The organism is Nonomuraea sp. B208 (assembly GCF_057536035.1).
In genome coordinates this window covers 55,914-110,877 of record NZ_BAAJOU010000023.1, presented here as the reverse complement: position 1 = coordinate 110,877, position 54,964 = coordinate 55,914, and the positions used below count along the sequence as shown (strand labels likewise).

Below are 54,964 nucleotides of genomic sequence, written 5' to 3'. Positions count from 1 at the left end.
GCCGACGGGCATCCCGACTCTGGCGGACTCCGCTCCCGCGACCACCGCGACAGAACCCCCATCCCGCACCCACTCACCGCTTGACCTGCAGAAACACGGTTCATCCACCGTCACGGACCGGCCGGCGGGCGAGCGATGGAAGGGTCTGACATGTCGAACCACTTCACCGGCCTCAGCCTTGGGCCACCGCTCGGCGACCAGCGGCTCGATCTGTGCGACCTGTACGCCTTCCAGGCGCCCGGCAACGCGAGCAGGACCGTTCTCATCCTCAACGCCAACCCCAACGCGGATGCCCTGCACCCCGACGCCGTGTACCGCCTGAACATCGACAACGACGGCGACAACCTGACCCACATCGCCTTCAGCTGGGTCTTCAGCTCGCCGGCGTCGGACGGCTCCCAGACCTACAGCGTCTTCAAGGCGACCGGTGCGGAGGCTCGCAGTCCCGAGGCGGTCGGCACCACGATCGTGTCGGGCGCTGCCGTCTCCTTCGGCCCCCGGCCAACGTGGTCAGCAGCGGCGACTACAAGATCGCCGCCGACAGCCGCAGTGACGCCTTCTTCTTCGACTTCGACGGCATCAAGAACCTCTTCGACACCAGCGGCAACCGGAACTTCACCGCGCCGCATCTGGGCGGGAAGTCCCCGTGGACCGGCGTCGACTCCAACGCCAAGGCCAACGTCTTCTCCATGGCCGTCGAACTGCCGACCGCGGAGCTGGCGCCCCGGCCGGAGTTGCGGATCTGGGGCCGGTGCAGCGTCCTGCGCGACGGCGAGCTCGTCCACGCGGACCGGGCTGCAGAGCCGGCCGTATGTGCAGGTCGGGGTGCAGCCGAACGCCTACTTGTTGAGGGCGCGAGTCGCGGATCTCTGGCAGCTTTCCGGGCACGGGGCGGGAGTAGATCGGGAGTAGTTACAGAGGTGCCGATTGAGACGCAGATGTTCGGAGCCGTACGGCATCATGACGGATATGACCGATCTCAGCATCGAGGAGATCCGGGAGCGCAAGCGATGGGTCTTGTCCGTGATGGCGGAACAGGGCGGAGACTTCCTCCGGCTACCGCCTCGCGATCAGCCGTACACGTGCCCATGCTGCTTCCATCCGACCCTTCAGTACCGCGGAGGTTTCGGGTTCTGCGAAGAATGCTGGTGGGAGGACGACGGACAGGACGATCACAACGCTGATGTCGTCATGAGTGGCCCCAACGGGTCGGCCAGTTTGACCGAAGAGCGGCGGCGCTACCGAGAAATGCGGGGACTGCCGCCGCTGGAGCTGTGACAGCAACGGCCACGAACGAAGGCCGATTGGCTGGCTCCGCCTCGCGGGATATACGCGGGATCGGCCTTCCTATAGGCGATGTCATGAGGCACCCATAGGTCAGGGGCTTGATGCAGTCAGGAACGTCGGCCCGCTGTAAAACCGTCGGCTCACCCCTACGACACAATGATGCTCGTGCAGCGATTCGACGCCGCAGGAGCCGACCTGGTCCCTGGTCAACTGGTCCGGGTCCGAGTGACCCAGCAACGCCCATGGGGTGTGATGGTGGAGATCCTCGGTCACGAGGGCATCGGTGCATCGATCGATGGCGCGGCGATCGACAGTTCCTCCGGCGCCGGCCGAGCATGGCTTGGCGAGTACCCGGCTGTCGGGATGGAGATGGACGCCGTGGTGCAAGAGATCCGTCGATGGAGTCCACCGGCGTGGGTGCGTCTGACGATTCGATCTCAGGACCTAAACAGCTTTCAGTGACTGTGCGACTTCTGCGGTACGCCCACCGTCCTCAGCCCGGAAGGCGACGGCGTGGTCATGGATGTCAGGAGCGCCGACGGCCCTGGCAGCCATGCCATCGTCACGCACCGAAAATGTCTGAGAAGCCGTCTCCATGAGTCGAGCAGCGAGCACGCGCGTGCCGAGCGGTGGGTCGGCGATGAGCGATGGCTGCATTGATGGCCGTCACTCCGCGCTTGGCGATCAGGCGGCAGTGGGGGCTGGTTTAGTTGCGGTTCTAGTTGCAATACCGTCTCGTACACAGCCGTCCCATGGAGACCAGCGCGGCCAGACGGTGCAGGTAAAACCAATAGGGACACACAAGATCCGAGCTGCTACTGCGGTTTGGGTTTAACGCCCATCCGGGGTGCAAACCCTCGATCCCCCGCAAGCGGAAGGCCCTCTCCCTTGATCGGGGAGATGGCCCGTCAGACAGGGCGGCCAGCGCGCCGCGACAAAACCTAGTAGCGGTTGGGCTCCGTGCCATAAGCCGCGAGGTTCAGGTGTCTCACCTGACCTACATGCCTGCCGCGAACTTAGCCCCACAGCGACCAGTTCCTATCACAACTCATACGAGTGGCCCACTGCACTCCGAGGAGATCAACCGACTCGAAGGGAGGATTGGGAATTTTGATGACCGCATTCGTCCGGTTCCCGGACCAGCGTCTTCTATCAACGGCACCGAATTCGCGACAACTTCCCATTCTGGGTGAACATCATCCCCAAGGGCCATAGCAAGCCGGTCGGCGAGGCTTCAGGGATAGTGGTCACGGATCCGACCCCTGAGGAGTTGCCGGAGCTCGGAACGACGGTGTACACCATCGACGGCCTGGGCGCGTACGCCCTCGGGCCGGAGCCTCAGTAGTAGCACGAGATCGTTCGACAAATAGAGGCGGGAGCCGCGAAGATGCCGCTCCCGCCTCTTGGTGCGAAAGGTAATTCATGAGTTCGAGCTTCGACTTCTACCGGAGCCTGTTCATCGCGCTGTTCAACGACATGGCGTGCGTCTCCTGGCTGCGCACGGCGAACTCCGAAGAGCTGGTCCGCCGCTTCGGCGGCGATCCGGAAGGGGCGGCCGAGGGCACCTGGGAAGAACTGCTCGCCACCGCGTACGAGGACCTGGACGAGGACGAAGACGGGGCCATGTTGGCCGTGCGGCACGGTGAGTGGCTCATCACGGTGGAGCCGTTCAACTTCCGCGGCGCCGTCCCCGAAGTGCTGAGCGGTGCGGGACAGGAGGCCTACAGCGTCTGTTGGACGGGCACGGGTCAGAGCCTCGTCACCTACGCCACAGCCGGGGAGGTGGTGGCCCGGTTCGACGCTTACGACGTCGATGCTCTATCGCCGGCCGGCCTGGCCTGGCTCGATGGTCACCAGGTGAAGGCGGCGCACTGGCGGGAGGACTGGAGGGCCGCCGCTCTGGCGCTCGGCGAGGAGCTGTCCGGCGTACGGATGGACGAGGACTGGCTGGCGCGGCCTCGCCCGATGTTCACGCTCGGGCCGGTCCGCCTGCCTCGGCGGCCCCGGCGGCTGCGAGTGGACGACGAGATCAAGGCCATCACCAGAACCGATCCGCGCATCGCCAGGATCATCGACGAGCCCACACCCGACAAGGCGGAAGAGATCATCCTGATGGCGGCGGAGATGGCCGTGGTCACGGCCGGCGTCGAGGGACCGGACGTGACGCGGGCCCTCGAACTGATCGCGGCGGGAGACCGGCGTTCCGGCCAGGCGGACGACGTGCGGAGCAAGCTGGCCCGGTCCGAGAAGGACTTCCGGACACAGGCCCGCGAGGCGTACGCCGCGCTTGCACCGCAGGACCGGGAGGACTGGGTGGCGCCTGGTCACGGCACCACGTACGGACGATTGATGATCAAGGCGGCTGCCGCGGTCGTCCTGCAGACCGCCTTGACGCCCGACGACGACCCCGCCGCCTTCGCGATACAGGTCGTCAACGACACCGGCGGGGTCTATCTCAGCAGTGAGAACGGAGACGTGGCCCGCCATCGTGCGCTGTCCGCGGCTGCCTCGTACATTGAGGAGAGTGACCCGCCCCGCTGAGGAGCGACGTGCCGGGCTCTCCGGCGCACCCGAACTTCTCAGGGACAGGAATATAGACGTTTCGGTCTGATCGGCCCTGGCGCGGCTAGCACGATAACGGTCGGTCTTGGTGACATGTCGGAGGCCGGTACAGGCTTCCTTGCCAGGCGGCCAACCCATCAGGTGGTGCTGCACGACTCGGAGGGCACGCTGCTGGCGGCGGCCGTCCCCTTCCTGAGGGAGAGGACGGCCGCGGGCAAGGCGGTGTTGCCAGCGTGCGCCGCGCCGTACAACGATCTTCTCGCCGATGCCCTCGACTGGGACGATGCCGTTCGCGGGGCACCGAGTGCTCGTGCGGCTACGGTTTCGGCGGTTCAGGTGCGCAACGGTCGGATGCGAGCGGCAGACGTTCCGGGAGCCGCTGCCCGGGCTCTGCGACGCCCAGCGGGAACCGCCCGATGCTGCCCTCGCCGCCTGCGGTGAGATGACCATGCTGAGTGGCCTCGTCCGGGACCTCGCCGCCCTCCTCGACCCGAAGGACGGCAACGATCGGCTGCTGAGCGCCTGGACAGAGCTCGCACGACAGGTCGATCTGCCGCACGTGCACACCTTCACCCCGGGGGCCGGCGAATGATCGCGTCGCGGTGAACGCCGCGCTCAGCCTGCCGTTCCACCACGGCGGTACCGAAGGCGTCGGCACCAAGACCAAGCTCCTCAAACGGCAGATGTACGGCCGCGCCGGGTCCGCTCTCCTTCGCCACCGCATCCTGCTTGGCTGGCCACGTTCAGTGGGCCAGCGCCGCTATCCCTGCTTCGGAGTCAGGAAAAGTCGGGTCCGGTCCCCGAGCCAGGCCGCTTCGAGGATCGCGGTCAGGCTGGCGGTGTCGGTCGGGCCTGGATGGTTCTGGATCAAGCGGGTGACGCCGCCGGCCATCTCCGCGAAGCGTGGGAGGTCGGCGCGTGCCACGCCGATGTCCGCCAAGGTGGCAGGGATGCCGATGTCGGCGAGGAGCCCGTCGAGCCAGGTGAGGAACGTGTCCGCGGCCTCGGCGTCCGAGGCGTCGGTCACGTCGAGCCCGCACACCCGGGCGAGGATGGCCAGCCGGTCGCCGATGGCGTCCCTGGCCGCGTCCAGCGCGTAGGGCAGCAGCAGCCCGACGCCCAGGCCGTGCGGTGTGTGGGTGGCTGCGCCGATGGGGTACTGGAGCGCGTGCGGAGCCGCGTTGCCTGCGTGGGAGAACGCGAGCCCGGCCAGCATGGACCCATAGGACATGTCCGCGCGCGCGTCCTTGTCGCCTCCGTCCCTGACGACCTGGGGCAGGCTGCGGGCGATCCGCTCCGCGGCCAGGAGCGCGTAGTGGTCGGTGATCGGGTTGCGGCCGAGGAAGACCTGTTCCACCGGGTCGCGCGGCCCGTGGGCTCGGGGCCGCGCGATGTAGCTCTCCACCGCGTGGCAGAACGCGTCGATGCCGGAGTGGGCGGTGACGGTCGCCGGGCAGGTGTAGGTGAGCTCGGGGTCGACGATGGCGAAGTCGGGCACGATGTGGACGCTGGAGACCCCCACCTTCAGCTCGCGGTCCGGGTCGGTCAGCACCGAGACGGGCGTGAGCTCGGAGCCGGTGCCTGATGTCGTCGGGACCGCGACGAGAGGCGTCGTCCGCCCCGGCACCTTCGACTCCCCGTAGAAGTCGCGCGGCGTCCCGCCGTGGCACCGGATGACGCCGACGATTTTGGCGAGGTCGATCACCGTGCCGCCTCCGATGGCGAGGATGACGTCGGCGTCCACCTCTGCGGCGGCCGAGACGGCCAGGGCGACATCGGTGAGTGGCACGTCCGGAGTCGCGTCGGCGAACACCCCGACGACTTCGACCTTCTCCCGTACGGCGGCCACGATCTCGGCCACGCCCGGCTGCCCCAGCAGGGCCCGGTCGGTCACGATGAGGACTCGCGAGCCACACTCGGCCACCACTCGTGGGATGTTCTGCGCGACCCCTTCGCCCACGATCAGCTGGCGTGGTCCGCGGACGGTCTCAAGCATGTCAGTGCCTCTCTGGAACGTCGGCGGTGATCTGCCGGGCGGACGTCCGGGTCACCTGCGCGACCGGGACGGCGTCGGCGAGGTGGGCTGCCGGGTGGCGCGGGCGCGCGGGGCGCGCTGATCCCCGGCGGGCGCCGGGAGCAGCAGGCCGGTCACGGTAGGTCGATCGCCACGTAGGTGACGTCGAGATACTCGAGGATGCCCTCGTGCGACCCCTCCTTGCCGATCCCGGACTGCTTCACCCCTCCGAACGGAGCTGACGGGTCCGAGATCAGGCCACGGTTGATGCCGAGCATCCCCGTCTCCAGCCCCTCGGCGAACCGGAGCGCCCGCTGGAGGTCACGGGTGAAGACGTATCCGGCCAGGCCGTGCTCGGTGTCGTTGGCCTTCGCGATCACCTCGTCGTCGGACGTGAACGAGATGATCGGGGCCACCGGGCCGAAGATCTCCGCCTTCAGCATCCGCGCGTCGTCGGGCACGTCGACGAGGACCGTGGGCGGGTAGAAGTGGCCCGGCCCATCCGGGCGCCCGCCGCCCACCAGGACACGGGCTCCGCGATCGACCGCGTCGGCGACGAGCTCGTCGAGCTTGGTGACCGCGGCCTCGTCGATCAGCGCCCCGACGTCCACGCCGGCGTCCAGACCATGGCCCACCGAGAGCGCGCCCATCCGCTCGGCGAAGCGTGCCGTGAACTCCTCGCGCACCGGCTCCTCGACGTAGATCCGGTTGGCCGCGATGCAGGACTCCCCCAGGTTGCGCATCTTGGCCACCATGGCACCGTCGAGCGCGACGTCCAGGTCCGCGTCGGCACACACGATCAAGGCCGCGTTGCCGCCCAGCTCCATGGAGGTGCGCAGCACGTTGTCCGCCGCCTGCCGGAGCAGCACGCGCCCGACCTCGGTCGACCCGGTGAACGAAAGCTTGCGGGTCCGGCGGTCGGCCAGCAGTGCCGAGACCACCTCGCCGGCCCGCCTGGTCGTCACGACGTTGACGACGCCCGGAGGAACGCCGGCCTCCTCCATGATGCGGGCCAGGAACAGCATGGTGAGTGGCGTCTGGGGCGCCGGCTTGGTGATCGTCGTGCAGCCCGCCGCCAGCGCAGGAGCGATCTTGCGGGCGCCCATGGCCAGCGGGAAGTTCCATGGTGTCACGAAGACGCACGGCCCGACCGGCCTCGGCACGGTGAGGATGCGACATCCACCAGCGGGAGCGGTGTTGTAGCGCCCCTCGACGCGCACCGCCTCCTCGGCGAACCAGCGGAAGAACTCGGCGCCGTAGGCCACCTCTCCGCGAGCCTCCGCGAGCGGCTTGCCCATCTCCAGCGTGATCAGCCGGGCGACCTCCTCGGATCGCTCGGTCAGCACCCGGTACGTCGCGGTCAGCAGCTCCGACCGTTTTCGCGGCGGGGTCGCCGCCCACTCCGCCATCGCCTTGCTCGCCGCGTCCAGAGCGGCGAGCCCGTCAACGGCGCCGGCGTCCGCCACCTCGGCGATGGTCTTGCCGGTGGCCGGGTCCTCGACGGCGAAGGTGGCTCCGCCGGCAGCGTCGCGCCAGGCGTCGCCGATCCGGAGCCGCCGGTGCTCGGGTGCCAGGACGTTCATCGGGTCACTCATTGCGTCGCCTCCTGTGATGTTCCTGGTGATTCTCGGCGTGACTACCTCCCGGCCTCGGACATCGCCAGCCCGGTGCCCGCGTCGAACAGGTGCGCGCGGTCCAGGTCGACCGCGACAAGCAGCCGCTCCCCCGGCGTACCGGTGACGGTGGTTCGTGCCTTGACCTTGAGGATCTCCGTCCCCACCCGGACGTCGACCACCGTCCGGTCACCGAGCGGCTCAAGGCCGTAGAGCTCACCCGGCAACGACGCGTCCCCACGCTGCTCGACGGACAGGTCCTCCGCGCGCAGGCCCAGCAGCAGCGGACGACCGTCCTCAGCCGTGGTCCAGCGGGGCCGCGGCAGCGTCCAGCCTTCCGCCCCGACCAGACGATCTCCCTCGGCGTGGCAGGCGAGCAGGCTGATCGGCGGGCTCCCGACGAATCCCGCGACCCACTGGTTGGCCGGCCGCTCGTACACCTCGGCCGGCGTCCCGACCTGTTGCACCTTTCCCTCTTTGAGTACCGCGACCTGGTCGGCCATGGACAGGGCCTCGACCTGGTCGTTGGTCACGTAGACGAAGGTCGCTCCGAGGCTCCGGTGGATGCGGGTGAGCTCGGTGCGCATCTCGACACGGAGCTTGAGGTCGAGGTTCGTCAGCGGCTCGTCCATGAGGAACGCGCGCGGGCGACGGACCAGCGCCCGGGCCAGGGCGACCCGCTGCATCTCACCACCCGACAACTGCGCGGGACGACGCTGCAGCAGACGTTCGATGTGCAGCAGGCTCGACATCCGTTCGACGGCGGCGGCGATCTCGCTCGGGGAACAGCGGCGGGCCCGCAGCGGCGAGGCGATGTTCTCGTACGCCGTGTGTCGCGGGTAGAGGGCGTAGTTCTGGAGACCATGGCCAGGTCGCGTGCGGCCGGGCTGTCACCGGTCGCGTCCCTCCCGTCCAGGTGCACCGACCCGGCGTCAAGCTTCTCAAGGCCGGCGATCGCTCGCAGGGTCGTCGTCTTGCCCGCCCCGGAGGGTCCGAGCACGACGAAGAACGAGCCGTCCGGTATGTCCAGCGTCACCCCGTCCAGGGCCTGGACTTTGCCGAAGGACTTGCACAGCCCGCGCACTGCCACGGTTCCCATCAGGCCACCAGCTCTTCCGTGCTCACGTCGTAGACCGGCGGCGGCCCGCCGGTGTGTCGCAGCCCGACCGGTGCGTCAGCGGTGAAACGGACAGTCGGTGGCATCCGAACCCGTACGTCGCGCTGTCCGTCGTGGTCGACCACGTAGATGATCTCGTCGCCCAGCCACTCCGCCGAGACCACGCGGGCCGGGACCGAACGTTCCGCCCCTGGTTCCGTGACTTCCAGCGCCTCCGGCCGGACGCCCGCGACCAGGCGACGGTCGCGCGGCAGGCCCGGCGGTGGCGTGAGGGCCAGCCCGCCCTGACTGCGCAGCTTCCCGTCGGCCACCTCCACCTCGATCAGGTTCATCGGCGGGGAGCCGATGAACGCGGCGCAGAAAAGGCTCGCCGGACGGTCGTAGACTTCCAGCGGCGTGCCGATCTGCTCGACGCGGCCCTTGTTGAGTATGGCGATTCTGTGACCGAGCGACATCGCCTCGACCTGGTCGTGCGTGACGTAGACCATCGTCGTCCCCAGCTCCCCCTGCAGGTGCTTGATCTCCGTGCGCATGTCCGCCCTCAGCTCCGCGTCCAGATTGGTGAGGGGTTCGTCCATGAGGAACGCGCGCGGTCGTCGCACCAGGGCGCGGGCGAGCGCGACGCGCTGCTGCTCCCCGCCGGACAGCCGGTGCGGTCGCCTGTCCAGGAGCGGACCGAGCCGCATCAGCCCGGCGGCCTCCTCGACCCGCTTGCGCACCTCCGCCTTGGGCAGTCCCTCGGCCCGCAGCGGGAACGCCAGGTTGTCGCGGGTTCTCAGATGCGGGTAGAGAGCGTAGAACTGGAACACCATGGCGATGTCGCGGTCGGCGGGCGGCAGGTCGTTGACCAGCGTGTCGCCGATGCGGATGTCGCCCGTCGTCTGCCTTTCCAGCCCGGCTATGGCCCGCAGCGTGGTCGTCTTGCCGCAGCCCGAAGGGCCGAGCATCACGAACAGCTCACCGTCGCGGATGGACAGGTCCACGTGATCGACCGCGACCGTCCCGTCCGGGTAGCGCTTGTGCAGGGCGCTCACCTCGATGCCCGCCATCAGCGTCGCACCGCCCCGAGCGTCACACCGGCGACGAGGTGCTTGCGCACCAGGTAGGCGAAGACGAGCACCGGCAGGGCGAACACCACGGAGGCGGCGGCCACGAGACCCCAGTCCACCGTGGTCCCGCCGATGAGGCCGGCGATGGCGGGCGGGGCCGTCCGCACGTCGTCGCTGGAGGTGAGGAAGATGGCGAACACGAACTCGTTCCACGAGAAGATGAGGGCGAAGACCGCCGTCGCGGCGATGCCGGGCAGGAGCAGGGGAAGGGTGAACCGCCAGAACGCCTGCAGGCGGGTGTAGCCGTCGAGCATGGCGGCGTCCTCGTACTCCGCGGGCACCTCGTCGACGAACCCCTTCATCATCCAGATCGTGAACGGGACGTTGAAGGCGGTGTAGATGAGGATCAGGCCGAGCTTGGTGTCGATGAGCCCGACCTGGCGGTACATGAGGAAGATCGGAATCACGACCACCACGGGCGGCATGAAACGGGTGGACAGGATGAAGAACAGCTGGTCCTTCTTGGCCTTCACGGCGAAGCGTGAGTAGGCCCAGGCCGCCGGGACCCCCAGCACGGTGGCCAGCGCCGTGGAGACCCCGGCGACCAGGACGGAGTTGAGGAACGAGGCGGACAGGGTCGAACGACCGCCGCCGGAGGCGACGAACACGTCCCTGAAATGCTCCAAGGTGACCTTGAAGTCGAAGAACTTGGCCGGGATGGCGTAGACGTCCCGGTTCTCCTTGATGGACGTCTCGATCATCCACAGCACCGGGAAGAGCATCACGATGGCCAGCACGGTCAGCAGCGCGACCTCCAGCACGGCGCGGCCCCGGCCGCCGAAGCGGCGCGAGGGGGGCGTGTGATCCCCGGCAGGACCTGTGGACACGGCCTCGTCGACGGAGAGGGCCATCAGTCCTCCTTGAGCTTGTTCAAGTAGCGCAGGTAGAGCTGCGTGAGGACGATGACGACGATGACCATGAGGATCCCGTACGCCGAGGCGGTCCCGGTGTTGAAGCCCAGGAACGCGACCTTGTAGACGTGGAACGACAACGTCTCGGTGGAGACCCCCGGGCCTCCACTGGTGAGGATGTAGACGAGGTCGAACAGCCGGAAGGCCTCGATGGCCCTGAACAACACGGCGATGAGAAGCAGCGGCCACACCAGCGGAAGCGTGATGGTGCGGAACTGGAACCACTCGGACGCCCGATCGATCGAGGCGGCCTCGTACAGGTACTTGGGAACCGCGGTGAGGCCCGCGAGTGCGATGAGCATGATGAACGGCGTCCATTGCCAGGTGTCGACCAGGACAAGGGAGAGCAGTGCCGTTCGCTGCCGGGTGAGCCACTCCACCTGCCCCAGGCCGAGCGAGCCGAGCATGCTGTTGATCACGCCGAACTGCGCGTCGAGCATGAATCGCCAGAACAGCCCGACCACGACCGGCGACAGCATCATCGGAACCAGGAACAGGGTGGTCAGCAGTCCTCGTCCGTGCATGCGCCGCGAGATCAGGTAGGCGATGGTGAAACCGAGCACGGTCTGCAGGGCGACCGCGCCGACCACGTAGATCAACGTCGTCAGGGCCCTCTGGTGGACCTGCGGCGAAGTCAGGATGGCGGTGTAGTTCTCGAACCAGAGGAACTGGGCGGGCCCCCCGCGAGTGGCCGAGTAGTCGGTGAAGGACAGGTACAACGCCCACAGCAACGGGAACACCGACATGGCGAGCAACAGCAGCAGCGCGGGAGAGGTGAAGGCCACGGCGAGCCAGCGGTCGCTCAAGCGGCGGGACCGGTCCGGTGCGGGCGGCGTCGCGGACGCCACCCGCCCGGGGCGGTCGGTCGTCAGAGGGGCGGAGTCACTCACAGTCCGCCGCCGCCCTTGCCACTGCTGGCGTTGAGCACGCCCTGCTGCTGCTTGGCGATGTCGTCGAGCGCGTCCTTCGGCGCCTTCGCGCCGTTGAGAGCCGCGTTCACGTTGGTGTTCTCGATGTCGACGAGGCGCGCGTACTCGGGCACGTTCCACATGTCCCGCATCCGCGGAACCGAGTCGGTGTACACCTGGTTGAACGGCTGGGCGTTGAGGAACTCGGGCGACTCCAGGGCGTCCGTACGCGAGGGCACGCCACCGGCCGCGGCCCACTTCTTCTGGATGTCACCCTGCTCGAACCACTTCATGAAGTTCAGGGCCTCCGCCTGGTTCGCCTCGGGCGAGTAGGCCGACACGTGCATCCCCATGCCGCCGAGAGGCACCAGGTTCGTCTTCTGGCTCGGCAGGGTGGCGAAGCCCAGCTTGTCGAGAATCTGCTCCCGCGTGGTGCCGAGCGTCGACTGCTTCGGGTCGAGCAGGCCGCCGCTCGCGGCGATCCAGTTGAACGCGATGCAGGCCTTGCCCTGGGCGACCGCCGCGTTCACCTCGTCGATGAACCAGTTGCCGGAGCCCTTGGCGGTCAGCGGCTTCATCTTGTTGACCAGGACGTCCATCGCCTCCTGGCCCGCGGCGTCGTTGAGGACGCCGTCGATCTTGCGCGTCTTGGGGTCCCAGAGGTTGCCGCCGTAGACGCCGTTGACCGTGTTGTAGGTTACGGCCGCGGCGTCGGAGCCGTTGGCCTGGTGGAAGGCCAGCCCGCTGACGCCGGGGTTGTCCGCCTGGCACTTCTCGGCGACCGAGATCATCTCGTCCCAGGTCTGCGGTGGCTTGTCGCCGATCAGGTCCTTGCGGTAGATCATCGTCCAGGTGTCGCCGAGCAGCGGCAGTCCGTACAGGCTGGCGTTCTCGTCGCGCTTCCCGGTCTCCGCCTGGGGGAACTGGCCGTAGGCCGCCAGAAGGTACGGGTTGTAGGCCTTGACGTCGATGTTCTTCTTGACGAAGTCGGTGATGTCGAGGATGTTGCCGTTCGTCACGGCCTCGCCGATGTGCTGCGAGTCCAGGATCGGGATGTCGAAGTCGGTCTTGTGTGCGGCGAACTGGGTGAACATCGCGTCGTGCCAGTTCGCGTTCGGCACGGTCTTGACCTTGATGGTCACGTTCGGCCGCCCCTTGGTGTACTCCGCGTTCGCGAAGGCTTCCAGCGCGTGGGCGGGGGGCCAGTCGAACCAGATGAAGCTGAGGGTCAGCGGATCCTTGGTGAGCTCCGGGATGGTCGCCGGCGCCTTGGGGGCGCTGCCGTCCTGACCGCCGCAAGCCGCCACGGTCGTGGCCACTAACATGGCCGCCGTAGCCAGCCGCGCCTTTCGACCGGGAACCGACAATCGTCCTGTTCGCTTCGGATACCGCATCTTCTTGCCTGCTTTCTGGGGGGATTTGTGGAGCCTTGCCGCGTGCTTCGCCGAGCAGTTGCCGGGTTGGTCAGGCGTGTTGCCGGCTGTCGCGGGGGCTGATCAGCAGACCGGCGTCACGAGTACGCCGCGACTTCATGGGGCTTCGAGCAGTCGGGAAGTCCTTCGGTCCTGGTGCGGCCCGATGGCGAACCGAAGAGGACGTCGAGCATGCTCATAAGAGCTCCAACTGATCGAAGCGGAGCGATGGCGGGCGATTCCCCGATGGGTGAAGGATGGCTGGCGTCCGCCACCTTTCCTATACGATCTGAGTGGGAGCGTCAACATCCCGCAATGCTGCGAGCGATGCCGGCAGGTTCCCGAAGACGCAAGAAAGGACCTCACGTCACGATGGACGACGAAGCGATGATCGCGCGGCGCCGTGGGGCCATGACGGGCGGAATCCCGCCGGGGAGATCTCGCGGCCGGCTTGCCGACGAGGTGTACGACACGCTGCTCGGACAGATGATGTCGCTGCGGATCGAGCCGGGCTCCCGCGTCACGATCGACGCCCTGGCGCGGGAGCTGGGGGTCTCACAGACGCCGATCCGGGACGCTCTGAACCGTATGGAGGCCGAGGGCCTGGTCGTGCGTGTGCCTCACGCCGGCTATCGCATTCCCCCCCAGATCACCCGTCACCGCTTCGAGGACATGCTCGAGATCCGCCTGCTCCTGGAGCCGGCGGCGGCGCGCAGATCCGCCGAACGCGCGTCCTTGCAGCAGGTGGCCGGTCTGCGGCGGCTGCTGGAGGAGATGGCGGAGCTGGAGGGGGGCGGCGGGCTCATGGCCTATGGCGCCTTCGGGCTGCGCGACGCCGCTTTTCACGATCTCGTCGCCCTGAGCGCGGAGAACCAGGTCATCCGCGAAGCGCTCGCCCGCCTGCACACGCACGTGCACCTGTTCCGGCTTCTCCACGACACCCAGGTCACTCACCTGGCCATGGCCGAGCACGAAGAAGTCCTGGCCGCGATCGCCGCGCGCGACCCCGACGCCGCCGCCTACGCCATGCGCCGGCACATCCTGCGGTCCGGCGAGCGGTTCCGGCGGTTGTTCGACGAGGCCAAGGGCGCGGACGGAATGGTGGCAGAGGCTTGACGGGCGGGCCGGGCCGGGGAATGCTAAGTCAACCCGATCGGATCGGATTGGATCCGCCTCACCCGCCTCAGATGCGAGGAGAAGCAGGTGCCAAGAGCGCTGCTGCTGACCGGCGACGCCGCCGAGGAGCTCGACACCATGTATCCCTACTATCGCGTACAGGAGGGCGGCTGGGAGGTTGACGTCTCGTCACGGACGATGCGTGACGTTCAGCTGGTCATCCACGAGTTCGACCCCGACTCCGACGCCTACGTGGAGAAGAACGGCCGGAAGCTGCCGGTTGACGTGCCCTGGGCCGAGGTCGACGTCGAGCGCTATGACGCCCTCATCATCCCCGGGGGACGCGCCCCCGAGTGGATCCGGGTCGACGCCGACGTCAGGCGCATCACCGAGCACTTCTTCGCGCGCAACCTCCCGATCGCGCTGGTGTGCCACGGCGCGCAGGTGCCGGCTGTGTACGGGCTGCTGAAGGGCCGCAAGACCGCGTGCTTCCCGCCCATCACCGGTGACATGGAGAACGCGGGCGCGACGGTCATCGACGCTCCCGACGTCGTGGACGGCAACCTCGTCTCCTGCAGGGGGTGGCCGGACATGCCGAAATTCGGCAGGGCGATGATGGAGGTCTTCTCGAAGTCCGTCAACTCCGCATCGGCATGAGCGCACCCGGCCCGTCCCGGTGACGGCATCTCGGACCGTCACCGTCGACGGCTCCCCCGTCCACGTCCTGGAGAGCGGCACCGGGCCCGCGGTGTTGATGCTGCACGGCTCCGGACCCGGTACGACCGGATCCGGCGCCTGGGCGACGACGGCACAGGCGCTGGGCACGTCCTGGCACCTGGTGGCTCCTGACCAGGCGGGGTTCGGCCGGACCCCGATCCCGGCCGGCTCCAGGGGCGGGCTCCGGCTGTGGACGGAGCAGGCCGCGGGCCTGATGGATGCTCTCGGTGCCGAGCAGTACGCCGTGGTGGGCCACTCCATGGGCGGGGCCGTGGCGCTGGCGTTGGCGGCCGCGCGTCCCCGGCAGGTCACCCGTGTCGTGGCGGTCTCGACGATGGGCGCCCCCGGGGCGCCGCTGTCCGCCGAGCTCGACGCGATCTGGGCCGCTCCTGCCGACCCGCTCGGGGCACGAGACATGTTGAGCCGCCTCGTCCTCGACCAGGCGCTCGTGACCGAGTCGGCCGTCGCCGCCCGTGCGGCCGCGATGCGGGCGGGGGCGGCCGCATTCGCGTCGTTGTTCCCTCCTCCCAGGGCGCGCTGGGCCGACGACCTCACCCTCTCGGCGCGAACGCTGGCAGGGGTGCGCGCGCCCGTGCTGCTCGTCCACGGCGCCGAGGACCGGGTCACCCCGCTCGGGACGGCAGCCCTGCCCCTGCTCGAGCACCTGGCCGACGTCCGTCTGCACGTGCTCGGCCGATGCGGGCACGTGCCGGCGCTCGAACACCCGCACGACTTCAGGCGACTCCTGTCGTGCTTCCTCGGCCGGGAACGAGGTCCCTGACTCATCTCCGTGGGCCGTAGGTTCAAGTCTCGCCCCCTACCACTGTCGGCGATTCGCCGGCGTTCACCATCTCTCGGACGGCGAGCTTCGACAGCTCGCCGTCAGGCGTCCCCGTGTGGAAAGTTTCACTGACACCGCCGCGCGGACGACTGTGATGACGCGGGTACGGCCGCCACATCGCACGACGTCACATGGTCTGCTACCAGCCTGTTGATCCGTGGGGCGAGATCGTCGCCCTTTTACGGGCCGTACGGAAACCGCGATTCACCGCTTGTTTCGGAGAGCGGTCCTTCATATGGGGCTGTCCAGTCCGTGGCCATTGTGTGATCCTCCCCTCGAGAAGGCATGTCCCGCGGCGTCTCGGGCGCGCGGCCCGGCCGGCCTCACCGACGTGCGCGTCCGCCTCGCCCCTATCAGGGCGGCGACCTTGGCGGACGGCGAGGCCGGCATCTCTGGCGAAATCTCCACAGTCAACGGCGCGAAGAAAGGGCACCCCATGATCGCTGGCAACCCGATCCGCCGGGCACTGGCGGTCGGCGTGATGATGGCCACCACCGCCGCGATGGTCGTGACCATGCAGCATCCCGCCGCCGCATCAACCCTGACGCTCAACGCCACGGTGGACTGCCTCAACGTCAACTACTCCGGCGACACCCGCGACTGGTACGCCTCGTACGTCTCGGTCGGCTCCGCGCCTCCTTCGTACGGCGTGACCATGCCCTACAGCTCGATGGTCGCGAACCCGGCGAACCACACGTGGTCGTTCACGATCAGCCTGCCCGGCGGCAGCACCTCGGTGAGCGTGTCGGCCATCTGCAGCGGCGGTCACCAGTACGACCAGGTCGGCTGGACCAACGGACCGGCGATCAGCATTCCCTCCTCGGCCACGGCCCTGACCGCCACCTGGGGCTGCTCCACCCAGCAGGTCTATCCCGGGCCCTACATCACCGGCTGCAGCGCGCAGTCCTACTCCTACAGCTGAGACTCCTGCCTCCCTGAAGGCCGTCCGCGCTGTTCGCTGAACGTCGTGACGCGGCCGGGGAAGAACGGGTGCGGCCCAGCCTCAGCGAGAGGTTCGCCGAGGGCTGGGCCGATATCCGGTCGCGAGGTCACGCGCCGGTGCAGGTGTAGCCGGATGGCAGGGCCGTGTTGCCGTCGGGGCGGCTGGCCTGGAAGCCGAAGCTGGTGGTGCCGGCTCCGGGGGCCAGCGTGCCGTTATGGCCCACGCTCTTGGCCGTGACGGTCTGCCCGCTGGTGGTGACGGTGGCGTTCCACGAGCCGGTCAGCGTGTGCCCGGCCGGGAGCGTGAACGTGACCGTCCAATTGGTGATCGTCGAGGTGCTGGTATTGGTGATGGTCAGCGGCTGGATCACATAGCCGGTGCCCCACTGGCTCTGCACGGTCGGCGTCGCCGAGCAGGCTCCGGTGGTGGTGCCGCTGGTGGTGACCTGGACGGTGTTGGACACCGGCGAGAGGTTGCCGGCGGCGTCCCGCGCGCGGACCTGGTAACGGTAGGTGGTGCTCGGGGTCAGGCCCGTGTCGCTGTACGAGGTCGTGGCCGAGGTGCCGACCTGGGCGAAGGTGCCGCCGGTGGCCCCGGGTGCGCGCAGGATGTCATAGCCGGCGACCTCCACGTCGTCAGTGGAAGCGGCCCAGGACAGATTGGTGCCGCCGGCGGTGGTGCCGGAGGCCGCCAGCCCGCCCGGGGCGGTGGGTGGCGTGGTGTCGCCGCCGGTGGAGGTCGTGGTGAACGTGACCAACGCGGAGTTGGCCGACAGGTTGCCCGCGCCGTCGCGTGCCCGTACGTAGACCTGGTATTCGGTGTCGGCGGTCAGCCCGGTCAGGGTGATCGCGTTGGTGGTGGACTGGCCGAGCAGCGGGTCGGTGGCGCCCTGCTCCCGGTAGACGTTGTAACCCGCCAGGCCGGAGCCGCCCTGGTCGGTGGATGCCGTCCAGGTCAGGGTGGCGCTGGTGGCGGTCACGTTGGAGACGGCGGGAGTGCCCGGAGAGGTCGGCGGGGTGGTGTCGTTCGTGCTTTGGAACTGATTGAAGAAGTTCCACACCACTGCCTTGGTCCAGGTACGTGCGCCGTCGTCAGCGGTGGACCCGTCCACTGGACCAGGGGTGTGCCCCCCGTCGAATGCCGCCCACACGACCGGGTATCCGGATCGGCATCCCGAGTAGGCGGTGACGACGTGCGTCAGGCTGCCCTGTGCCGGTTCGGGCGGATTTTGGGCAGTGCACCCGTTGTTCCTGACGAACGTGTCGCGCAGCGACCGGCCCAGCGAGATGTTGAGCACGTTGTCCCTGAGGCCGTGGAGCCCGATGTAGGCGATGGGCTGGGTGCCGCCGCTGCATCCGCTGAGCTGCGCGCCGGAGTAGACCGCGACCGCGCGGAAGACCGTGGCCCGGGCGCAGGCCAGGGCGTAACTCATGCCGCCGCCGTAGCTGAAGCCCCCGGCGAACAGCTGCGTGGTGTCGACGCACAGGTCTGCTTCGATCAGCCTGACCATGTCGTCGACGAAGGTCAGGTCCTGCCCGCCGGAATTGGCCCAGCCGTTGTTCAGCCCCTGGGGGGCGACGAAGATCGCCGTGTTGTTCGCCAGTTGCCTGAGCCCGTAGTAAGACCAGGTGAATCCGCTGGTGCCACCTGAGTCGACGTCGTTGGCGGTGCCGCCGTTCCAGTGGAACCCGAAGATCAACCGGTAGGGGTTGGTGTTGTTGTAGTTGTCGGGAATTCTCAGGATGAAGGAGCGAGTCCGGCCGCCGCTCTGGATCGATTGCGTGCCACTTCTGAGTGTTGGCGTCTTGCCGCATCCTGGCGTGGCGGCGGCGGCGCTCGCCGCGCGTGACGTGGTTTCGCTGCTGCTCAGCGCCGTACCACCGCTGGCCACCGCGAGAAGCACCGCCGCGATGACAGCGGCGAGGACGGATTTACGCCGCATCGTCACTCACCTGCCTGTGGCACCACCGGAGGGACGGTGCCAGGGCGTCGGTTAGCGTTAACATGAGCTGGATCAATCCTCTCATCCGTGCGGAACTGGCGTGATTGGAGGGCATGACGGCGCTTTTCCGCGCCCGTTCCTGCCGATGGGTGGTGGTGCGACGGAGCAAATACGAGGCATGCAGATCCGTCAAGGCGCGGCTCGCTCCTTTGACGTGACGGGCGGCGCTCCCATGCCATTTTGCTGGCACGTATCGCGTCGTTCAGCCTGAAAACATGTTGAAAGTTTCACGACAAGGCTCTCAGAAAGCCATGGGGCAGCATTCAACCCTTCCCTGCCCTTGGCCGCGCTGCTTCCAAAGCTCCTGAACCAAAAAGCGGGCTCGGTTCCATGATTCAGGCCCGTATCGAGGACGTGATGCCCGGGGAGGCGGAGTGGTGTCCTGATCCAGCGGCTTTGCGAGCAGCGCAGCCGTCAGCCGCAGCTAGCAGTCGCAACCGCAGCCGTCGCAACCGCAACCGCCGTCCTCGCCCGAGCAGCAGGAACAACAATTGCCGCAGTTGCCGCAGCAGTCGTAACCGGAACAGTCGAAGCGCTCGCAGCAGGAGCCCTCGCGGTCCTCGTCCCAGGGGGGCCGGTACAGGCCGCAGGTGCAGCAGGTGAACGCGGCGCACGCCAGCGACAGCAGCCCGCCGGGATCCCGCTTCGGCGGTCGCCTCCCCGGCGGTGCGCCGGGGTCGCCGGGCGGGTGGCCCGGCGAGTGGCCGGGGGCGTGACCGGGGCCGTGCGTTCCTGCGGTGGCTTGCGATCCGGCGGTGGCGAAGGCTCGGGAGACGGCGTTGCCGGTTTCCCGTACCAGCAGGGCGCGGGTCAGGGCCGGGCGGGGCAGGTCGAGCGCATCCACTGCGGCGAGCAGGTCGGCGTGCGCGGCGTCGCAGTGGCGGCGCGCCTCGGCCAGGCCGGTGCCGGTGGCGGCCAGCGGGTTGTACGCCCCGGACGCCCGGTCGTCGGCCAGGTCCTCCACCGCGTCGATCAGGTGGGCCAACCTCCCGAACCCGCGACCGGCCGCCTCCAGGGCCTCGCGGTTGTGCGGCTTGCCCGCGAGCACCCCCGTGTGGGCGAACGCCGCCGCCACGGCGTCCTCGGTGGGTCCCGTCAACTCTCGTAATCCGGGGGCCGCGCCGCTGCCCGGAGGCCTCTGGGCGGGGACACGTTCCAGGAGGGCCTGGCGGACGGCCGCCGCCGTCAGCGGGGTGGGGTCGAAGCCCAGCGTGCCGGCCGTGGCCGTACCGGCGGAGGACCAGCGGCCCGCCAGGCGGGTGGCGCCGGCGGCCACAGGGCGGCGGGCGTACATGCCGTCGCCGTCCGCCACGTGGTCGTTCACCTTGCCGGCCGCCAGGAGCAGCGACACCGAGGCCGCCAGCCGCACCCCCTCGGACTCCACCACGTCGGCGCCCTTGAAGCCGCGCAGCGCGCACGGGCCCGCCTTCCGGCGCGGCTTGGGCGCGGACGTCTGGGCCTCGGTCAGGACGGACACGAGCAGGCCGTCATAGTTGGTCACCAGACGGGACAGGTGTCCGTGTTCGTCGCGGAGGGCCAAGCAGAGTCCGCACAAGTGGCCCATCCAGTCCGCGTAGAGCCCCTTGCACAGGACGTGCCGACACGGGCGGACAATGCCGAACATACGTCCCCTTATGATCACAACAGTGAGCCAACCGTAGCATCAGGCCGTCAGAGGGACGCGGCAACGACGGGAGAGCCCCCAGGAAACGCCGCTCCTGAGCACCGCGGTCGCCGGGGCCGCGGTCGCAGCTCGGCCCCGTCCTCGCGGTGAAGGTACGGCCCTTGTGCTGCCAGGCGTTTCGCCACGCCGCCGAGGTGGCGTCGCGGTCCTGGCCTAGACTCGTCGCCACCATGGAAGTGCCGCGCGATCTCCCCTCCCCCCTCCTCACCGCGTTCCAGGTCGTCGGCCTGCCCTGGCCGGACGTGCGGATCGCGCACTTCGACGGCGTGCTGGCCGAGCTCGGCGAGCGCCCGGAGGCGCAGCTGCTGCGTGAGCACGTCGGCAGGCTGCGGAAGATCCAGGACGCGTTCTTCGAGCACCTGCGCGAGCTGGCCGACGATCATGACGACGACCGCATGTGGCTGGTCCGGCACAAGGACGAGCCCTGCGTGACAGGGATACGGGAAGACTGGGCCGAGACCGCGGCGTCGATGCCCGAGTTCCACGCGGCCATCGCGACGTTCGTCCGAGCGCTCCTGGGCGAGCCGCCCGCGGTCCCTGACTACCTGGCGGCCGTGCCCGCCTGGGTGGAGGCGCGCCCCGGGCGCGGCATCCGCGACGAGCCCACCGCCGGTCGGGCCCCCGCCGCGGACGCCCTGCTGCGCTGGCGGGAGGACCCCTACGGGCCGCGGATCTGCGTGGTCACCGGCTCGCCCGCCGCCGGCAAGACCCGGCTGCTGTCCTGGTTCAGCTACTCCGGCATCTGGGACTGGTCGGGCTATCCGGGCCCCGGCGAGGCGGCGATCTGCCTGCGCGGCATGGACGTGGACGACGCCGTGGGTGAGCTGGCCGGGCAGTTCAAGCTCGACGGCGCCGACCTGGCCGCCCTCGACCGGCCCGTGCTCGTCACCGTGGCCGACGCCCACCGGAGCAACGATCCCGAGCGCGCGTTCGCCGAGCTCGTCCTTCCCCTGGCCGTCAACCCGCACGTCCGCCTGCTCGTGGAGCTCAGCCACCCGGACGCCGCGGTCGGTCTCGGCCCGCCGGCGTACGTCCTGGACCTGGACGACCCGCGGGCCACCGACCGCGCCGCCTTCACCGCCTGGTACGACGCCGAACGGGCGGAGCGCTCGCCGTTCACCGCCGGCCAGGTCTACCCGTCGCCGGGGCTCGCCGCGCTCGCCGCCCGGGCCGGGGGCGCCGACCCGGGCCCTGACCTGCCGATGGACGTACGGGTGGCGCGGGCCTGGCTGGACGGTCTGTCGCCGGAGGCCCGCGCCGCCGCCAGCACACTGGCCCTCGCCTTCGCCCCGATCGGCCCGTACACGTGGCGGCTGCTGCACTGCGGCCGGCACCGCGACGATCCGGAGGCCGCCGCCCGCGGCGTGGCGGAGGCAGCGGACCGGCTGCCCCTGACCGAGCCGCGCCTGCCCGCGTACGCCATCGGCCTGCCCTCCCTGGCCGAGGCCGTCGCCCCGCCGGCGGCGGCGCACGGGGAGCTGGCCGCCGTCATGCGCGGCTGGCCGGTCTCGGCCGAGCTGTCCCCGCCCGCGTACGTCAGCGATCACCTGGCCCATCACGAGCGCCTGGCGGGCGGACCCGACGCCATCACCCCGCTTCCGCTCCGCCGCCCGCCGACCAGGGTCACGCGCGAGCTGCTGGTAGACCTGTACGGCCAGGAAGGCGTCGTCCGGCCGCACGACGACGAGATCCACCCCGCGATCACGCACGCGCCCACCCGCCGTTTCCTGGCCGAGGTCGGCCTGCCCGTGGATGGGCTCAACCAGCCCGGCTGGACGGGCGAACATCGCCGCTTCGTCGAGCCCCTGACCGAGTTCTGGCCCGACAGCGTGGACGAGCTACGCGCCTGCGCGGGCCTGCCGGACGAGCTCGGCGCGCTGTTCATGCTCGACGGGCCGGGCACCTGGTACCTCTTCCTCGACGGCCGCACCGGCGAGGTGTACGAGGCGCACGAGGAGCTGGACACCGCCCGCGTCGCCCACCGTGACGTCGAGTCGTACGCCTATTTCGTGTACGTCATCCACCGGGAGCGCAGGCTGTGGTGCGAGGGCCGCGACGCGCACCGCGAGGCGGCCTACTGGTGCGCCGACGACCTGGCGCTGGAGCTGCACACGTACGAGCCGCAGGCCATGGCGGGCGACGACGCCCTCTGGCCGCCGACGCTGGAGGACTACACGCTTCTCACCTAGACGTCGCGCGAGTCGATCTTCGGCCGGAAGGAGGATGGACGCGTCGGAAGCGCCCCTATACAACGGAGATCGCGACGCGAGAACGCGTCGCCTCCGCTTACCGCCGTGAGGATTGCGATGACGTCCATGACCAGACGCCTCACCATGCTGATCGCGACAGTGGGGGTGGCCGGCGCGACTTTGGCGGCAGTGCCCGCCGCTGCCAGTGCCAGCCCCGACAGTTTCAATGACGGCATGGGGTGCTATGCCGTGTTCGACACCGTTTACAAGCGGTTCCACTCGCTGGGTTTCAACGACGACTACTCCACCAGGATGGCCGAAGCCGCCTTCAACAACTGCCAGTCCGCGACCTGACGGTCGTCTCCCCGGGCTGGGCCTGCTCCGACCAGCCCGGGGACACGTGTCTCAGATCTTCGACAGCACCCGGTCGGTGACGAAGCAGAGCATGCCGAATTCGTGCGCCCTGCGATAGGCGAACTCGGTGAGCTCCTCGTCCTCGGCGTAATCGAGGGCGTACACGTCGATGTCCATGCCGAGCAGCCGCTCGGCGTATTCCGCGTGCACTTCGAGAACGTCGTCCGGCCACGGCCCGTACGACTCGGTGTCCACCCACCGGGCGGAGAACGACTCGAACAGGATGCCGTCCACCAGGTCGGCGAGCTGCGGCAGCAGCCCGAACCCCCGGTTGGCCAGCAGGTAGTCGGGCTTGGCCTCCTCCCTGATGGCCGCGATGAGGTAGAGCAGGTGCGGCAGGTCCTCGGGGTAGTTGAACTCGATGTTCAACGTGTCGAGGAACAGGCCGCTGAACCCGCCCGCCATCGCGCTCGTGGCCTGGCCCACCACATGCGCCACCCACCCGGGGTGGCCCGTGTACACGAACGCGCCGCCCCAGTCCGGGTTGCGCTCCTCGCGCTGCCACGGGGCCGGCGGGCCGACGTCCTCGGTCAGCGACAGGTAGCCCAGCGTCTGCACGCCGCGCTCGCGCAGGAGGTCGAGCTCCTGCCTGCTGTAGAAGTCCGGTTGGAGCACGACCTTGTCGAACCTCGACAGCCGCTCCAGCTCCCCCGCCCCGTAGTAGAACGCGATGGGCTCCCTGGTCATGGCTTCCACGATTCCTGGTACCAGGCGAACGTCCTGCGCACGCCCTCCTCCAGAGCGACGCGCGGCTCGTACCCGGTCAGCTCGCGCAGCAGCGTGAGGTCGGGGCAGCGGCGTGCGACCGAGCCCGCGGGCGCGGGCACGTCGTCGATGGCGGGGCTCACCTCGGCGATCCGCAGGACGAGCTTGGCCAGGTCGCCGATGTTGGTCTCGGAGTCGTTGCCGATGTGCACGATCCGCCCCATGGCGCGCGGCTCGGCCATCAGCCGGACCATCGCCTCGACGGCGTCGTCCACGTAGCAGAAGGCCCTGCTCTGGTCCGCGCCGTAGAGCCGGAACGGGTCCTCGCCGCGCATCGCGCGCAGCGACAGCTCGGGGATGACGTGGTCGGCGCCCATGCGGGGGCCGTAGACGTTGTGGAAGCGGCCGATGACGGCCTCGAAGCCCTTGGCCCGCGCCGTGTGCAGCACGGCCGCCTCGCCGAGCATCTTGCTGATGGCGTAGGTGTAGCGCGGCGAGGCCACGTCCTCGATCACCAGCGGCACGTCCTCGGCCGTGGGCACGGGCACCAGGCCGGTGGTCACGCCGCCCGCGTACGCCTCGCTGGTGGAGGCGAAGAACAGCTTGTCGCCCGGGCGCAGCCAGTCGAGCAGGTGCATCATCGCCAGCGTGTTGACCCTGATCACCCGGGCCGGGTCCTTCTCGACGTTGCGCACGCCGACGACCGCGGCCAGCATGTAGATCTGGTCCCAGCCCGGCTCGATCGCGGCGTAGGAGGCCGGATCGGTCAGGTCGGCCGAGCGCACCTCCACGTCCAGCGCGGTCAGCTCGTCGTCGCGGCGGCCACGGGAGAAGTCGTCGATGACGGTGACGGCGTGGCCGTCCGCGCGGAGCCTGCGGGCCAGGTGCAGCCCGATGAAACCGGCCCCGCCCAACAGCAGGACTTTCATACCGTCGTCTCCTCCTTGGCCACGTAGCCGATTCCGGCGTAACGCACGCCGTTCCTGATGACCGCGGCCTCGTCGAGGATGCGCCACGAGTCGAAGATGACGCGCAGGTCCGAGGAGCCGAGCATGGTCTCGGCCTCAAGGGCGCGGTAGTCGGGGTGGTCGTTGATCACGATCATCGCGTCGGCGTCGGCGAAGGCCTTGTCGAGGCTGACGGGCTCGCCGCCGTACTCGCGGATGACCTCGTCGGAGACCAGCGGGTCATGGCCGCTGACCACGAGGCCCGCGGCCCTGAACAGCGGCATCATGTCGGCGATGGGCGTGCCGCGCATGTCGTCGGTCGCGGGCCAGCCCTTGTAGGCCCAGCCGAGCACCGACAGCCTGACGCCCTCGGTCCGGCCGACCGTCTCGCGCACCAGCTCCACGACCCGCTCGGCGACGTGCGCGGGCAGCCGCTCGTTGAGCTTGCGCGCCTGGCCCACCAGGTACGGGCTCCGCGACGTGCTCGCGATCATCAGGTACGGGTCCTTGGACAGGCAGCCGCCGCCCACGTAGCCGGGCTTGGCCAGGTCGGGGCGCGGGTAGTCGAGGTTCGTGGCCCTGATGACCTCCAGCGGGTCGAGGCCGTGCTGCTCGGCGATGAGCGCCAGCTCGTTGCCGAAGGCGTAGATCAGGTCGGTGTGGCAGTTGTTGGACAGCTTGACCATCTCGGCCGTCTCGATGCTGGAGACGGGCACGATCTGGTTGGCCAGGCCGCTGAACACCTCGATGCCGGCCTGCAGGCTCTCCTCGTCGAGCCCGCCGATCACCTGGGGCAGCTCGACCAGCTCACGCAGCGCCTGACCCTGGATGGTGCGCTCCGGCGCCATGACGAGCTTGGCCTTGCCCCAGCGCGCGGTCAGCGCGGGCAGCACGACGGCCCGGCTGGTGCCGATCGGCACCGTGCTGCGCACGACGACCAGGGTGTCGGGCCCGCAGCGCTCGGCGACGTCCTGGGCGGCGTCCGCGAGGTTGCGCAGGTTGGGCGTGCCGGTGGACAGGTCCACCGGCGTCGAGACCGACAGGATCGCCGCGTCGAGCCGCAGGTTCTCGGGCAGCCGGTCGGAGATGAAGACGGTGCTGCCGAGGTGCTCGGCGAAGGCCTCCTCGACGCCGGGCTCGTACACGTGGATGCGGCCGTTGGACAGCGCCTCGACCACCCGGGGGCTGGCGTCCACGCCGTACACGGTGTAGCCCTTGCGGGCCAGGGCGGCGGTCAGCGTCAGGCCCACGTAGCCCATGCCGATCACGCCGACTGTCTTCGGCATCTCAAGATCCTCTCTTAGAACAGGGGTCACTGATCCGGTCGAGCTCGACCGTGGTGGCGTTGCCCGCCACGCCGTGGCGGCGGTAGCGGGCGCACGCCGCAGTGACGTTCACCGGTCGTCTGGCGTAGTCGGTGGCGAGCACGGCCTTGCCCTGCTCGCGCAGGGCGAGGGCGTGCCGCAGGTTCTCCGCGCACCAGTCCTCGGTGCAGGGGTCGTCCGTGGCCTTGAAGAACAGCTCCTCCATGCCGATGCCGTCGATGGCCTGGACGTAGCCGGAGTGGAGCCTCAGCTCCGGGGAGTTCTGGGGGACGACGAGAAAGCCCGGGCGCTGGGCCTTGGCGTACTTGCTGATGCGGACGATCAGGTCCGTCATCTTCCTGCCGAGGCTCCTGCGGGTCTCGCCGGGCGTGCGCTTGAGGTCGATCTCCTCGTACGCCAGCGGGGTGTCCAGGTAGACGCCGTCGAACCCGGCACGCAGGGCCTGGTCGACGCGCTGTCTGACGACCGTGTCCCACCAGCGCCGGTCCCAGTAGCGCACGAAGCGCTCGTCGGGCCAGTCGGGCCAGACGTTGAGCACCAGGTCCCTGGGCAGGGTGCGGTACTCGGTGCGGAAGGTCTCGATCGAGCCGATCTCGAAGTAGGCCAGGACCTTCTTGCCGCTGGCACGCACCTTGGCGATCTCCGCGGCGGTGAAGTAGCCCTTGATCGTGGCGTCGCGCGAGAGGTCGATGATCGCCAGCTGGTGCGGCGCCCGCGCTATCGCGTCGAGGCGTCCCTTGGGGTAGTCCTGCAGGACGTAGGTGAAGCTCCGCACCTCGGTCAGGGGCACCTGCGGTGCGGAGCACGCCAGCGAGCCCAGCACCAGGCCGATGGACAGCAGGATCCTCACAGCATCGCCTTCACCGAGTCGGCGAGCGGGATGCGCGGGCGCCAGCCGAGCACGTTCCAGGCCCGCTCGATGTCGGCCTGGCTCCAGTCCACGGCCCGCGAGCGGGCGGCTTCGGGCTCGCGCTCGCGCACCTCGCCCGTGAAGCCCGACTCGGCGGTCAGCAGCGCGACCGCCTCCCGTACGGCGACGGCACGGCCGCTGCCCACGTTGATCACGCGCTCGGCCGGTTCCGGCGCGAAACCGGCGCGCACCACGGCGTCGGCCACGTCCCGCACGTCCACGAAGTCCCGCATGGCGCCGAGCGGGCCCATGTCGAGGTGGCCGGTGGCAGTTTTCAGCAGGTCGCGGGCGCGGCCCAGCACGTTCTCCCCCGACAGGCCGGGGCCGACCGGATTGAAGATCCGCAGGGACATCGCGTCGACCTCGCTCGCCCGCTCGACCAGGAGCGTCCCTGCCAGGTGGCTGATGCCGTAGGCGCTGGTGGGCCGGGCGGGGTCGTCCTCGCGCTGGGCGTGACCGTACGGCGCGGGACCGTATTCGGCGGCCGAGCCCAGGCGGACGAACCTGGCGGCGGGGACAGCGGCGGCGATGGCCTCCAGCAGGACGGCGGCGACTCCGGCGTTGCCGCGCAGGAGCTCGTCGTAGCCGCCCGACATCCTGCCCATGCAGTTCAGCACGATCGACGGCCGCAGCTCGCGCAGCAGGTCGGCCGCGGCCCGCGGCGTCGCGGTCAGCAGGTCGAGGTCGGCCCGGCCGGGACACAGCAGCCGCGAGACCCGCGGGTCGTCCTCCAGCAGGTGCCTGACCTGGCGCCCGAGGAAGCCCGTGGCGCCGAACAACAGGACCGTACAGCTCATCGCACCTTGTCCCGCGACGGCAGCAGCAGCGGTCTGATCTCCTCGAAACGGGCGTTCGCCTCGTCGTAGTCGTCGGGGCGGCCGATGTCGAGCCAGTAGCCGTCGAACTCGTACACGCCGGGCGGGGTGTCCTGGGCGAGCAGGTCGAGCACCAGCTCGTCGAAGCCGAACGACATGCCCTCCGGGTACTTCGCGATCGTCTCGCGCGACAGCGCGTAGACGCCCATGCTCACCAGATAGCTGAGCAGCGGCTTCTCCCTGAAACCGACGATACGGCCGCCCTGCGCCTCCAGCACCCCGAAATCGATCTTCACCACGCGCGGCGAGGTGGCCACGGTCAGCGGCGCGCCGGTCTCCACGTGGCTGGTCAGCAGTTCCGCGTAGTTGAGCGTGGTGAGGACGTCCCCGTTCATCACCAGGAAGTGCTCCGGCAGCCGGTCCCTGATCGGGAACAGCGGCCCGATCGTGGACAGCGGCGTGACCTCCTCGGTGTAGTCCACCGTCATGCCCCAGCGCGAGCCGTCGCCGACGAAGGCGCGGATCAGCGGGCTCAGGTGCCCGACCGCGAGCGTGGCCGTGGTGAAACCCTGGCCGGCCAGCTGCTGCATGATGATGTCGAGGATCGCGTACTCCTCCCCGATCGGCACCAAGGGCTTGGGCAACGCGGAGGTGTACGGGCGCAGACGGACCCCTTTGCCGCCCGCGAGAATGACGACGTGCATGGAAAGCCTCCCGGTCGAAGGATCAGCTGTACTGTCTGACATCCCTGAGGCCCTGGCTCATGAGGACGAGAAGGATCAGCAGGAACAGCAACGCGGCGGCGGCGAAGAGAAGGACGTCGGCCAGCGCCGGCGCCCCTGCGGGCAGGAGAAGACGGCCGAGGGGGTGTACGGCGAGCGCCGCGGCCTGTGCCACGCAGAGAGGCACGACTCTGCCCTGGTTGCCCAGCAGGAACGCCAGGAAGTACGCGCCGCCGACGATCACGTGGGCGGCGGCCATGGCGATGCTGGCGTGGGTCAGTTCGTTCTTGCCCAGCAGGAAGGCCAGCGGCAGCACGGACAGCACCGCCAGCCACGCCAGGCAGATCAGCACACCCTTGGCGAGCAGCCATCGGCCGCGCCGGGTGAAGTCGGAGGGGTAGCGGACCTGGCGGATCGCCGCCCTGGTCTCGTCCTCGAACGCGTGCGCCCGGTACTCCAGGATGCCCATGCCGATGACGAGCCCGGCGCCGGCCACGGCGATGTCGGTGCGGTCGAGCACGTACCGGGCCTCGGCCTGCAGCAGGAACACCGCCGACAGCGCGGAGTAGAGCACCCACGGGAGCAGCGCGCGCACGTTCGCGCGGGCCAGCAGGCGCAGCGGCGGCTCGGCGGCGTCCCCCGCGGGATTCCTGGTGAGGGTCAGCCGGAGCGCGCCCGCCACGCAGGCGAGGATGCAGGCGAAGCCCACGCCGAGGGTCAGCAGGCCGATGTCGCTGTCGCCGATGACGATGTAGGCGACCCCGGCGACGACGGCCGGCATCATGATCAGCCCGAGCCAGCCCTCGCGCCGGTAGAACAGCAGGATCCCCGAGGCGATCTGGAAGGTCACCTGCATGATGCACAGGGCGATCAGCTCGACGGGACCGTCCCGCAGCCCCGTGATCACGCCGGCCAGCATCGCCACGCCCAGGACGGCCACCAGCATCCCGGTACGCAGCACGCGGCCCGCCGAGCGCACATGGCCGTGCCCGATCAGCGAGTACGCCAGATGCGTCGCCGCGCCGCCGATCACCCAGCCGAGGCCGGTGGTGAAGACCAGTCCCGGCATCAGCCACTGCGTGCCGACGAGCCCCGACGCGGCGGGCAGCAGGGCCGCGGGCAGGGCGTACAGCAGGCCGTGCAGGATCTGGGCGACCGGCCTGGCCCGCTTGAGGAACCCGGTGGACCCCGGCGGCGGGGCGCCCTTGGACCTGATGTGCGAGTAGGCGGTCTCGGCCAGGGAGAACACGGAGGTGTGGTCGTACAGCTCGCGGGCGACCTTGTCGTTGAGCCCCTGGGATTCCAGCATGGCCGCGACCTGGAGGGGCTCCACGGCGCGGAAGACCCCGGTGCCCATGGGGTCGATGAGGGCGTCGATGTCCCGTGACGACGGCGGCTGGGTCATGCCCGGGCCCCCAGGAGTTCCCTGTAGACCGAACGGTAGTCGTCCAGCGACTGCCGGAGCGTGAACCGCTCCAGCACGCGGGCGTGCGACAGGGCGCCGAGGTGGCGGCGCAGCGGGGCGTCGAGCAGCAGGCGCACCATGGCGTCGGCGGCGGCGCGGTAGTCGCGCGGCGGCACCACGAACCCGGCCTCGCCCACCGCCTCGGCCACGCCGCCGACGTTGGTGACCACGCAGGGCCTGCCGCACGCCATGGCCTCGACCACGGTGTAGGGGAAACCCTCGGAGATGCTGGTCAGTGCCACGACCTGGCCGGCGTGGTAGGCGTCCACCGGAGAGCCGACCCGGCCCTCGAACGTGGCCGCGCCCTGCAGCCCCAGCTCCTCGATCAGCTCGACGCAGCTCTCGTGGTAGCTCTCGTTGCCCGCCGGCACGCCGCCGAAGATCCGCAGCCGGGCGTTGGGGATCCTGTGACGGACGATCTGGAACGCGCGGATCAGCGTGTGCAGGTCCTTCAGCGGGTCCACCCGGCCCATGAACACCAGCGTGGGCACGTCGGGTTCGCCGGTGGCGACGGGGAACTCCTTCGGGTCCACGCCGTTGTACATGATCCGGATCCGGCTCGGGTCGGCGCCGTTGCGGACCTGCCAGCGCCGGTTGTACGACGAGTGCGGCGCGATGCGGTCGGCCGCCACGTACGCCGCCCCGGCCAGCCGGCGGAAGAAACTGAGCAGCAGCACCCGCACGGAGTGCGGGACCGGCTCGTTGACGTACTGCAGGTAGCGTTCCCGCAGGTAGACGCCGTGCTCGGAGAGCACGGCGGGCGTGCCGTAGCGCCACTTGGCGCTCATCGCCACGAGCATGCTGAGCCCGTTCATGGAGACGTGCACCAGATCGGCCTGCGGCGGCGGCTCGGCCAGCGGCCGCAGCATGTGGCCCAGCAGGTCGCTGGCGATGACCGCGTCGGACAGGTTGAGCGCGTCGCTCCTGCTCCAGTACCAGGCGTCCATGAGCTGCGAGAGCGACTCGTTGGCCGTGATCGCGCTCATGAGGTCGCCGCCCCAGTCGGCGAAGCGGTACAGCGACTCCAGCACCGACAGGAATTCCTTGCTGCCGTCACCCATGGTGGCCGGCGTGAGCACCATCTCCAGGAAGCGCCCGTACACGTCGCTGAAGCCGCGCCCCGGCGCCCGCGAGGGGCGCCGGCGGCGTCGTCCGGCCCACAGGGGCACGGAGACGACCTTCTCCAGGTTCGGGGGGCGCTCCCAGACCGAGCGTTCCCTGCCGTCCACCGTCAGGGTGATGACGTCCCATCGGTAATCGGGCATGCCCCTGATGAGCTGGTCCATCCAGACGCTCACCCCACCCATGGCGAACGGGTACGTGCCCTCCGACACGAAGGTCACCTTCATGCGCGCACACTCGCGGTGACGGTGACGGGCACGCCCGCGGTGAGCGTGAGGCGGGCGATGGAGTCGGTGCCGTACGTCGTCGCGCCCGGGGCCGCGGCGTTGGTCGCGAAGACGGCGGCGGCGGCGCTCGAGGTGAACGTGACCGTGCCCGCGACCCGGTCGTAGACGGCGTCCACCCCGGCGAGCCCGGCGAAGTGCTTGGTCCGGTCCTCGACGTAGTGGGCGATGCCACCCCAGTCGGGGGTGATGACGGGAACGTTGTAGTAGGCGTTGTACTTGGCCATGACCGCGTTCAGCCAGTCGAAGACCAGGCTCTTGCCCGACCCGTAGTCACGCAGGTTGCCCTGGTGGAAGGTGTGCGCGTAGATCGAACCCGACATGACGTGCTGCAGCGCCACGTCGCTCTCATGCTCCAGGACCTGGGCGTAGGTCTGGTCGACCGGCCAGTAGGGGAACTTGCCGTTCGGCCCGTAGTAGGAGTTGTAGAACAGCGTCTGCTCGGCCGGCGTGGTGGTGTGGTAGGCGATGTTGGTGGGCCAGTCGGGCACCACCATCAGCGACGGCTCGAGCGGGTGGTGGATGCCGCAGTTGAAGCAGGACGGCTGGTGGCTGCCGAACGACATGTTGCCGTGCAGGTACTTCACGCCGAGGTCCTTGGCGGCCTGCAGCAGGTGGGGGTTGGAGGCGGCCAGGCCGTAGTCCGTGGGCGGGTCGATGTCGTTGTTGACGTCGGGGTTGTAGACGCCGAGGCCGGAGTACTCGCCGGTCTTCAGCACGGTCGCGTCCACGCTCAGGCCCAGCGCGGCGGCCCTGGTGAGGTTGTCCTGGATCTCGGAGTAGCTGGTCGCGTAGTCCGTGAAGTTCATCTTCGGGTGCGAGAACGTGTGGTTGATCCAGGTGAAGGAGGAGGCGCGGCAGCGCGAGTAGCTGGTGAGCCCGTCGGCGCCGAACGGCGGGGTGGAGCACGTCGAGGGGGAGTTCAGCGTCGTGCCCTCGCCGTTGTAGGCCAGGTTCAGCTTGAAGCCCGAGGCGAGCGGGTTGCCGGCGGTGAAGGCGTTCTGCTGGTTGTACGTGCTCACCGCGTCGGCTCTGGTGGTCCGGTAGCCCGGGTCGCTCTCCACGTGGCCGTCGGGGTACAGGTGGTCGGTGGAGTTGAACCAGTCGTCCACGTCGGCGTTGAGGTAGTGGCGCTGCTCGCCCAGGAACAGGCCCCTGGTGGCCCACCTGAACAGCCCGTACGTCAGCAGGTCGGCCTGCGGCAGGTACTGGTTGGAGGTGAACGTCAGCGCCATGCGCTCGCGGCCGTCGGTGGAGGTGCTGCGGACGCCGAGCACGTCGGAGCCGCTGGTGATGATCGCCTCGGCCGAGCAGCCCGGGGCGATCGTGCTGCGGTAGGCGTAGGAGAGCGAGATCGGCACGTTCACGCCGGTCTTGAGGTAGTCGAACACGCCCGCGCCCGCGGAGGTCAGCTCGGTGCTGATGGGGGTGTCGCCGATGCCGCCCTCACTGCCCGCGCGCAGGCAGTAGTCCTCCGGCCAGGTGCCGTAGGCGGTGTAGAGGGAGACCTGGCGGACGCTGTAGTCCCGCTCGTAGGCCCATAGAACGTTCCATTCGGTGCTGTCCAGACCGCTGACGTAGTTGGCGCCGTCGAAGTGGAGCAGCGAGCCGTTGGTCAGCAGGACCGCGTTGTACTTTCCCGCGCCGTCGGCCCGCAGCAGGTCGGACGCGGTGAGGGCCTGGGTCTTGCTGAACAGCACGTCGTACGGGGCGCCGACCCGGTCGAGCACGGACTTCCAGGTCGCCACGCCCCAGTCGTCCTGGTCCACGCCGATGACGAGCGCGCGCAGGCCCACCCGGTCGCTGGCCGCGGCGGCCAGCGCGGCGGTGGTCTTCGCCGTCGTGGTGGCGCGCTTGACCGCCACGCCGCCCTTCGTCTTCACCTTCGGCAGCGGGCCCAGCTTGGTCACCTTCGGGCGCTCGACCTTGGCGCGGAGGGGGGCGGCGTGAGCATGCCCATGGTCGCTCCCCGATACGGCGGCCGCGGCTCCGCCGGCGAAGAGACCGGTCACCAGGACAGACGCTCCGGTGATGGCGATCACACTACGTGACGGCCTACGAATAGTCTGTCGCACACGCGGAAAAATATTCATATATCCCCCCATTCGGCACACAAGCCCCGAATGCATCCCAAGCCTGGCATAGACACCATCAGCCAGGGAAAGTGTGCGGACCTCGCGTTTCACTTCGGTTTCAGCTCGGTTTCCCGACCTAGGCCCCACAGCCGGGCAGGTTGGACTTATGCTTGATCAGCTGAAAAGTCGGGCACATGCAGCCGGGGGGAGACCCATGCAGTTCGGCATTTTGGGCGCGCTGGAAGTCGTGGACGGGGAGGAACATTTATCCCTCCGCTCGATCCAACAACGCACTCTGCTCGCCCTGTTGCTCTGCCATCACGGCAAGGTCGCCCACAGCGACGTCCTGATCGACGCCCTCTGGGGCGCCGAGGCGGGTGACGCCGGTGGCGCGCGCCTGCGCCTGCAACTGCATCGCCTCAGGCGCACACTGCGCGACCGCGCCCCCATCGTGCACCGTGCCGCGGGCTACCAGCTGCGCGTGCCGTCCGAGGCCGTGGACGCCCGGCGCTTCGAGGACCTGGTACGACAGGGGCGTCAGGCGATCGCGGCCTGGAACGATGCAAGGGGCAGCGACCTGCTGCGGGCAGCCCTCGACATGTGGCGAGGACCCGCGCTGTCCGGGCTGAACGACATCTCGCTGCTCCGCCAGCACGCCACCCGGCTGGAGGAGCAGCGGCTGGCGGCGCTCGCCGACCGCATCGAGGCCGATCTGCGGCTGCGCCGGCACGGTGATCTGATCGCGGAGCTGTCGGAGCTCGTCCGCGAGCATCCGCTGCGGGAGAAGTTCCGGGCCCAGCTCATGATCGCCCTGTATCACAGCGGGCGGCAGGCCGACGCCCTGGACGTCTATCGCGACGGGCGGGACATTCTCAGCGAGGACCTCGGCCTGGAGCCCTCCCCCGAGCTGCGGCGACTCCAGACGGCGATCCTGGCCAGGGACGCCTCCCTGTCCCTGGGCCCCCCGCCGCCCGCCGCGCCGACCGAGGGCGCCACGCGACGCGTGCACCGCCGCACCACCCTCCGTCACGCGCCGACCTGTCCCCACTGCGCCAGACGCGTCCGCTGACAGGGCCCCTTGACGCGACGCCGCGGCGTCGCATCGCTTGCGTCCGTCGGGGCCGGAGGCTTCAGGTGCGGGGCCGGAAGGACTGCCGGTAGCGGTGCGGGCTGGTGTGCAGTTCGCGGGCGAAGTGCGCGCGCAGGGCGCCGGCCGAGCCGTGGCCGCTGCGGTCGGCGACGGCGGGGATCGGCAGGTCGGTGGTCTCCAGCAGGTGCCGTGCCAGCAGCAGCCGCTCGCGGGCGAGCCAGGCCGCGGGCGTGGTGCCGGTCTGCTCCTGGAAGCGGCGCGTGAGCGTACGGACGCTGAGGTTGGCGTGGCGCGCGATGCCGGCGAGGGTGAGCGGTTCGGCCGCGTGCTCGCGCATCCAGGCGAGGGTCGCGGCCAGGCTGCCGCTCGCGGCGGGGGCCGGTGGCTGCGGGATGAACTGGGCCTGGTCGCCGTCGCGGCTGGGCGCCATGACGGTGGCGCGGGCGGCGCTCGCCGCCACAGCCGCGCCGAAGTCGCGGTGGATCAGGTGCAGGCACAGGTCGAGCCCGGCGGCCACGCCCGCCGAGGTGAACAGCCGCCCGTCCCCCACGTAGAGGGGCTTGGGGTCCACGCGCACGTCGGGGTGACGGCGGGCCAGCTCGCCCGCCGCCCTCCAGTGCGTGGTGGCCTGCCGCCCGGACAGCAGGCCCGCCTCGGCGAGCACGAACGCGCCGGTGCAGATGGACACGATCCGCGCCTTGCGGGCCGCGGCCTCGCGCAGCAGGTCGAGCACGGCTTCGGGGGCCCGGCGGGTGACGGTGACGCCGGGCACCACGACGGTGTCGGCGTCCTCGGCGCCGTCCAGGCCGTTGGGCGCCTCGATGCGGTAGTAGCCGACGCCGCCGGCGGTGGCGTTCACCGACGGGGTCACCCCGCAGACGCGCACCTGGTAGGGGTAGGCGCCGTCGGGCAGGCGGGCGGTGCCGAAGACCTGGCAGGGCATCGACAGGTCGAAGCCGACCACCCCGTCGAGGGCGAGTACGGCGACGAGGTGCGGGTCAGCGGGCATCGCTCAGCAACGTCCCCGTGCGGTTGCGGCAGCTCCAGTGGCAGGGCCGGTCCGGGCAGACGCAGCGGGGCCGCAGCACGAGCCTCGAGCCGCCGTGCACGCCGGCTGCGGGGGGCACGCCGGCTCCGGGGTGCACGGAGGCGTCCACCTCGAACACCTCCCCGATCGTCGCGGGTGTCAGCACGTCGGCGGCCGGGCCGTGCGCCACGAGCCGTCCCTGTCGCAGCACGGCGACGGTGTCGGCGTACGTGGCGGCCAGGTCGAGGCTGTGCAGGGCGGCGAGCACGGTGACGTCCAGGTCCCGGACGAGTTCGAGGAGGTCGAGCTGGTGGCGGACGTCCAGGTGGTTGGTCGGCTCGTCCAGGACGAGCAGCCGGGGCCGGCCGGCCAGGGCGCGGGCGAGCAGGACCCGCTGGCGCTCGCCGCCGGAGAGCTGCCCGACGCGGCGCCCGGCGAAGGCGGCCAGGCCGGTACGGTCCAGGGCCTCCGCGACCGCGGCGTGGTCCTCGCGGCGAAATCGGTCGAAGAAGCCCAGGTGCGGCGTGCGGCCCAGGGCGACGGTCTCGGCGACGGTGAACTCGAAGCCGGTGTGCTGCTCCTGCATGAGCACGCCCACGCTGCGTGCGGCGTGCGCGGGCGGCATCGACCACAGGTCACGGCCGTCGAGCCGGACGGTGCCTGACTCCGGTCGCACGGCACGGTAGACGGTGCGGAGCAGGGTGGACTTGCCGCTGCCGTTCGGCCCGACGAGCGCCGCGAACCCGCCCGCGGGGACGGTCAGCGACACGTCGTGGACCACGGTCCTGCGACCGAGGGTGACCGATACGGCGTCGAGTTCGAGTCTCATGAGGTCTCCTGGGCGGCCAGGCCGCGCGCCCGCATGACGAGCAGGAAGCACGGCACTCCGAGGAACGCGGTCAGCACGCCGATGGGCAGCTCGGCGGGAGAGATCAGGATCCGCGCCGCCACGTCGGCCCACAGCAGGAAGAGCGCGCCGAGCACCACCGCGACGGGCAGCATGCGGCGGTGGTCGGCGCCGACCAGCATCCGGGCCAGGTGCGGCACGATCAGGCCGACGAACCCGATCCCGCCGGACACGGCGACGACCGTGCCGGTCAGCAGCGTGACGAGCAGGAGCAGGTACCAGCGCTGCCGGCTGGCGTTGAGTCCCAGCGCCGCGCCGGCCTCCTCGCCCAGCACCAGGGCGTTGAGCCGGCGGGCCCGCGCCAGCAGCAGCCCCGTGGCCACGCCGACGACGATCGCGGGCACGGGCAGGGTGGCCCAGTTCGTGCCGGACAGGCCGCCGAGCAGCCAGAAGATGATCTGCTGCTGGGCGGCGGAGCTGTCGGTACGCGCGAGCACGAACGAGGTGATCCCGGCGAACAGGTGCCCGAAGGCGACGCCCACCAGGATGAGCCGCACCGGCAGCAGCCGGCGCTGTCTGGTGGACATCGCCAGCACGATCCCGATCGCGACGGCGGCGCCGGTGAACGCCGCCGCCGGCAAGGTGAGCGCGCCGAGCACGGCGGTGCCGGTGGTCAGCACCAGCACGGCGCCGACGGAGGCGCCGTGGGACAGGCCCAGCAGGTACGGGTCGGCGACCGGGTTGCGGACCACGCCCTGCACGACGGCCCCGGCCAGCGCGAGCCCGGCGCCGGCCACCGCGCTGAGCAGCACGCGCGGGAAGCGGATCCGCCAGACGATGAGGTCGGCGGTGGACGTGCTGTCGCCGCCGCCGGTCAGGTGGTGGGCGAGGATGCCGGCGACCTCTCCCGCGGGCACGCCGACCGCCCCGAACCCGGTGGCGGCCACCACCGAGACGGCCAGCGCCGCCGTGAGCAGGGCGACCAGCGCCGGGTACGGCACGGCGGCGACCCGCGCGGGCAGCCTGCCGACGATCGCGATCATCGGCCGCCCGCACGCAGGTCGGCGGCGAGCTGTTCCAGCGCGTCGAGGTTGAGCGGGCTGGGGAAGGAGACCAGGTACTGCGAGGTCGACAAGACCCTTCCCCGCTTGACGGCCGTGGTCCCGGACAGCAGGGGGTTCCGCCTGACCTCGTCGACCAGCTCCCGGCCCTTGACCTTGGCGAAGTTGTAGTCGGTGAGCACCCAGATCACCTCCGGGTCCCGCTTGACCACCTGCTCCGGGGAGACGTCGGCGTGCATCGCGTGGACGTCGGGGAAGAGGTTCTCGCCGCCCGCCAGCGTGAGCAGGGCGTGGGCGATCGTGCCGGTGCCGGAGGTCTTGATCGGCTGCCCGGCGACCGGGTCGTCCTGCACGATCATGACGCGCGGCCTGGCGCCGCCGGTCCTGACGGCGTCCTGGCGGGCGCGCAGCTCGGAGACGAGCCGCTCGGCGCGGTCCTGGACGCCGAAGACGGTGCCGAGCTTGCGGATGTAGTCGTAGGTGGGTGCGAGGTCGGCCAGGGCGGGGCCGGACGGGCTGTCGCCGCCGGGCAGGCAGGCGGCCAGTCCCTTGGCGTTCATGGTGGCGAGGTCGGCGTCCTTGGGGCTGCCGGGTGGCCCGCCGAAGGCGGAGAAGGCGGTCAGGACGAGGTCGGGCCGCTGCGCGGCGACGACCTCGGTGACCGGCACCCGCTCGGCCAGGACCGGGACCTTGGCCAGTTCCTCTCGGTAAGGGGAGGTGTCCACGGTGAACGGGGCGGGGTAACCGGTGCCGGTGATCTTGCCGGTCAGGCCGAGCCGGGCCATCGTCTGGGCGGCGTACCCGTCGAGGGTCACCACCTTCGCGGGCGGCGCGCTGAAGCTGACGTCCTTGCCCGCGCAGTCCTTGACCACGACGGACCGGCCGGCGGCCGTCGGCCGCACGTCGCCGCCGCAGCCGGTCGCCGTCAGGGGCAGCATCGCGACCAGGCAGAGCGTCAGCCGCCGCCTCATCGTCCCGCGCCCGAGGTGACCGGGTCGCCGGAACGCCACAGCGGTTCGCGGCGCTCGTACTCCAGGATCTGCTGCACCAGCGCGGCGGCCTGCGCGCCGCGGTGCCGCTCGACGAGCCAGATCGCCAGGTCCAGGCCCGAGGTGATGCCACCGGCGGTCACCACGTCGCCGTCGTCCACCACCCGGGCTTTCACGTACCGGCCACCGGCCGCCACCAGGTCCTCGACGGCGCGATGGTGCGTGGTGCAGGCCCGGCCGGTCAGCAGTCCGCCCGCGCCCAGCAGCATCGCGCCCGTGCAGACGGACGCGAGCACCAGGCCGGGCCGGGCCGCCGCGGCGAGCGCGGCGGGCAGCCGGCCCGAGTCCAGCTCCGTCCGGACGCCCGAGGTCTCGCTCGTGGCGTAGCCGCCGCCGGGCACGATGAGCATGTCGGCCTCCTGCGGCGCCCAGCCGGCCGCGGGCAGGAGCAGACCGCCCGCCGTGGTCACCGTCCGCGGCCCGTCCAGGGACACCAGCCGTACCGTGACGCCCTGCCCGGCGCGGCCGGCCAGGCCCAGCACCTCGTACGGGCCCACCACGTCGAGGTCGTCCGCGCCGTCGAAGACGACGATGTCGGCTCGGATGTCGGCTCGGATGTCGGCTCGCATGCTGCCTCCAGGTTCTCGGTGTCGCATCGCGGGTCCCCATGGTGACGAGACGCCCCCTCGCCTGGAAGTGGCCGGCAGGCCAACGTCCGCCGGCTTCCGGCCACGGCCCTGGGCACAAAGGGGCTCGTCCGACCAGTCGTCGCGAAGCCCGCCCTGGTTCCCGGGAACTTCAGCCGTGACGGGTCAGACCTTCTCGCGCACCGCCTCGTCCTCGTCGTCGAGGTGCGCGGTGAGGAAGTCGCCGGTCGCCGGAGGCGGCGCGTAGCGGCGCAGCCGCAGGCTGTTGGTGACGACGAACACCGAGGACAGCGCCATGGCGCCGCCGGCGATGAGGGGGTTGAGCAGGCCGGTGGCGGCCAGTGGGAGGGCGGCCACGTTGTAGCCGAAGGCCCAGACGAGGTTGCCGCGGATGGTGCGCAGGGTGGCGCGGGCCAGAGTGAGCGCCGTGGGGACCACGTCGAGGTCGTCGCGGATCAGGATGAGGTCGGCGGCGGCCAGCGCGACGTCGGTGCCGTCCACCACGGCCAGCCCGAGGTCGGCGCGGGCGAGCGCCGGGGCGTCGTTGATGCCGTCGCCGACCATGGCCACGCGGTGGCCCTCGCCCTGGAGCCGCGCGATGGTGGCCTCCTTGTCGGCGGGCAGCACTTCGGCGATGACCTCGGTGATGCCGGCCTGGGCGGCGACGGCGCGGGCGGTGGTGGCGTTGTCGCCGGTGAGCAGCAGGGTGCGGAGTCCCATGGCGTGCAGGCGGGCGATCGCGGCGGCGGCGGAGGGTTTGACGGCGTCGGCGAGGGCGAGCGCCCCGATGGCCGTCCCGTCGGCGGCGACGAGGACGACGGTGCGGCCCTGGCTCTCCCAGCGGGTCCGCGCGTCGTCGAGGACCGGGGGGATGGTGACGTCGTGCCGGGTCAGCAGCCGGGCCGAGCCGACGAGGACGCGCCGGCCCTCGACGGTGCCCTTCGCGCCCAGTCCGGCCAGGGCGGTGAAATCGTCCACCTCGGGCAGGTCGCCGAGCTCGGCGCGGGCGTGGGCGGCGATGGCGGTGGCGACGGCGTGCTCGGAGGCGTCCTCGACGGCTCCGGCGTAGCGCAGGGTGTCCTCGCCGACGAGGTCCACGACGCTCATGCGGCCCTGGGTGAGGGTGCCGGTCTTGTCCAGCACGACGGTGTCGATGACCCGCGCGGACTCCATGGCCTGATGGCTCTTGATGAACACGCCGAGCTTGGCGCCGGTGCCGGAGGCGACCTGCAGGGCGGTGGGGATGGCCAGGCCGAGCGCGCACGGGCAGGCGATGATGAGCACGGCCAGCGCGGCCGTGACCGCCTGGTGGGTCTGGCCGCCGGCGAGCAGCCACACGGCCAGGGTCAGCGCCGACAGGACGAAGACGGCCGGGACGAACCAGCCGCAGATCCGGTCCGCGAGCCGCTGCACGGCGGCCTTGTCGGCCTGGGCGTGCTCGACGAGCCGGATCAGCGCGGCGAGCTGGGTGCCCGCGCCCACCTGGGTGGCGCGGACGAACAGACGCCCGCTGAGGTTGACGGTCGCGCCGGTCACCGCGTCGCCCTCGCCGACCTCGACGGGCACCGGCTCGCCGGTCATGGCGCTGGTGTCGATGGTGCTCTGCCCGGACTCGATCCGGCCGTCGGCGGCGATGCTCTCCCCCGGCCGGACCACGAACACATCGCCGGTGCGCAGGTCCGCCACGTCGATGCGGTACTCGTTGCCGTCGGCGCGCAGGACGCTGACGTCCTTGGCGCCCAGCTCGGCCAGGCGGCGCAGCACCGCGCCGGAGGAGCGCCGCGCCCGCGCCTCCAGGTACCGGCCGGCCAGCGCGAACATCGTCACCCCTGCGGCGACGTCCAGGTAGAACGCGCTGTCCGGCGCGGACAGCGCCGCCCACAGGCCCGGCCCGGCGGGTCCGGCGTCGATCGGGAACAGGATGACGTACACCGACCAGAGGGTCGAGGTGATCACGCCGGTCGAGATCAGGGTGTCCATGGAGGTGGCGCCGTGCCGGGCCGCGCGGAAGGCGTTGCGGTGGAACGGCCAGGCGCACCAGGTGACCATCGGCAGCGTCAGGCCGATCAGCACCCACTGCCAGCCCGCGAAGTGCCACTCCGGGACGAACGCCATGCCCATCGACAGGTCCATCAGCACGAAGGCCAGCCCGACGGCCACGATCATGCGGCGGCCCAGCATCCGGACGCGCCGGTCGTCGGTGTCCTCCGGCGCGGCCGGCGCCTGCGGAGTGACCACCTCGGCGCTGTAGCCGGTGCGCTCGACCGTCCGGATCAGCTCTTCCACCGGGACGCCGCCGGCCTCAATCGTCGCCTTCTCGGTCGCGTAGTTGACGCTGGCGCTCACGCCGTCCATCCGGTTGAGCTTGCGCTCCACCCGGGCGGCGCACGAGGCGCAGGTCATGCCGCCGATGAGGAGCTGGACGGCCTCCGTTCCGAGACCGGCTCGCCCTGGTTGTGCGGTGCGTGTTGTCATTGAGGACTCCGAGTTCTGTGGGTTTACCGGAGCCGTCGGACGGATCGAGGCGGAAGTTCCCTCGACCTGCGTCACAGGATGGTCAGGCGGCCAGCCAGGACGCGGAAAGCTGGTGCCGGGCCCGGGCCACCCTGGAGCGCACCGTTCCCACCGGGCAGCCGAGCAGTTCGGCGGCCTCGGCGTACCGCAGGCCCACGACCTGGGTCAGCACGAAGGCGCGGCGCCGTTCATGCGGCACCTCGGCCAGCAGTTCGGCCAGCTCCACCGCGTCCTGCGATCCGGGCAGGTCACGTGGCTGGCACCGCTCCACGGCGGCCTGCCAGTCCGCCAGGTCCGCCACCACGGGCCGGGCCCGCGCGGCCCGGAAGCGGTCGACGACCACCCGGCGGGCGATGGACAACAGCCAGGCCCTGGCCGACGATTTCCCGGCGAAGCGCGGCAGGCTGCCCAGGACCCGGACGAACGTCTCCTGGGTCAGGTCGTCGGCCGACTGCACGTCGGTCAGGTAGGCGAGGAAACGGCGTACGTCGGCGTACACCGCCTCGGTGAAGGCCGCGACGTCCGCGGGCGCGCCGTCGCGGGCGGCCAGCGCGAGCGCGGTCAGGCGCCGATCGTCGTCGGCGCGTTCATCGGCGACAACAGGATTCACATCGATCACTCTCTGGTCTGGTGTTTCCGGCATGGAGAACTCCCGTTTCGGGCGTACGACGACCGCCGGGCGGAGCGCATCCGTCCGGTGAAGGGGAGGAACGAGAGGTTCAGCCAGCCGGTGGGGCGCGCCCGCTCAGCGCGTGCTCCAGCACCGCGGAGCGAAGAGGCCCGGGCTCGACGGCGCGGACGACCACCGTCCAGTACGGCGTGCGGTGCGCCCCAGGCAGCAGCACGATGACACGCACCCCGAGGTGCCGCAGCAGCGCCCAGAGCACCGCCTCACCCCGTGCCAGCCAGAGCGCCGTCATCAGGGTCGCCAGACCGTGGGAGACCAGCATCCCCACACCCGGTACGAGCCCGGAGTGCGCGTGCCCGCCGGGCACACCCGGCAGCCCCGGCGGCGCGAACGAGAACAGCAGGTGCAACGCCACCTGCACCCCCGCGAGAAGGAGGAAGACGGCCGGCCCGCCTCGCTCCCGGCCGGTGGCCGGCATGGCCGCGACGAAGGAGACCGCCAGAGCCGCCACCATCATGAGGGCGGTCACCCTGCCGCCCCCGAGCAGGTGGGCGAACGCGGACAGCCCACAGCACACCACGGCGAAGGCCGTGGTGCGCAGCAGGCGGAACATCACTCCAGCGGGCATGACTCCGGCTGTCGTCTCAGGGCGGCGAGCCGGCACCGGCACGGCGGCCGATGCCTCCACCCCGGCGAACGGGCCGGGGCGGGCGTCAGTGCGGGTGCGCGGCCACGGGCGGCCCGCGCCGCAGGATCGCCCGTACGAGCTCAGGCCCGCGATACGTCCCCGCCCCGGCCACGAGCACGACCGCGACCGGCGTCACGAACGGCTCGACCACGCCGGCGAGCAACCGCCGCAGCTTCGGCAGCGGAGCCGTCCCCCACAACCGGACCATCAGCCAGAACGCGCTCTCCCCGCGGTACAGCCACCATCCGCTCATCACCGCGATCACGAGGTGCGCCACGGTCATGGCGGCGCCGGGCGTCCCGGTGTGCGCGTGCCCGGCGGCGGCCACGGTGACGCCGGCGCTCCTGGTGAACAGCTCGTGCAGCAGGATCTGAGCGGCGGCCGTCGCCGCGACGACGGTCTCGGGCCCGCGCTGCCGTCCGTTGAGCACGAAGGCGAGGGCGAAGGCCCCCAGCACGCCGGCGAGCAACGTGGGCACCGCGACCGGAACGCCTCCGGCCAGGACATGACCGCCCGCGGACACGACGACGCACACCGCGGCGAAGACAGCGGCGCGCGCCAGGCGCGAGACCCGTTCGAGGGCGGACACGGCACTCATCCTTCCAGCCCGGCGACCCGGTCGGGAAGGCCGCCCCTAACGCCCCTGGAGGCGCCGCTGCTTCCTGCGTTCCCAGGTGTTGGGGTGCCGGATGACCACGCCGCCCGCGCCGCCGGTGCCGGAGAGGCGGATCAGCGGGGTCCTGGGGAGGCGCTGCGGGGTGGTCTTGTCCTTGAAACCGCCGAGGCCGCCCTCCATGCGGGACGTCTCCGCGGCCCAGCCGTCGGGGATGATGATCGTGACGCCGGCCATCTGGCCCTGCGCCTCGATGTGGACCTCGGGCAGCCGGCATTCGGTCTCGGTGAAGTCGAGCTTGACGGCGCCCATGCCGCCGTACACGGTGATGCGCGGCGGCACGTCCCAGCGTCCCGATCGGGTCAGGCCGTGCATGCCGCCCTTGAGGACCAGCGGTTCCTGGTTCACCGGGACGTCCGGCGGCAGGTCGGCGGTGAGCGGCGCCAGGTCGGCGTACGTCTTGGCGTTCAACGCCTGCTCCAGGCGGGCGTCCAGCTCGCTGAGGTCGAGCCGGCCCTCGGCCGCCGCCGTGTTCAGCCGCTCCACCACCGCTTCACGCTCGTCGTGCGAGACGCGCCACCCATCACGGCCGACTGGTTCCGGAAGCCCATCGTTCATGCCCCAATGATAGGGAGATAGGGGGAAAGCAGCCCGTCCGGGCTCGATGCCGCCGGCCAAAGTGCCGCGGAAAGCGGGCGCATGAATTCATTCCGCTAATTCATGAATTATTTCCGGCGTGCTAGATTCGGGACGCCAAGAATATAAAAAGAGCATGAATTCCTGCCGCTTGGAGAAACATGGAATCGCTGGTCGTCGAGCGGATCGAAGTATTCGTCGTGGAGCTGCCGTCCATCCGGTCGTTCAGCATCTCCGGTGGAAACGTCACGACGGAGGGAAAGCCCGCCGAACGGGTTCTCGTCAAGGTGACGGCCGGCGGGGTGACCGGCTGGGGAGAAGCGACGCCGACCCCGGCCTGGACCTACGAGACCGTGGAGTCGATCTCGACGACGATCGCCCGCTATCTCGCTCCCGCCCTCGTCGGACGCCCCGCGTGGGACCTGGACGGCGCCTGCGCGGTCTACGAGAAGGTGATCAACAGGGGGCTGACGATCGGGTCGCCCATCGCCAAGTCGGCGCTCGACATCGCGCTGCACGACCTGCTCGGCCGGGCGCTCGGCGTCTCCGTCGGCGTGCTGTGGGGCCAGCGCCGCCTCGACCGGATCACGCTCGGCTGGATCGTGGCCGGTCAGACGGCCGACGAGGTGCGGCAGGCGGTCGAGGAGGGGCGGGCGCACGGCTACGGCGCGTACAAGGTCAAGGTGGGCCTGCACGACGAGGCGACGGACCTGTCCGTCGTCGCGGCGGTCAGGGAGGCCGCCCCTGACGCGCCCCTCTGGGTGGACGCGAACCAGGCCTACACGGTGGACGGCGCGCTGCGCATGGCGAGGCGGCTCGCGGACCTGAACGTGTCGGCGTTCGAGCAGCCGCTGCCCGCCAACGACGTCACCGGGCTGCGCCGGCTGCGCGACCACAGCCCGCTGCCGGTGGCGCTGGACGAGAGCCTGCGCCATCCGTCCGACCTGGCCACGTTCGTGAAGCTCGACGCCGTGGACATCGCCATCGCCAAGGTGCAGCGGTCGGGCGGCCTCACGCTCTCCCGCAGGTTGTGCCAGCTCGCCGAGGACGCCGGGCTGCGCATCATGGGGTCGGGGCTGACGGACACCGACCTGGGGTTCGCGGCCTCGCTGCACCTGTTCGCCGCCTTCGGCGTGGACACCCCGGTCGATCTCAACGGCCGCCAGTTCGTGCGCTCGGCGTACGTCGGCGGCGAGACGGTGAAGGTCACGGGCGGGACGGCCCTGGTGCCCACCGGGCCCGGCCTCGGCGTCGAGGTGGACGAGGACGCCGTCCGCGCCCTGTCCACGGCCCACTGGACCATCTGAGACCACGAGCCCGGGGCGGGGAATCCCTCACCCCGGGCTCGCCGGCTCAGCGGAGCCAGTCGTCCAGGTGCGCGGCGACGAAGTCGTCGTCCACCAGCCACGGGTAGGCCGCGCGCACCCGCGCGATCTCCCCCGCCTGCCCCGGCGACAGCCCCTCGTCCGGGTCGAGGCACCACGTGCCGGCCATGAGCCCCTGGCCGCGCAGCACCTCGTGCACCCCGGCGATGCAACCGTGGAAGCCGCCCGCCACGTCGAACACCGCGCCGTTGGCGTCGGTGAGGTCGGCGGCGCGGGCCAGCAGGGACCGCAGGACGTCGTCGTCCCCGGCCCAGGCCCGGCGCACCTCCTCGAACATGAGCACCGCCGCCCGCGTCCACACCGCCCACTGGCCGAGCAGCCCGCCGACGACGCGGCGGCCCGCGACGGGGGTGAGCAGGTCGGCCAGGATGTTGTCGTCGTTGCCGGTGTAGAGCGCGATGTCGTCGCCCCGCCCCGAGGCCGCCACCGCGTTGACCACGTCGACGGTGCGGTACCGGTCGAAGGGCGCCATCTTGATCGCCACCACCGACTCCTGCTCGCTCAGCGACCTCCAGAACGACGGGCTGAGCCGCTGCCCGCCCACCGCCTCCTGGAGGTAGAAGCCGACCACCGGCAGCACCTCGCCCACCGCCCTGGCACGTGCCAGCAGCTCCGGCTCGCCCGCGCCCGGCACCTTCGGCGACAGCAGCACCGCGTGGTAGCCCAGCGAGGCCGCGAGCTCGGCCTCCGCCACGGCCTGCGCGGTGTCGCCGCACGCCCCCGCGACCAGGACGAAGGGCCGCTCGGCCTCCTTGGCCACGACCTCGGCGGCGAGCTCGAGCACCGGCCGCAGCAGACCCGCCTCGCGGATCGCGAACTGCGTCGTGTGCACCGCCACGGCCGCGCCGCCCGCTCCCGAGGCGAGGTAGTAGCGGGTGAGCGCGCGCTGGCGGCGCTCGTCGAACGTGCGGGCGGCGGTCAGCGCCAGGGGGTGGGCGGGGATGACCGCGCCCTCCCGCAGCAGGTCGATCGACATGTCAGAACCTCCCGTCGCGTACCGCGAACTTGGTGGGCTTGCCCGACAGGGGCAGCCCGCGCGACAACCAGCCGGCCTGCCAGCTGATCAGCGTGTCCAGCGGCACGTCCGGGTAGCCGAACAGGCCGTGGCAGACCGAGGCGTCGCTGAGCAGCGCCGTGCCGCTCTCGCTGCCGGCGAAGGACGCCTTGGTCCCCAGCGCGGCCGCCAGCCGGGTCGCCGTGCGCCGGACCGACGCGGTCTCCGGCCCGGTCAGGTTGATCGTGAACGGCTCAGGGGCGCGCGCGTGCCGCAGCGAGCGCAGCGCGACCTCGTTGGCGTAGCCCTGCCACACGACGTTGACGTGCCCGGTGGTGACGTCGACCGGCTCGCCGGCCGCCACCGTGACCGCGAGGTCGGCGAGCACGCCGTAGCGCAGGTCCACCGCGTAGTTGAGGCGCAGGACCGAGACCCGGGTGCCGTACGCGGCGGCGGCGTGCTCGAAGACGCGTTCCCTGCCGAGGCAGCTCATCGCGTACTCGCCGACCGGTTCCGGCCGGTCGTCCTCGGCGCTGCCGCCGGAGGCCACGTCCACCAGCGGGTAGACGTTGCCGGTGGAGAACACCGCGACCGACGAGTCCCGGTAGCGCCGGGCCACGGCGGCCGGCAGCGCCGCGTTGACGGCCCATGCCTGGTAGGGCGCGGCCGACGTGCCGAACTTGGCCCCCACCATGAACACGACGTTCGCCGCGTCGGGCAGCCCGTCGAGGTCGTCGCCGGCGCTCAGGTCGTGGGCGACCACGTCCACGCCCTCCTCCGCCAGCGCCCGGGCCGCGCGGCCGTCGGTCCAGCGGGACACGGCGTACACGCGGGCCGAGCCCCGGCCCGCCGCGTCCAGCGCGCGCCTGGCCAGCCGCACCAGGCTCGGCCCCATCTTGCCGCCCGCGCCGAGCACGACGAGGTCGCCGTCCAGCGCGGCGGCGTCGGCGACCAGCGCGGCCGAGGGGGTGGCCAGCCGGTCGTCGAGCTCCCGTTCAGAGGTGAACACGTGCCGCTCCTTGGTCGTACGGCCGCCGGTACGCCACACCCAGCCGGTCGAGGAGCGGCAGGTGGGCGGTCAGCCGCCGGGTGAAGTCTCCGAGGTCCCGGCCGGAGGACCAGGCCGCCTCGGCGACGGCGCACAGCCGGGGGAAGGCGTTGTAGTCGAAGCGCTCCTTCGTGGGCAGGTACTCGCCCCAGAGCTGCGCCTGCAGACCGAGGACGGCGTCGCCCGCGTCGAAGCCGTACACGGTCTCCAGCGGCAGCGGCCCCGAGATGCTGACCGGCTCGCCGGGGGCGTCGGACTCGGCGTAGTCGAGGTAGGTGTGCGTGTGCGGGGCGGCGACGACGTCGTGGCCCGCCCGCGCGGCCGCCTCGATCCGGTCCACGCCGCGCCACGCCATGATCACCATGTCCTCGGGCGGGTCGTGGTCGAGCATGTCGTCCCAGGCCACGGCGCGGCGGCCGAGCCCGCGCAGGTGGTCGGCGAGCAGCCGGCCCCACCAGCCGAGCAGCGCCTCCGGCCGGTCGAGCCCGGCGCTCGCCACCCGCCGCGCCGCCTCCGGGCTGGTCGCCCAGGCGTCGCCGCGGACCTCGTCCCCGCCGATGTGCACGTACGGGGAGGAGAAGACGTCGCTCAGCTCGTCGAGCACGTCGCGGGCGAACGCGGCGGCGCGGTCGCTCACGTTGAGCACGTGCGAGGAGATGCCCCACGTGGTCCGCACCTCGACGGGCTCCGCGGACGGGTGGCCGAGCCACGGGCAGGCCGCGATGGCGGCCTGCGAGTGCCCGGGGAACTCGATCTCGGGGACCACGGTGACGCCGCGCGCCGCGGCGTACTCCACCAGGTCGCGCAGCTCCCGCTGGGTGTAGAAGCCGCCGTGCGGGGTGCCGTCGGACCTGCCCTCCCGCGCGTGCCCGACCGGGGACTCGGCGCGATGGGCCCCGACCTCGGTCAGGCGCGGGTGCGCGCGCACCTCGAACCGCCAGCCCTGGTCGTCGGTGAGATGCAGGTGCAGGACGTTGAACTTGTGCAGCGCCAGCAGGTCGACGTACGCGCGCAGGAACGACACGGGGCGCCACCAGCGGGCCACGTCGATCATCACGCCGCGCCAGGCGTACCTGGGCACGTCGCGGACGGTGCCGCAGGGCACCCCGCCGGGCGCGTCGAGCTGGCGCAGCGTCTGCACGCCCCAGCCGAGCCCGGCGGCGCCCGCCGCGGCGATCACCGCCCGGTCCGGGGTGACGGTGAGGGTGTAGCCCTCCGCGCCGAGCGACGGGTCGGCCACCAGCTTGAGCGCGACCTCGCCGGGGCCGCCGCCGCGGGTGTCCAGGCCGAGCAGGTCCCGTGCGAGATCGGCGTGCGGGCCGCTCACCCGGGCGCCCGGGCCCAGCGGGAACCGCCCCTGGTCCGGGGCCGCCGATGCGACCAGGGGGATCATCGCCCGAGCACCTTGCGGAAGGCGGTCAGGGCCTCGCCGATCGGCGGCGCGTCGGGATACCAGGCGAGCTCCCATTCCAGCGCGAGGTGGCCGGCGTACCCGATGCGGCCGAGCTCGGCGAGCACGCCGGGCACCCCCACCGCGCCCTGGCCGGGCAGCACCGGCGCCAGGTCGGTGGGCGAGGCCGCGTCCTTGATCTGCACGTGCCGCAGGTACGGCGCCAGCGCGTCCGCGGTCGCGGCGGCGCTCTCGCCCGCCCGCCACGGGTTGACCACGTCCCACAGCGCGCCCACGCGCGGCGAGCCGACCCCGGCCAGCACGCCGGCGATCGCCTCGCCCGTCAGGAACACGTCGTGCGTCTCCAGCAGCACGTCCACGCCGTTGTCGGGCAGCCGTCCGGCCACGTCCGCGAGCCTCCGAGTCGCGGCGGCGGCCGGGTCGTCCTGCCCTTCGACGCCGCCGAAGACCCGCACGTACGGCGAGCCGAGCGCTTCGGCGATCTCGACGTGGCGCAGCACCTCGGCCACCGGGTCGCCGTCCGGCCTGGCCACGCGGGTGTAGGAGCACACGGCGACGATCTCGATCCCGGCGCCGGCGAACGTCCGGGCGATCGAGCGCAGCTCGGCGGCGGGGGTGTCCGGCGCGACGATCTCGCCTTCCGCGCAGCGCAGCTCGACGGCGGCGCAGCCGTACCGGGAGGCGGTTTCGATGACCTCCTCGGCCGGGGCGCCCGGCATGCCGAGCGTGCTGAACGCGAGCGGGTTCATGACTGTCCCTTCACGGTGACGGTGGAGCCCAGGCGGGCGGACTCGTAGACGGCCAGGGCGACGTCGAGGACCGACAGGGCGTACTCGGCGGTGACCTCGGGGGCGGTGCGGGCGGCGCAGGCGCGCGCGAAGTCGGCGAGCTGCGCGGCGAACGCCGTGGCCATCTCGCCGCTGCCGGGCGCGGCGACCTGGGTGGCCACGCCGCCGCGGAAGGACCAGACGCCCTCGCCGCGGCTGATGCGCAGCGCGCCCTCGCCGCACACGATCTCGGCCTCGTCGGTGAACGGCAGGCCGGTCCCGGTGACGGAGATCGTCGAACGGGTGCCGTCGGCGTGCCGGGCCAGGGCGACCGCCTCGGTCTCCACCGACTCGCCGGCGGGCCCGGCGACGTGCGCGGTGACCTCGACGATCGGCGAGCCGACGAGCATCTGCAGCTTGTCGATGCTGTGGGTGCCGACGTTGAGCACGATGCCGCCGCCCGCCATGCCGGCGTCGAGGAACCAGCGGGGACGCGAGGGGTCGCCGTAGTCGGCGGTGCGCCGTTCGGAGGCCACCACGACCTGGCCCAGCTCGCCCGAGGCGAGGAACCCGGCCGCGGCGCGCAGCGTCGGGACGAAGCGCAGGACGTGCCCGACCGCGAACACGACGCCGGCCGCGCGGCACGCCTCGATCATGCGGAGGGCGTCCTCGCGCGTGGTGGCGATCGGCTTCTCGACGAGCACGTGCAGCCCGGCCGCGGCGGCGTCGAGGGTGATCGGGGCGTGCAGCGCGTGCGGGACGGTGATCACGACCGCGTCGAGGCCGCCGGCGTCGATCATCGACCGGTGGTCGGTGAAGACGCGGGCGCCGGCTTCGGCGGCCAGCTTCTCGGCCGCCTCGGCCCGTACGTCGCACACCGCGGTGACCTTCACCTGCCCGGCGCTCTGGCGGGCGGCGGCCACGTGGAACTCCGCGATGGTGCCCGCGCCGATGACGCCCAGGCGCAGCCCGGATGTTGTGGTCACGATTTCCTTTCTGACGGGGAGGGGGCCTGTCAGCCCTTGAGACCCGCGGACATGGTTCCGCGGACGAAGTAACGCTGGGCCAGCACGAACACGATCAGCATCGGCAGCAGGCTCATCATCGCCGCCGCCGTCACGAGCTGGTCGTTGCCGACGAACTGCCCCTTGAGGCTGAGGACGCCGACCGGCAGCGTGTAGTTCTCGGGTGAGGTGAGGTAGATCGTGGGCTCCAGCACGGCCTTCCACGACGTGGTGAAGGTGAAGACCGCGAGCGTGGCCAGGGCGGGCTTGGCCAGCGGGAGGTGGATGCGCCAGAACACCTGCCAGGGGTTGGCCCCGTCGAGGCCCGCCGCCTCCTCGAAGTCCTTGGGGATGCCGAGGAACGTCTGCCGCATCAGGAAGATCCCGATGGGCGTGGCCAGCCAGTACGGCACGATGAGCGGCAGCAGCGAGTCCAGCCAGCCCAGCGAGCGGAACAGCAGGAAGTTCGGGACGATCGTGATGACGGTCGGCAGCATCATGGTGCCGAGCGCCATGGTGAGCAGCGCCTGCTTGCCCGGCAGGCGCATCCTGGCCAGCGCGTGCCCGACCATGGCGCTGGTGAGCACGTTCCCGACGACCGCGAGCACGGCGATCACGACGCTGTTGACCAGGTAGAGCCCGAACGGGGCGCGCCGCCACACCTCCGCGTAGTTGTCCCACTGGACGGGGTCGGGGATCCACACGGGCGGGACCTGGATGTACTGGGCGAAGCTCTTGAGCGAGTTCCCGAGCGCCGCGACGAAGGGCAGCAGCATGACCGCGGCGCCCGCGAGGACCAGGACGTACGAGAGGGTCTTACGCATAGTGCACCCACCTGCGCTGGAGCCGGAACTGCACCAGGGTGAGCGCGAGCACCAGCACGAACAGCACCCACGCGATGGCCGAGGCGTAGCCCATCTGGAAGAACTGGAAACCCTGGCGGTAGAGGTAGAGCACGGTCAGCTCGCTCGCGCCGTGCGGCCCGCCCTCGGTCATCACGAAGACCTGCTCGAACGACTGCAGCGTCTCGATGGAGGTGAGCACCAGCACCAGGAACGTGGTGCCGGAGATGCCCGGCAGCGTGATGTACCGGAACCGGTTCCAGGCCGACGCGCCGTCGATCTTCGCGGCCTCGTAGCGCTCCTCGGGGATGGCCTGCAGGCCCGCCAGGAAGAGCACCATCATGTAGCCGACGCCCTTCCACACCGCGACGGCCGCGAGCGTGGGGATCACCAGCGCGGGGTCCTGCAGCCAGTTCTCGGCGGGCAGCCCGAAGAGGCCGAGCACCTGGTTGGCGATGCCCGTCTGCGGGTTGAAGACCGCGTCGGCGACGTAGGCGACGACGACCCACGAGGAGACGACCGGGACGAAGTAGGCCGCCCGGAACAGGGCCATGCCGCGCAGCCGCTGGTTGAGCGCGATCGCCAGCGCCAGCGCCAGCGCCGTCTGGACGGGCACGAACAGCACCGCGAAGTACGCCGTGTTGCCGAGCGTGCGCCAGAAGACCGGGTCCTCGAAGAGCCGGGTGAAGTTGCCGAACCCGACGAACCTCGGCGGGGACATCAGGTCGTACTCGGTCATGCTGAAGAACAGCGAGGCCAGCAGCGGCCAGGCGGCCAGCGCGACCAGGTGGAGGAGGTAGGGCGAGGCGAACGCGAAGGCCCAGAGCCGCTCCCCCGCGTGCCGCTTCCGCGCGGGCGGCCGCTGGGCGGCGGCCGCCCGCTCGGTACGCCTGGCGAGCAGCGTCACTGCGTCTTCCCGGCGTAGAAGCGGTCGATGACCTCCTGGGCCTCCTTCTGCCCGGACTGGAGGGCGGCGGCGACGGGCGTCGCGCCCGACAGCGCCTCGTTCATGCGCTTGGCCAGCGCCTCGGTGTACTCCGACCACACGGCGTTGGTGCCGAGGTCGGTGGCCGCGTCGAGCGACTCCAGGAAGACCGGGCCGCGGTCGGGGGCCAGGGCCGTGGTGGCGACCTTCTTGTTGATCGGGATCGCCTCGCCGAGCTCGGCCCACTTGCGCTGCGGGCCCTCGCCGGAGAAGAAGGTGATCCACTTCCAGGCCGCGTCGTTCTGCGCCGGGGAGGCGGCCTTGCTCACCACCCACGAGTTCACGATCGCGACGTTGCCGCGACCGGCCGGGCCCTTCGGCAGGGGCGCCACGCCGAAGTCGACGCCGGCGCTCTGCGCGGGCAGCGTGCGGGCGTAGATGCCGTACGACATCGCGACCCGGCCGGTGGCGAACAGCGTGTGCACGACGCCCTTGCCCATGGCCTCGGTGGTGACGTAGTCGGGGGCGAAGCCGTCCTTGCCCATGGCGCGCAGCATCCAGTCGAGCCCGGCCGTGGACTGCGGGCTGTCGATGACGACCTTGCGTCCCCCGTCGGTGACGACGTCGCCGCCGAACGCCTTGACGATGGGCCACCAGCTCTCGGTGAAGCCCGGCGAGTACGCGCGGAAGCCGTAGACGTCGGGCTTGCCGTCGCCGTTGGTGTCCTTGGTCAGCTTCTTGGCCGCCGCGGCGAGGTCGTCGTAGGTCCACTCGGCCGTCGGCTCGGCGACCTTGGCCTCGGCGAACAGCTTCTTGTTGTAGAACAGCACCGGGGTCTGGGCGCCCTGCGGGAAGCCGAAGACCCGGCCCTGGGCGTCGCGGTTCAGCTCGATGCCGGAGTAGTCGGCGGCGTTGACGCTCTTCACCCGGTCGCTCAGGTCGGCGAGCGCGCCCCGGGCGGCGAACTCCTGCACGAGCACGCCGTCCGACAGCCACACCTGCGGCGCCTGGTTGCCGGCGATCTGGGTGCGGAGCCGTTCGAAGAACTTGACGTACGGCGCGACCTCGAGCTGCACCTTGATCGACGGGTTGGCGGCCTCGAACTCCTTGACGAGCTGCCGCATGGTCGTGTCGGCCGGGTCGCCGGCGGCGGCGTAGAAGCCGAGTTTCAGGGTGACGGCGCCGGAGTCGTCGGCCGAGCCGCCGCACGACGTCGTGCCGGCCACGGTGAGGACGGCCACCGCGGCAGCGGCGAGCACGCGCACTCTCATTGGGTCCTCCAAAGGAACGGAGAGGGGGGAGGGGGTGAGGGGGGACGCCCGGCGTCAGGAAGGGACGCGGACCTCGACCAGGCTGCCGGAGGCGGCTCCGCAGGAGGCGCGCACGGCCAGGCGGGGCTGCAGGACGACCCGGCAGACCGGCGCGGCCGGGCCGAGCTCGATCCGGCGCAGCAGCAGCTCGGTCGCCATGCGGCCCACCTCGGCCTTCGGCGGCGAGACCGCGGTCAGCGGCACCTCCGACAGGTCGGCGACCTCGTCGTCGTAGGCCACCACGGCGATGTCGTCGGGCACCGTGAGGCCGACCCTGCGCAGGTAGGGCAGGAGCGCGGTGGCCTCGCGGTCGCCGAGGCACACCACCGCGCGCACCTTCTCGGCGACCAGCGAGTTGGCGTAGGCCAGCATGTCGGGGCCGGTCCAGACGGGCTGCCGGGCCACGGCCTCCGGGATCTCCGGAAGCCCGAGGTCGGCGACGGCCTGCCGGTATCCGGCGAAGACCTGTTCGGAGCTGGCGGTGCCGATCCGGCCGAGGTAGCCGATCCGGACCCGGCCGAGCCCGCTGAGGTGCTGGACGGCCGCGTAGCCGCCGCCGTGCACGTCGGTGCAGACGTAGGAGGTCGGGTCGGCCGGGCGGGGGTCGGCCGGGCGGCGCTCCACCAGGACGTACGGCACGGGCAGCTCGCGCAGGCGGGCCAGGTGGGCGTCGGGGTCGGCTGCGAGGTGCAGGTTGGGCACCAGCAGCAGGCCGGCCACGCCGACGTCGACGAGCTGCTGGATCTGCCCGGCCTCGACGTCGGGGTCGTAGTTGGAGCAGGCCAGCACGAGCCGCACGCCGGCGGCGGAGGCCGCCCGCTCGATGCCCTGGACGACCTGCGGGAAGTAGTAGGTGTTCGACGGGACCAGCGCGCCGATGAGACGCGGCCTGGCCCCCGTGGTGACGGAGCTGGTCACGAAGGTGCCCGACCCCTGCCGGCGCCGGACGAGCCCCTCCTCGACCAGGAGGTCGACGGCGCGGCGGACGGTGTTGACCCCGACCGCGTAGGTCTGCGCCAGCTCGGACTCGGTCGGCAGCCGGGCTCCGACCGGCCAGCGGCCCTGCACGATCTCCTGCCGCAGGCGGGCCGCGAGGGTGCGGAATCGCCGACCCCTTGGGAGGGAATTCATTCCTTCAGGTGGCTCCATGACCGGATTCTTCTTGGCATATCGGAGTAATGTCAACCCTAAATTCACTCCGTTATTCACGTCATATTAGGAATGTATTCACGCTTACCAGCGGGCGGTGACGGCCTTGTCGCGGTCGTAGGCGGCGGCCCAGTAGTGGCCGGGGGCGGTGAGGCGGTGACCGGCGAAGCCGACCTCGCC

At 70.9% G+C, this 54,964-nt stretch carries 52 protein-coding genes and 2 pseudogenes (1 of these 54 running past the window's edge); 14 read left to right on the top strand and 40 right to left on the bottom strand.

Annotated elements, in window-relative coordinates; genetic code table 11:
- Window positions 1-135: 135 nt before the first annotated feature.
- A pseudogene (locus tag AC27IY_RS24350) lies at window positions 136-369 on the top strand (DUF4331 family protein); the annotation flags it as partial.
- A gap of 35 nt (window positions 370-404) precedes the next feature.
- On the opposite strand, the gene AC27IY_RS24345 reads toward AC27IY_RS24350, so the two are convergent.
- Complete coding sequence (locus AC27IY_RS24345; protein ID WP_487179428.1) at window positions 405-785, bottom strand: hypothetical protein; 381 nt, start codon at window positions 783-785, stop codon at window positions 405-407.
- A 184-nt stretch (window positions 786-969) separates the two neighbouring features.
- On the opposite strand from AC27IY_RS24345, the gene AC27IY_RS24340 reads away from it, so the two are divergent.
- The 4 genes from AC27IY_RS24340 to AC27IY_RS24325 all read left to right on the top strand — a co-directional run bounded on the left by AC27IY_RS24340 (window position 970) and on the right by AC27IY_RS24325 (window position 4,441).
- Entirely contained in the window at window positions 970-1,278 is a 309-nt protein-coding gene (locus AC27IY_RS24340; RefSeq protein ID WP_487179274.1) for a CPCC family cysteine-rich protein, read from the top strand.
- A 174-nt stretch (window positions 1,279-1,452) separates the two neighbouring features.
- Window positions 1,453-1,749: a hypothetical protein gene (locus AC27IY_RS24335; protein ID WP_487179273.1), complete on the top strand. Its 297-nt coding sequence runs from the start codon at window positions 1,453-1,455 to the stop codon at window positions 1,747-1,749.
- 960 nt (window positions 1,750-2,709) lie between these two features.
- Window positions 2,710-3,828: a DUF6461 domain-containing protein gene (locus tag AC27IY_RS24330; protein WP_487179272.1), complete on the top strand. Its 1,119-nt coding sequence runs from the start codon at window positions 2,710-2,712 to the stop codon at window positions 3,826-3,828.
- 463 nt (window positions 3,829-4,291) lie between these two features.
- Window positions 4,292-4,441 carry a hypothetical protein gene (locus AC27IY_RS24325; protein ID WP_487179271.1) on the top strand — a complete coding sequence of 50 codons (150 nt, stop codon included), beginning with the start codon at window positions 4,292-4,294 and terminating at the stop codon, window positions 4,439-4,441.
- A gap of 168 nt (window positions 4,442-4,609) precedes the next feature.
- Here AC27IY_RS24325 and AC27IY_RS24320 read toward each other — a convergent pair whose 3' ends face one another.
- Window positions 4,610-5,845: an iron-containing alcohol dehydrogenase gene (locus tag AC27IY_RS24320; protein ID WP_487179270.1), complete on the bottom strand. Its 1,236-nt coding sequence runs from the start codon at window positions 5,843-5,845 to the stop codon at window positions 4,610-4,612.
- On the opposite strand from AC27IY_RS24320, the gene AC27IY_RS24315 reads away from it, so the two are divergent.
- The gene (locus AC27IY_RS24315; protein ID WP_423444654.1) at window positions 5,844-5,966 is read left to right on the top strand and encodes a hypothetical protein; all 123 of its coding nucleotides are present in this window, start codon (window positions 5,844-5,846) and stop codon (window positions 5,964-5,966) included. The genes AC27IY_RS24320 and AC27IY_RS24315 overlap by 2 nt on opposite strands.
- Before the next feature lie 31 nt (window positions 5,967-5,997).
- On the opposite strand, the gene AC27IY_RS24310 is transcribed toward AC27IY_RS24315, so the two are convergent.
- From AC27IY_RS24310 to AC27IY_RS24280, 7 genes and pseudogenes are all read right to left on the bottom strand, one after another.
- The gene (locus tag AC27IY_RS24310) at window positions 5,998-7,458 is read right to left on the bottom strand and encodes an NAD-dependent succinate-semialdehyde dehydrogenase (protein ID WP_487179269.1); all 1,461 of its coding nucleotides are present in this window, start codon (window positions 7,456-7,458) and stop codon (window positions 5,998-6,000) included.
- Window positions 7,459-7,499: 41 nt separating this feature from the next.
- On the bottom strand, window positions 7,500-7,979 hold the full coding sequence (locus tag AC27IY_RS24305) for a TOBE domain-containing protein (protein ID WP_487179424.1): 480 nt from the start codon (window positions 7,977-7,979) through the stop codon (window positions 7,500-7,502).
- A 174-nt stretch (window positions 7,980-8,153) separates the two neighbouring features.
- Window positions 8,154-8,575, bottom strand: a pseudogene (locus AC27IY_RS24300) (ABC transporter ATP-binding protein); the annotation flags it as partial.
- A complete protein-coding gene (locus AC27IY_RS24295) occupies window positions 8,575-9,642 on the bottom strand; it encodes an ABC transporter ATP-binding protein (protein ID WP_449944323.1) in 1,068 nt (355 codons plus the stop codon). The pseudogene AC27IY_RS24300 and the gene AC27IY_RS24295, both read right to left, overlap by 1 nt.
- Window positions 9,642-10,553, bottom strand: a complete 912-nt coding sequence (locus tag AC27IY_RS24290) for a carbohydrate ABC transporter permease (RefSeq protein WP_423444662.1) — start codon at window positions 10,551-10,553, stop codon at window positions 9,642-9,644. The genes AC27IY_RS24295 and AC27IY_RS24290 overlap by 1 nt, the downstream gene beginning before the upstream one ends.
- Window positions 10,553-11,503, bottom strand: a complete 951-nt coding sequence (locus AC27IY_RS24285; protein WP_487179268.1) for a carbohydrate ABC transporter permease — start codon at window positions 11,501-11,503, stop codon at window positions 10,553-10,555. Before AC27IY_RS24285 ends, AC27IY_RS24290 begins: the two co-directional genes overlap by 1 nt.
- Window positions 11,500-12,846 (bottom strand): extracellular solute-binding protein, encoded by a 1,347-nt coding sequence (locus tag AC27IY_RS24280; protein WP_357642355.1) that lies wholly within the window; start codon window positions 12,844-12,846, stop codon window positions 11,500-11,502. Before AC27IY_RS24280 ends, AC27IY_RS24285 begins: the two co-directional genes overlap by 4 nt.
- Before the next feature lie 459 nt (window positions 12,847-13,305).
- On the opposite strand from AC27IY_RS24280, the gene AC27IY_RS24275 reads away from it, so the two are divergent.
- From AC27IY_RS24275 to AC27IY_RS24260, 4 genes are all read left to right on the top strand, one after another.
- Window positions 13,306-14,049: a GntR family transcriptional regulator gene (locus AC27IY_RS24275; RefSeq protein ID WP_423444668.1), complete on the top strand. Its 744-nt coding sequence runs from the start codon at window positions 13,306-13,308 to the stop codon at window positions 14,047-14,049.
- 87 nt (window positions 14,050-14,136) lie between these two features.
- A complete protein-coding gene (locus AC27IY_RS24270) occupies window positions 14,137-14,706 on the top strand; it encodes a DJ-1/PfpI family protein (protein ID WP_371249081.1) in 570 nt (189 codons plus the stop codon).
- A gap of 19 nt (window positions 14,707-14,725) precedes the next feature.
- Window positions 14,726-15,547 carry an alpha/beta fold hydrolase gene (locus AC27IY_RS24265; protein WP_487179267.1) on the top strand — a complete coding sequence of 274 codons (822 nt, stop codon included), beginning with the start codon at window positions 14,726-14,728 and terminating at the stop codon, window positions 15,545-15,547.
- 496 nt (window positions 15,548-16,043) lie between these two features.
- Complete coding sequence (locus AC27IY_RS24260; protein ID WP_487179266.1) at window positions 16,044-16,529, top strand: hypothetical protein; 486 nt, start codon at window positions 16,044-16,046, stop codon at window positions 16,527-16,529.
- A 127-nt stretch (window positions 16,530-16,656) separates the two neighbouring features.
- Here AC27IY_RS24260 and AC27IY_RS24255 read toward each other — a convergent pair whose 3' ends face one another.
- Both AC27IY_RS24255 and AC27IY_RS24250 read right to left on the bottom strand, forming a co-directional pair.
- A complete protein-coding gene (locus AC27IY_RS24255; protein ID WP_487179265.1) occupies window positions 16,657-18,492 on the bottom strand; it encodes a cellulose binding domain-containing protein in 1,836 nt (611 codons plus the stop codon).
- A gap of 484 nt (window positions 18,493-18,976) precedes the next feature.
- Window positions 18,977-20,176, bottom strand: coding sequence for a DUF5685 family protein (locus AC27IY_RS24250; protein WP_487179264.1), 1,200 nt, complete (start codon window positions 20,174-20,176; stop codon window positions 18,977-18,979).
- Between the two features lie 230 nt (window positions 20,177-20,406).
- Here AC27IY_RS24250 and AC27IY_RS24245 point away from each other — a divergent pair, with 230 nt between their 5' ends.
- Window positions 20,407-22,425, top strand: a complete 2,019-nt coding sequence (locus tag AC27IY_RS24245) for an SUKH-4 family immunity protein (protein ID WP_487179263.1) — start codon at window positions 20,407-20,409, stop codon at window positions 22,423-22,425.
- A gap of 126 nt (window positions 22,426-22,551) precedes the next feature.
- The gene (locus AC27IY_RS24240) at window positions 22,552-22,779 is read left to right on the top strand and encodes a hypothetical protein (protein WP_371249092.1); all 228 of its coding nucleotides are present in this window, start codon (window positions 22,552-22,554) and stop codon (window positions 22,777-22,779) included.
- Between the two features lie 51 nt (window positions 22,780-22,830).
- On the opposite strand, the gene AC27IY_RS24235 is transcribed toward AC27IY_RS24240, so the two are convergent.
- From AC27IY_RS24235 to AC27IY_RS24195, 9 genes are read right to left on the bottom strand one after another with little or no spacing between them, the layout of a single operon-like run.
- Window positions 22,831-23,526, bottom strand: coding sequence for a hypothetical protein (locus tag AC27IY_RS24235; protein ID WP_344219676.1), 696 nt, complete (start codon window positions 23,524-23,526; stop codon window positions 22,831-22,833).
- Complete coding sequence (locus AC27IY_RS24230; RefSeq protein WP_449944269.1) at window positions 23,523-24,473, bottom strand: NAD-dependent epimerase/dehydratase family protein; 951 nt, start codon at window positions 24,471-24,473, stop codon at window positions 23,523-23,525. Before AC27IY_RS24230 ends, AC27IY_RS24235 begins: the two co-directional genes overlap by 4 nt.
- Complete coding sequence (locus AC27IY_RS24225) at window positions 24,470-25,777, bottom strand: nucleotide sugar dehydrogenase (protein ID WP_449944266.1); 1,308 nt, start codon at window positions 25,775-25,777, stop codon at window positions 24,470-24,472. The genes AC27IY_RS24230 and AC27IY_RS24225 overlap by 4 nt, the downstream gene beginning before the upstream one ends.
- A 1-nt stretch (window position 25,778) precedes the next feature.
- Complete coding sequence (locus AC27IY_RS24220) at window positions 25,779-26,666, bottom strand: glycoside hydrolase family 191 protein (protein WP_487179262.1); 888 nt, start codon at window positions 26,664-26,666, stop codon at window positions 25,779-25,781.
- The gene (locus AC27IY_RS24215; RefSeq protein ID WP_487179261.1) at window positions 26,663-27,523 is read right to left on the bottom strand and encodes an NAD-dependent epimerase/dehydratase family protein; all 861 of its coding nucleotides are present in this window, start codon (window positions 27,521-27,523) and stop codon (window positions 26,663-26,665) included. Before AC27IY_RS24215 ends, AC27IY_RS24220 begins: the two co-directional genes overlap by 4 nt.
- A complete protein-coding gene (locus AC27IY_RS24210; protein ID WP_487179260.1) occupies window positions 27,520-28,245 on the bottom strand; it encodes a sugar phosphate nucleotidyltransferase in 726 nt (241 codons plus the stop codon). The genes AC27IY_RS24215 and AC27IY_RS24210 overlap by 4 nt, the downstream gene beginning before the upstream one ends.
- A 22-nt stretch (window positions 28,246-28,267) precedes the next feature.
- Window positions 28,268-29,668 (bottom strand): hypothetical protein, encoded by a 1,401-nt coding sequence (locus AC27IY_RS24205; protein WP_487179259.1) that lies wholly within the window; start codon window positions 29,666-29,668, stop codon window positions 28,268-28,270.
- Window positions 29,665-31,077 (bottom strand): GT4 family glycosyltransferase PelF, encoded by a 1,413-nt coding sequence (pelF, locus tag AC27IY_RS24200; RefSeq protein ID WP_364458187.1) that lies wholly within the window; start codon window positions 31,075-31,077, stop codon window positions 29,665-29,667. Before pelF ends, AC27IY_RS24205 begins: the two co-directional genes overlap by 4 nt.
- On the bottom strand, window positions 31,074-33,146 hold the full coding sequence (locus tag AC27IY_RS24195; RefSeq protein WP_487179258.1) for an Agd3-related carbohydrate deacetylase: 2,073 nt from the start codon (window positions 33,144-33,146) through the stop codon (window positions 31,074-31,076). The genes pelF and AC27IY_RS24195 overlap by 4 nt, the downstream gene beginning before the upstream one ends.
- A gap of 277 nt (window positions 33,147-33,423) precedes the next feature.
- On the opposite strand from AC27IY_RS24195, the gene AC27IY_RS24190 reads away from it, so the two are divergent.
- On the top strand, window positions 33,424-34,278 hold the full coding sequence (locus AC27IY_RS24190; protein WP_487179257.1) for an AfsR/SARP family transcriptional regulator: 855 nt from the start codon (window positions 33,424-33,426) through the stop codon (window positions 34,276-34,278).
- 61 nt (window positions 34,279-34,339) lie between these two features.
- Here the strand turns inward: AC27IY_RS24190 and AC27IY_RS24185 are convergent, their stop codons facing one another.
- The 10 genes from AC27IY_RS24185 to AC27IY_RS24140 form a co-directional block, all read right to left on the bottom strand.
- Window positions 34,340-35,308, bottom strand: coding sequence for a GlxA family transcriptional regulator (locus AC27IY_RS24185; RefSeq protein WP_423444684.1), 969 nt, complete (start codon window positions 35,306-35,308; stop codon window positions 34,340-34,342).
- On the bottom strand, window positions 35,298-36,155 hold the full coding sequence (locus AC27IY_RS24180) for an ABC transporter ATP-binding protein (RefSeq protein ID WP_487179256.1): 858 nt from the start codon (window positions 36,153-36,155) through the stop codon (window positions 35,298-35,300). Before AC27IY_RS24180 ends, AC27IY_RS24185 begins: the two co-directional genes overlap by 11 nt.
- Window positions 36,152-37,216 carry a FecCD family ABC transporter permease gene (locus AC27IY_RS24175; protein ID WP_487179255.1) on the bottom strand — a complete coding sequence of 355 codons (1,065 nt, stop codon included), beginning with the start codon at window positions 37,214-37,216 and terminating at the stop codon, window positions 36,152-36,154. Before AC27IY_RS24175 ends, AC27IY_RS24180 begins: the two co-directional genes overlap by 4 nt.
- Window positions 37,213-38,205: an ABC transporter substrate-binding protein gene (locus AC27IY_RS24170; RefSeq protein ID WP_487179254.1), complete on the bottom strand. Its 993-nt coding sequence runs from the start codon at window positions 38,203-38,205 to the stop codon at window positions 37,213-37,215. Before AC27IY_RS24170 ends, AC27IY_RS24175 begins: the two co-directional genes overlap by 4 nt.
- Window positions 38,202-38,852, bottom strand: coding sequence for a DJ-1/PfpI family protein (locus AC27IY_RS24165; RefSeq protein ID WP_487179253.1), 651 nt, complete (start codon window positions 38,850-38,852; stop codon window positions 38,202-38,204). The genes AC27IY_RS24170 and AC27IY_RS24165 overlap by 4 nt, the downstream gene beginning before the upstream one ends.
- A gap of 183 nt (window positions 38,853-39,035) precedes the next feature.
- Window positions 39,036-41,345, bottom strand: a complete 2,310-nt coding sequence (locus tag AC27IY_RS24160) for a heavy metal translocating P-type ATPase (RefSeq protein WP_487179252.1) — start codon at window positions 41,343-41,345, stop codon at window positions 39,036-39,038.
- An 82-nt stretch (window positions 41,346-41,427) separates the two neighbouring features.
- Window positions 41,428-41,994 (bottom strand): sigma-70 family RNA polymerase sigma factor, encoded by a 567-nt coding sequence (locus AC27IY_RS24155; RefSeq protein WP_487179251.1) that lies wholly within the window; start codon window positions 41,992-41,994, stop codon window positions 41,428-41,430.
- 109 nt (window positions 41,995-42,103) lie between these two features.
- Window positions 42,104-42,640, bottom strand: a complete 537-nt coding sequence (locus tag AC27IY_RS24150; RefSeq protein WP_487179250.1) for an MFS transporter — start codon at window positions 42,638-42,640, stop codon at window positions 42,104-42,106.
- Window positions 42,641-42,725: 85 nt separating this feature from the next.
- Window positions 42,726-43,289 (bottom strand): hypothetical protein, encoded by a 564-nt coding sequence (locus AC27IY_RS24145; RefSeq protein WP_487179249.1) that lies wholly within the window; start codon window positions 43,287-43,289, stop codon window positions 42,726-42,728.
- 45 nt (window positions 43,290-43,334) lie between these two features.
- Entirely contained in the window at window positions 43,335-43,931 is a 597-nt protein-coding gene (locus tag AC27IY_RS24140) for a DUF1707 SHOCT-like domain-containing protein (RefSeq protein WP_344219714.1), read from the bottom strand.
- A gap of 179 nt (window positions 43,932-44,110) precedes the next feature.
- Between AC27IY_RS24140 and AC27IY_RS24135 the strand changes: the two genes are divergently transcribed.
- A complete protein-coding gene (locus tag AC27IY_RS24135; RefSeq protein WP_487179248.1) occupies window positions 44,111-45,256 on the top strand; it encodes a mandelate racemase/muconate lactonizing enzyme family protein in 1,146 nt (381 codons plus the stop codon).
- A 46-nt stretch (window positions 45,257-45,302) separates the two neighbouring features.
- Here AC27IY_RS24135 and AC27IY_RS24130 read toward each other — a convergent pair whose 3' ends face one another.
- The 10 genes from AC27IY_RS24130 to AC27IY_RS24085 form a co-directional block, all read right to left on the bottom strand.
- On the bottom strand, window positions 45,303-46,310 hold the full coding sequence (locus tag AC27IY_RS24130; protein ID WP_344219718.1) for a dihydrodipicolinate synthase family protein: 1,008 nt from the start codon (window positions 46,308-46,310) through the stop codon (window positions 45,303-45,305).
- 1 nt (window position 46,311) lies between these two features.
- Window positions 46,312-47,337 carry an NAD-dependent epimerase/dehydratase family protein gene (locus AC27IY_RS24125; protein ID WP_487179247.1) on the bottom strand — a complete coding sequence of 342 codons (1,026 nt, stop codon included), beginning with the start codon at window positions 47,335-47,337 and terminating at the stop codon, window positions 46,312-46,314.
- Window positions 47,324-48,769, bottom strand: a complete 1,446-nt coding sequence (locus AC27IY_RS24120) for a beta-N-acetylhexosaminidase (RefSeq protein ID WP_487179246.1) — start codon at window positions 48,767-48,769, stop codon at window positions 47,324-47,326. Before AC27IY_RS24120 ends, AC27IY_RS24125 begins: the two co-directional genes overlap by 14 nt.
- Window positions 48,766-49,536, bottom strand: a complete 771-nt coding sequence (locus AC27IY_RS24115; RefSeq protein ID WP_487179245.1) for a sugar phosphate isomerase/epimerase family protein — start codon at window positions 49,534-49,536, stop codon at window positions 48,766-48,768. Before AC27IY_RS24115 ends, AC27IY_RS24120 begins: the two co-directional genes overlap by 4 nt.
- Entirely contained in the window at window positions 49,533-50,540 is a 1,008-nt protein-coding gene (locus AC27IY_RS24110) for a Gfo/Idh/MocA family protein (RefSeq protein ID WP_344219726.1), read from the bottom strand. The genes AC27IY_RS24115 and AC27IY_RS24110 overlap by 4 nt, the downstream gene beginning before the upstream one ends.
- 29 nt (window positions 50,541-50,569) lie before the next feature.
- Window positions 50,570-51,382 carry a carbohydrate ABC transporter permease gene (locus tag AC27IY_RS24105; protein ID WP_344219728.1) on the bottom strand — a complete coding sequence of 271 codons (813 nt, stop codon included), beginning with the start codon at window positions 51,380-51,382 and terminating at the stop codon, window positions 50,570-50,572.
- A complete protein-coding gene (locus AC27IY_RS24100; RefSeq protein WP_364458246.1) occupies window positions 51,375-52,307 on the bottom strand; it encodes a carbohydrate ABC transporter permease in 933 nt (310 codons plus the stop codon). The genes AC27IY_RS24105 and AC27IY_RS24100 overlap by 8 nt, the downstream gene beginning before the upstream one ends.
- A complete protein-coding gene (locus tag AC27IY_RS24095) occupies window positions 52,304-53,596 on the bottom strand; it encodes an extracellular solute-binding protein (protein ID WP_487179244.1) in 1,293 nt (430 codons plus the stop codon). The genes AC27IY_RS24100 and AC27IY_RS24095 overlap by 4 nt, the downstream gene beginning before the upstream one ends.
- A gap of 54 nt (window positions 53,597-53,650) precedes the next feature.
- On the bottom strand, window positions 53,651-54,766 hold the full coding sequence (locus tag AC27IY_RS24090) for a GntR family transcriptional regulator (RefSeq protein ID WP_423444712.1): 1,116 nt from the start codon (window positions 54,764-54,766) through the stop codon (window positions 53,651-53,653).
- A 102-nt stretch (window positions 54,767-54,868) separates the two neighbouring features.
- Window positions 54,869-54,964: the 3' end of a glycoside hydrolase family 18 protein gene (locus AC27IY_RS24085; RefSeq protein WP_487179243.1), read on the bottom strand. Its footprint extends 2,124 nt past the window's final position; the window shows 96 of its 2,220 coding nt (coding positions 2,125-2,220); the start codon falls outside the window, past its right edge; its stop codon occupies window positions 54,869-54,871.

What these genes read in the sequence shown, in the direction of transcription:
- AC27IY_RS24210 (WP_487179260.1), bottom strand. Translation starts at nt 28,245, where the DNA reads ATGCACGTCGTCATTCTCGCGGGCGGCAAAGGGGTCCGTCTGCGCCCG.
- AC27IY_RS24255 (WP_487179265.1), bottom strand. Translation starts at nt 18,492, where the DNA reads ATGCGGCGTAAATCCGTCCTCGCCGCTGTCATCGCGGCGGTGCTTCTC.
- AC27IY_RS24130 (WP_344219718.1), bottom strand. Translation starts at nt 46,310, where the DNA reads ATGTCGATCGACCTGCTGCGGGAGGGCGCGGTCATCCCCGCCCACCCC.
- AC27IY_RS24090 (WP_423444712.1), bottom strand. Translation starts at nt 54,766, where the DNA reads ATGAATTCCCTCCCAAGGGGTCGGCGATTCCGCACCCTCGCGGCCCGC.
- AC27IY_RS24140 (WP_344219714.1), bottom strand. Translation starts at nt 43,931, where the DNA reads ATGAACGATGGGCTTCCGGAACCAGTCGGCCGTGATGGGTGGCGCGTC.
- AC27IY_RS24160 (WP_487179252.1), bottom strand. Translation starts at nt 41,345, where the DNA reads ATGACAACACGCACCGCACAACCAGGGCGAGCCGGTCTCGGAACGGAG.
- AC27IY_RS24290 (WP_423444662.1), bottom strand. Translation starts at nt 10,553, where the DNA reads ATGGCCCTCTCCGTCGACGAGGCCGTGTCCACAGGTCCTGCCGGGGAT.
- AC27IY_RS24135 (WP_487179248.1), top strand. Translation starts at nt 44,111, where the DNA reads ATGGAATCGCTGGTCGTCGAGCGGATCGAAGTATTCGTCGTGGAGCTG.
- AC27IY_RS24150 (WP_487179250.1), bottom strand. Translation starts at nt 42,640, where the DNA reads ATGCCCGCTGGAGTGATGTTCCGCCTGCTGCGCACCACGGCCTTCGCC.
- AC27IY_RS24105 (WP_344219728.1), bottom strand. Translation starts at nt 51,382, where the DNA reads ATGCGTAAGACCCTCTCGTACGTCCTGGTCCTCGCGGGCGCCGCGGTC.
- AC27IY_RS24260 (WP_487179266.1), top strand. Translation starts at nt 16,044, where the DNA reads ATGATCGCTGGCAACCCGATCCGCCGGGCACTGGCGGTCGGCGTGATG.
- AC27IY_RS24315 (WP_423444654.1), top strand. Translation starts at nt 5,844, where the DNA reads ATGTCAGTGCCTCTCTGGAACGTCGGCGGTGATCTGCCGGGCGGACGT.
- AC27IY_RS24215 (WP_487179261.1), bottom strand. Translation starts at nt 27,523, where the DNA reads ATGAGCTGTACGGTCCTGTTGTTCGGCGCCACGGGCTTCCTCGGGCGC.
- AC27IY_RS24205 (WP_487179259.1), bottom strand. Translation starts at nt 29,668, where the DNA reads ATGACCCAGCCGCCGTCGTCACGGGACATCGACGCCCTCATCGACCCC.
- AC27IY_RS24175 (WP_487179255.1), bottom strand. Translation starts at nt 37,216, where the DNA reads ATGATCGCGATCGTCGGCAGGCTGCCCGCGCGGGTCGCCGCCGTGCCG.
- AC27IY_RS24280 (WP_357642355.1), bottom strand. Translation starts at nt 12,846, where the DNA reads ATGTTAGTGGCCACGACCGTGGCGGCTTGCGGCGGTCAGGACGGCAGC.
- AC27IY_RS24340 (WP_487179274.1), top strand. Translation starts at nt 970, where the DNA reads ATGACCGATCTCAGCATCGAGGAGATCCGGGAGCGCAAGCGATGGGTC.
- AC27IY_RS24190 (WP_487179257.1), top strand. Translation starts at nt 33,424, where the DNA reads ATGCAGTTCGGCATTTTGGGCGCGCTGGAAGTCGTGGACGGGGAGGAA.
- AC27IY_RS24095 (WP_487179244.1), bottom strand. Translation starts at nt 53,596, where the DNA reads ATGAGAGTGCGCGTGCTCGCCGCTGCCGCGGTGGCCGTCCTCACCGTG.
- AC27IY_RS24180 (WP_487179256.1), bottom strand. Translation starts at nt 36,155, where the DNA reads ATGAGACTCGAACTCGACGCCGTATCGGTCACCCTCGGTCGCAGGACC.
- AC27IY_RS24165 (WP_487179253.1), bottom strand. Translation starts at nt 38,852, where the DNA reads ATGCGAGCCGACATCCGAGCCGACATCCGAGCCGACATCGTCGTCTTC.
- AC27IY_RS24325 (WP_487179271.1), top strand. Translation starts at nt 4,292, where the DNA reads ATGACCATGCTGAGTGGCCTCGTCCGGGACCTCGCCGCCCTCCTCGAC.
- AC27IY_RS24320 (WP_487179270.1), bottom strand. Translation starts at nt 5,845, where the DNA reads ATGCTTGAGACCGTCCGCGGACCACGCCAGCTGATCGTGGGCGAAGGG.
- AC27IY_RS24330 (WP_487179272.1), top strand. Translation starts at nt 2,710, where the DNA reads ATGAGTTCGAGCTTCGACTTCTACCGGAGCCTGTTCATCGCGCTGTTC.
- AC27IY_RS24275 (WP_423444668.1), top strand. Translation starts at nt 13,306, where the DNA reads ATGGACGACGAAGCGATGATCGCGCGGCGCCGTGGGGCCATGACGGGC.
- AC27IY_RS24295 (WP_449944323.1), bottom strand. Translation starts at nt 9,642, where the DNA reads ATGGCGGGCATCGAGGTGAGCGCCCTGCACAAGCGCTACCCGGACGGG.
- AC27IY_RS24120 (WP_487179246.1), bottom strand. Translation starts at nt 48,769, where the DNA reads ATGATCCCCCTGGTCGCATCGGCGGCCCCGGACCAGGGGCGGTTCCCG.
- AC27IY_RS24245 (WP_487179263.1), top strand. Translation starts at nt 20,407, where the DNA reads ATGGAAGTGCCGCGCGATCTCCCCTCCCCCCTCCTCACCGCGTTCCAG.
- AC27IY_RS24235 (WP_344219676.1), bottom strand. Translation starts at nt 23,526, where the DNA reads ATGACCAGGGAGCCCATCGCGTTCTACTACGGGGCGGGGGAGCTGGAG.
- AC27IY_RS24240 (WP_371249092.1), top strand. Translation starts at nt 22,552, where the DNA reads ATGACCAGACGCCTCACCATGCTGATCGCGACAGTGGGGGTGGCCGGC.
- AC27IY_RS24230 (WP_449944269.1), bottom strand. Translation starts at nt 24,473, where the DNA reads ATGAAAGTCCTGCTGTTGGGCGGGGCCGGTTTCATCGGGCTGCACCTG.
- pelF (WP_364458187.1), bottom strand. Translation starts at nt 31,077, where the DNA reads ATGAAGGTGACCTTCGTGTCGGAGGGCACGTACCCGTTCGCCATGGGT.
- AC27IY_RS24250 (WP_487179264.1), bottom strand. Translation starts at nt 20,176, where the DNA reads ATGTTCGGCATTGTCCGCCCGTGTCGGCACGTCCTGTGCAAGGGGCTC.
- AC27IY_RS24305 (WP_487179424.1), bottom strand. Translation starts at nt 7,979, where the DNA reads ATGGCCGACCAGGTCGCGGTACTCAAAGAGGGAAAGGTGCAACAGGTC.
- AC27IY_RS24310 (WP_487179269.1), bottom strand. Translation starts at nt 7,458, where the DNA reads ATGAGTGACCCGATGAACGTCCTGGCACCCGAGCACCGGCGGCTCCGG.
- AC27IY_RS24185 (WP_423444684.1), bottom strand. Translation starts at nt 35,308, where the DNA reads ATGCCCGCTGACCCGCACCTCGTCGCCGTACTCGCCCTCGACGGGGTG.
- AC27IY_RS24225 (WP_449944266.1), bottom strand. Translation starts at nt 25,777, where the DNA reads ATGCCGAAGACAGTCGGCGTGATCGGCATGGGCTACGTGGGCCTGACG.
- AC27IY_RS24170 (WP_487179254.1), bottom strand. Translation starts at nt 38,205, where the DNA reads ATGAGGCGGCGGCTGACGCTCTGCCTGGTCGCGATGCTGCCCCTGACG.
- AC27IY_RS24115 (WP_487179245.1), bottom strand. Translation starts at nt 49,536, where the DNA reads ATGAACCCGCTCGCGTTCAGCACGCTCGGCATGCCGGGCGCCCCGGCC.